General features: G+C 45.6%; 58 protein-coding genes and 2 pseudogenes. 44 read left to right on the top strand and 16 right to left on the bottom strand.

From position 1 onward, the window contains the following. Nucleotides 1-175: 175 nt before the first annotated feature. The 4 genes from ppc to E4T80_RS00270 form a co-directional block, all read right to left on the bottom strand. Nucleotides 176-2815: a phosphoenolpyruvate carboxylase gene (gene ppc / locus E4T80_RS00285; protein ID WP_135053902.1), complete on the bottom strand. Its 2640-nt coding sequence runs from the start codon at nucleotides 2813-2815 to the stop codon at nucleotides 176-178. 364 nt (nucleotides 2816-3179) lie between these two features. After that, on the bottom strand, nucleotides 3180-4277 hold the full coding sequence (gene apbC / locus E4T80_RS00280; RefSeq protein WP_135053900.1) for an iron-sulfur cluster carrier protein ApbC: 1098 nt from the start codon (nucleotides 4275-4277) through the stop codon (nucleotides 3180-3182). A 1-nt stretch (nucleotide 4278) separates the two neighbouring features. Continuing rightward, nucleotides 4279-5814 carry a peptide ABC transporter substrate-binding protein gene (locus E4T80_RS00275; RefSeq protein WP_135053898.1) on the bottom strand — a complete coding sequence of 512 codons (1536 nt, stop codon included), beginning with the start codon at nucleotides 5812-5814 and terminating at the stop codon, nucleotides 4279-4281. A gap of 1 nt (nucleotide 5815) precedes the next feature. Next, nucleotides 5816-6469, bottom strand: a complete 654-nt coding sequence (locus E4T80_RS00270; protein WP_047977401.1) for a YchE family NAAT transporter — start codon at nucleotides 6467-6469, stop codon at nucleotides 5816-5818. A gap of 125 nt (nucleotides 6470-6594) precedes the next feature. Here E4T80_RS00270 and rsuA point away from each other — a divergent pair, with 125 nt between their 5' ends. The 4 genes from rsuA (at nucleotide 6595) to leuD (ending at nucleotide 10884) form a co-directional block, all read left to right on the top strand. Further along, the gene (rsuA, locus tag E4T80_RS00265) at nucleotides 6595-7293 is read left to right on the top strand and encodes a 16S rRNA pseudouridine(516) synthase RsuA (protein WP_135053896.1); all 699 of its coding nucleotides are present in this window, start codon (nucleotides 6595-6597) and stop codon (nucleotides 7291-7293) included. After that, on the top strand, nucleotides 7286-8485 hold the full coding sequence (locus E4T80_RS00260) for a Bcr/CflA family multidrug efflux MFS transporter (protein ID WP_135053894.1): 1200 nt from the start codon (nucleotides 7286-7288) through the stop codon (nucleotides 8483-8485). The genes rsuA and E4T80_RS00260 overlap by 8 nt, the downstream gene beginning before the upstream one ends. A gap of 374 nt (nucleotides 8486-8859) precedes the next feature. Next, the gene (gene leuC / locus E4T80_RS00255; RefSeq protein ID WP_047977404.1) at nucleotides 8860-10272 is read left to right on the top strand and encodes a 3-isopropylmalate dehydratase large subunit; all 1413 of its coding nucleotides are present in this window, start codon (nucleotides 8860-8862) and stop codon (nucleotides 10270-10272) included. Nucleotides 10273-10281: 9 nt separating this feature from the next. After that, on the top strand, nucleotides 10282-10884 hold the full coding sequence (leuD, locus tag E4T80_RS00250; RefSeq protein WP_135053892.1) for a 3-isopropylmalate dehydratase small subunit: 603 nt from the start codon (nucleotides 10282-10284) through the stop codon (nucleotides 10882-10884). A 68-nt stretch (nucleotides 10885-10952) separates the two neighbouring features. Here the strand turns inward: leuD and E4T80_RS00245 are convergent, their stop codons facing one another. From E4T80_RS00245 to E4T80_RS00230, 4 genes are all read right to left on the bottom strand, one after another. After that, nucleotides 10953-11684 carry a transferrin-binding protein-like solute binding protein gene (locus E4T80_RS00245; protein ID WP_135053890.1) on the bottom strand — a complete coding sequence of 244 codons (732 nt, stop codon included), beginning with the start codon at nucleotides 11682-11684 and terminating at the stop codon, nucleotides 10953-10955. A 145-nt stretch (nucleotides 11685-11829) separates the two neighbouring features. Next, nucleotides 11830-13476, bottom strand: a complete 1647-nt coding sequence (gene ushA / locus E4T80_RS00240) for a bifunctional UDP-sugar hydrolase/5'-nucleotidase UshA (RefSeq protein ID WP_135053888.1) — start codon at nucleotides 13474-13476, stop codon at nucleotides 11830-11832. A gap of 44 nt (nucleotides 13477-13520) precedes the next feature. Then, on the bottom strand, nucleotides 13521-14078 hold the full coding sequence (locus E4T80_RS00235) for a L,D-transpeptidase family protein (protein ID WP_135053886.1): 558 nt from the start codon (nucleotides 14076-14078) through the stop codon (nucleotides 13521-13523). Nucleotides 14079-14125: 47 nt separating this feature from the next. Further along, entirely contained in the window at nucleotides 14126-14488 is a 363-nt protein-coding gene (locus E4T80_RS00230) for a diacylglycerol kinase (RefSeq protein WP_135053884.1), read from the bottom strand. Nucleotides 14489-14730: 242 nt separating this feature from the next. Here E4T80_RS00230 and sstT point away from each other — a divergent pair, with 242 nt between their 5' ends. The 8 genes from sstT (at nucleotide 14731) to cydC (ending at nucleotide 29669) form a co-directional block, all read left to right on the top strand. Continuing rightward, on the top strand, nucleotides 14731-15939 hold the full coding sequence (gene sstT / locus E4T80_RS00225; protein WP_135053882.1) for a serine/threonine transporter SstT: 1209 nt from the start codon (nucleotides 14731-14733) through the stop codon (nucleotides 15937-15939). 143 nt (nucleotides 15940-16082) lie between these two features. After that, nucleotides 16083-18401: a DNA internalization-related competence protein ComEC/Rec2 gene (locus E4T80_RS00220; RefSeq protein WP_135053880.1), complete on the top strand. Its 2319-nt coding sequence runs from the start codon at nucleotides 16083-16085 to the stop codon at nucleotides 18399-18401. Nucleotides 18402-18414: 13 nt separating this feature from the next. Continuing rightward, nucleotides 18415-19629, top strand: a complete 1215-nt coding sequence (envC, locus tag E4T80_RS00215) for a murein hydrolase activator EnvC (RefSeq protein WP_135053878.1) — start codon at nucleotides 18415-18417, stop codon at nucleotides 19627-19629. Nucleotide 19630: 1 nt separating this feature from the next. Further along, on the top strand, nucleotides 19631-20467 hold the full coding sequence (locus E4T80_RS00210) for a divergent polysaccharide deacetylase family protein (protein ID WP_135053876.1): 837 nt from the start codon (nucleotides 19631-19633) through the stop codon (nucleotides 20465-20467). 78 nt (nucleotides 20468-20545) lie between these two features. Continuing rightward, on the top strand, nucleotides 20546-22282 hold the full coding sequence (gene tamA, locus E4T80_RS00205) for an autotransporter assembly complex protein TamA (protein WP_135053874.1): 1737 nt from the start codon (nucleotides 20546-20548) through the stop codon (nucleotides 22280-22282). Between the two features lie 6 nt (nucleotides 22283-22288). Further along, a complete protein-coding gene (gene tamB / locus E4T80_RS00200) occupies nucleotides 22289-26206 on the top strand; it encodes an autotransporter assembly complex protein TamB (protein ID WP_407662321.1) in 3918 nt (1305 codons plus the stop codon). A gap of 26 nt (nucleotides 26207-26232) precedes the next feature. After that, complete coding sequence (gene cydD, locus E4T80_RS00195) at nucleotides 26233-27993, top strand: heme ABC transporter permease/ATP-binding protein CydD (protein WP_135053870.1); 1761 nt, start codon at nucleotides 26233-26235, stop codon at nucleotides 27991-27993. A gap of 2 nt (nucleotides 27994-27995) precedes the next feature. Continuing rightward, nucleotides 27996-29669, top strand: a complete 1674-nt coding sequence (gene cydC, locus E4T80_RS00190) for a heme ABC transporter ATP-binding protein/permease CydC (protein WP_135053868.1) — start codon at nucleotides 27996-27998, stop codon at nucleotides 29667-29669. Here the strand turns inward: cydC and E4T80_RS00185 are convergent. The 4 genes and pseudogenes from E4T80_RS00185 to E4T80_RS00170 all read right to left on the bottom strand — a co-directional run bounded on the left by E4T80_RS00185 (nucleotide 29642) and on the right by E4T80_RS00170 (nucleotide 34115). After that, nucleotides 29642-30208: a PNPOx family protein gene (locus E4T80_RS00185; protein ID WP_228064769.1), complete on the bottom strand. Its 567-nt coding sequence runs from the start codon at nucleotides 30206-30208 to the stop codon at nucleotides 29642-29644. The two genes, cydC and E4T80_RS00185, sit on opposite strands and share 28 nt — an antisense overlap. Nucleotides 30209-30251: 43 nt before the next feature. Then, nucleotides 30252-30519 (bottom strand): annotated as a pseudogene (locus E4T80_RS00180) (integrase arm-type DNA-binding domain-containing protein); the annotation flags it as partial. Between the two features lie 755 nt (nucleotides 30520-31274). After that, nucleotides 31275-32318, bottom strand: a complete 1044-nt coding sequence (locus E4T80_RS00175) for a phage portal protein (RefSeq protein ID WP_135053866.1) — start codon at nucleotides 32316-32318, stop codon at nucleotides 31275-31277. Nucleotides 32319-32321: 3 nt separating this feature from the next. Next, nucleotides 32322-34115, bottom strand: a complete 1794-nt coding sequence (locus tag E4T80_RS00170) for a terminase large subunit domain-containing protein (RefSeq protein ID WP_135053864.1) — start codon at nucleotides 34113-34115, stop codon at nucleotides 32322-32324. A 163-nt stretch (nucleotides 34116-34278) separates the two neighbouring features. On the opposite strand from E4T80_RS00170, the gene E4T80_RS00165 reads away from it, so the two are divergent. From E4T80_RS00165 to E4T80_RS00135, 7 genes are all read left to right on the top strand, one after another. Next, the gene (locus E4T80_RS00165; RefSeq protein WP_135053862.1) at nucleotides 34279-35106 is read left to right on the top strand and encodes a GPO family capsid scaffolding protein; all 828 of its coding nucleotides are present in this window, start codon (nucleotides 34279-34281) and stop codon (nucleotides 35104-35106) included. A gap of 14 nt (nucleotides 35107-35120) precedes the next feature. After that, nucleotides 35121-36167 carry a phage major capsid protein, P2 family gene (locus E4T80_RS00160; protein WP_135053860.1) on the top strand — a complete coding sequence of 349 codons (1047 nt, stop codon included), beginning with the start codon at nucleotides 35121-35123 and terminating at the stop codon, nucleotides 36165-36167. 10 nt (nucleotides 36168-36177) lie between these two features. After that, on the top strand, nucleotides 36178-36864 hold the full coding sequence (gpM, locus tag E4T80_RS00155; RefSeq protein ID WP_135053858.1) for a phage terminase small subunit: 687 nt from the start codon (nucleotides 36178-36180) through the stop codon (nucleotides 36862-36864). 117 nt (nucleotides 36865-36981) lie between these two features. Next, the gene (locus tag E4T80_RS00150; RefSeq protein ID WP_135053857.1) at nucleotides 36982-37485 is read left to right on the top strand and encodes a head completion/stabilization protein; all 504 of its coding nucleotides are present in this window, start codon (nucleotides 36982-36984) and stop codon (nucleotides 37483-37485) included. After that, nucleotides 37482-37691 (top strand): tail protein X, encoded by a 210-nt coding sequence (locus tag E4T80_RS00145; protein WP_135053855.1) that lies wholly within the window; start codon nucleotides 37482-37484, stop codon nucleotides 37689-37691. The genes E4T80_RS00150 and E4T80_RS00145 overlap by 4 nt, the downstream gene beginning before the upstream one ends. Then, nucleotides 37682-37918 (top strand): phage holin, encoded by a 237-nt coding sequence (locus tag E4T80_RS00140; protein WP_135053853.1) that lies wholly within the window; start codon nucleotides 37682-37684, stop codon nucleotides 37916-37918. The genes E4T80_RS00145 and E4T80_RS00140 overlap by 10 nt, the downstream gene beginning before the upstream one ends. Next, a complete protein-coding gene (locus E4T80_RS00135) occupies nucleotides 37902-38429 on the top strand; it encodes a lysozyme (protein ID WP_135053851.1) in 528 nt (175 codons plus the stop codon). The genes E4T80_RS00140 and E4T80_RS00135 overlap by 17 nt, the downstream gene beginning before the upstream one ends. A 234-nt stretch (nucleotides 38430-38663) precedes the next feature. Here the strand turns inward: E4T80_RS00135 and E4T80_RS00130 are convergent, their stop codons facing one another. After that, a complete protein-coding gene (locus E4T80_RS00130; RefSeq protein WP_047977931.1) occupies nucleotides 38664-38921 on the bottom strand; it encodes a hypothetical protein in 258 nt (85 codons plus the stop codon). Between the two features lie 131 nt (nucleotides 38922-39052). Next, nucleotides 39053-39205 (bottom strand): hypothetical protein, encoded by a 153-nt coding sequence (locus tag E4T80_RS13325; RefSeq protein ID WP_369074428.1) that lies wholly within the window; start codon nucleotides 39203-39205, stop codon nucleotides 39053-39055. Between the two features lie 64 nt (nucleotides 39206-39269). On the opposite strand from E4T80_RS13325, the gene lysC reads away from it, so the two are divergent. The 4 genes from lysC to E4T80_RS00110 are packed head-to-tail and all read left to right on the top strand — an operon-like array spanning nucleotide 39270 to nucleotide 40717. Then, a complete protein-coding gene (gene lysC / locus E4T80_RS13320) occupies nucleotides 39270-39566 on the top strand; it encodes an Rz1-like lysis system protein LysC (RefSeq protein WP_369074427.1) in 297 nt (98 codons plus the stop codon). Then, nucleotides 39563-39784, top strand: a complete 222-nt coding sequence (locus tag E4T80_RS00120) for a TraR/DksA family transcriptional regulator (protein ID WP_047977932.1) — start codon at nucleotides 39563-39565, stop codon at nucleotides 39782-39784. Before lysC ends, E4T80_RS00120 begins: the two co-directional genes overlap by 4 nt. Continuing rightward, on the top strand, nucleotides 39778-40263 hold the full coding sequence (locus tag E4T80_RS00115) for a phage tail protein (RefSeq protein WP_047977933.1): 486 nt from the start codon (nucleotides 39778-39780) through the stop codon (nucleotides 40261-40263). Before E4T80_RS00120 ends, E4T80_RS00115 begins: the two co-directional genes overlap by 7 nt. Further along, the gene (locus tag E4T80_RS00110; protein ID WP_135053847.1) at nucleotides 40250-40717 is read left to right on the top strand and encodes a phage virion morphogenesis protein; all 468 of its coding nucleotides are present in this window, start codon (nucleotides 40250-40252) and stop codon (nucleotides 40715-40717) included. The genes E4T80_RS00115 and E4T80_RS00110 overlap by 14 nt, the downstream gene beginning before the upstream one ends. Nucleotides 40718-40730: 13 nt before the next feature. Here E4T80_RS00110 and E4T80_RS12740 read toward each other — a convergent pair whose 3' ends face one another. Then, entirely contained in the window at nucleotides 40731-40883 is a 153-nt protein-coding gene (locus E4T80_RS12740) for a hypothetical protein (protein WP_157019817.1), read from the bottom strand. A 145-nt stretch (nucleotides 40884-41028) separates the two neighbouring features. Here E4T80_RS12740 and E4T80_RS00105 point away from each other — a divergent pair, with 145 nt between their 5' ends. From E4T80_RS00105 to E4T80_RS00015, 20 genes are all read left to right on the top strand, one after another. Then, nucleotides 41029-43797, top strand: a complete 2769-nt coding sequence (locus E4T80_RS00105; RefSeq protein ID WP_135053845.1) for a phage tail tape measure protein — start codon at nucleotides 41029-41031, stop codon at nucleotides 43795-43797. Nucleotides 43798-43865: 68 nt separating this feature from the next. Further along, a complete protein-coding gene (locus tag E4T80_RS12735) occupies nucleotides 43866-44030 on the top strand; it encodes a hypothetical protein (protein WP_167740674.1) in 165 nt (54 codons plus the stop codon). Beyond that, entirely contained in the window at nucleotides 44017-44472 is a 456-nt protein-coding gene (locus E4T80_RS00100; protein ID WP_135053843.1) for a hypothetical protein, read from the top strand. The genes E4T80_RS12735 and E4T80_RS00100 overlap by 14 nt, the downstream gene beginning before the upstream one ends. A gap of 127 nt (nucleotides 44473-44599) precedes the next feature. Further along, nucleotides 44600-44842: an antitoxin gene (locus tag E4T80_RS00095; RefSeq protein ID WP_135053841.1), complete on the top strand. Its 243-nt coding sequence runs from the start codon at nucleotides 44600-44602 to the stop codon at nucleotides 44840-44842. Next, the gene (locus tag E4T80_RS00090; RefSeq protein ID WP_135053839.1) at nucleotides 44839-45228 is read left to right on the top strand and encodes a type II toxin-antitoxin system VapC family toxin; all 390 of its coding nucleotides are present in this window, start codon (nucleotides 44839-44841) and stop codon (nucleotides 45226-45228) included. The genes E4T80_RS00095 and E4T80_RS00090 overlap by 4 nt, the downstream gene beginning before the upstream one ends. Nucleotides 45229-45394: 166 nt before the next feature. Further along, nucleotides 45395-45592 (top strand): hypothetical protein, encoded by a 198-nt coding sequence (locus E4T80_RS00085; RefSeq protein WP_135053837.1) that lies wholly within the window; start codon nucleotides 45395-45397, stop codon nucleotides 45590-45592. 1 nt (nucleotide 45593) lies between these two features. Continuing rightward, nucleotides 45594-46013, top strand: coding sequence for a type II toxin-antitoxin system YafO family toxin (locus E4T80_RS00080; RefSeq protein ID WP_135053834.1), 420 nt, complete (start codon nucleotides 45594-45596; stop codon nucleotides 46011-46013). A 118-nt stretch (nucleotides 46014-46131) separates the two neighbouring features. After that, nucleotides 46132-46713 carry a phage baseplate assembly protein V gene (locus tag E4T80_RS00075; protein ID WP_135053832.1) on the top strand — a complete coding sequence of 194 codons (582 nt, stop codon included), beginning with the start codon at nucleotides 46132-46134 and terminating at the stop codon, nucleotides 46711-46713. Next, nucleotides 46713-47060: a GPW/gp25 family protein gene (locus E4T80_RS00070; protein WP_135053830.1), complete on the top strand. Its 348-nt coding sequence runs from the start codon at nucleotides 46713-46715 to the stop codon at nucleotides 47058-47060. Before E4T80_RS00075 ends, E4T80_RS00070 begins: the two co-directional genes overlap by 1 nt. Further along, the gene (locus tag E4T80_RS00065) at nucleotides 47053-47967 is read left to right on the top strand and encodes a baseplate assembly protein (protein ID WP_135053828.1); all 915 of its coding nucleotides are present in this window, start codon (nucleotides 47053-47055) and stop codon (nucleotides 47965-47967) included. The genes E4T80_RS00070 and E4T80_RS00065 overlap by 8 nt, the downstream gene beginning before the upstream one ends. Next, the gene (locus E4T80_RS00060) at nucleotides 47957-48520 is read left to right on the top strand and encodes a phage tail protein I (protein WP_135053826.1); all 564 of its coding nucleotides are present in this window, start codon (nucleotides 47957-47959) and stop codon (nucleotides 48518-48520) included. Before E4T80_RS00065 ends, E4T80_RS00060 begins: the two co-directional genes overlap by 11 nt. An 8-nt stretch (nucleotides 48521-48528) precedes the next feature. Continuing rightward, nucleotides 48529-50589, top strand: coding sequence for a phage tail protein (locus E4T80_RS00055; protein WP_135053824.1), 2061 nt, complete (start codon nucleotides 48529-48531; stop codon nucleotides 50587-50589). Continuing rightward, entirely contained in the window at nucleotides 50589-51176 is a 588-nt protein-coding gene (locus tag E4T80_RS12940) for a phage tail protein (protein WP_194186306.1), read from the top strand. The genes E4T80_RS00055 and E4T80_RS12940 overlap by 1 nt, the downstream gene beginning before the upstream one ends. Continuing rightward, nucleotides 51161-51610 carry an enoyl-CoA hydratase gene (locus tag E4T80_RS00045; RefSeq protein ID WP_135053822.1) on the top strand — a complete coding sequence of 150 codons (450 nt, stop codon included), beginning with the start codon at nucleotides 51161-51163 and terminating at the stop codon, nucleotides 51608-51610. The genes E4T80_RS12940 and E4T80_RS00045 overlap by 16 nt, the downstream gene beginning before the upstream one ends. A gap of 83 nt (nucleotides 51611-51693) precedes the next feature. Continuing rightward, nucleotides 51694-52869, top strand: coding sequence for a phage tail sheath protein (locus E4T80_RS00040; protein WP_135053820.1), 1176 nt, complete (start codon nucleotides 51694-51696; stop codon nucleotides 52867-52869). Nucleotides 52870-52884: 15 nt separating this feature from the next. Next, the gene (locus tag E4T80_RS00035; protein WP_135053818.1) at nucleotides 52885-53391 is read left to right on the top strand and encodes a phage major tail tube protein; all 507 of its coding nucleotides are present in this window, start codon (nucleotides 52885-52887) and stop codon (nucleotides 53389-53391) included. A 64-nt stretch (nucleotides 53392-53455) separates the two neighbouring features. Next, nucleotides 53456-53782, top strand: coding sequence for a phage tail assembly protein (locus tag E4T80_RS00030; RefSeq protein WP_135053816.1), 327 nt, complete (start codon nucleotides 53456-53458; stop codon nucleotides 53780-53782). Next, nucleotides 53767-53910: a GpE family phage tail protein gene (locus E4T80_RS00025; RefSeq protein ID WP_369074429.1), complete on the top strand. Its 144-nt coding sequence runs from the start codon at nucleotides 53767-53769 to the stop codon at nucleotides 53908-53910. The genes E4T80_RS00030 and E4T80_RS00025 overlap by 16 nt, the downstream gene beginning before the upstream one ends. A gap of 166 nt (nucleotides 53911-54076) precedes the next feature. Beyond that, nucleotides 54077-54514, top strand: a complete 438-nt coding sequence (locus E4T80_RS00020) for a phage tail protein (RefSeq protein WP_135053812.1) — start codon at nucleotides 54077-54079, stop codon at nucleotides 54512-54514. After that, nucleotides 54514-55821, top strand: a complete 1308-nt coding sequence (locus E4T80_RS00015) for a phage late control D family protein (RefSeq protein WP_135053805.1) — start codon at nucleotides 54514-54516, stop codon at nucleotides 55819-55821. Before E4T80_RS00020 ends, E4T80_RS00015 begins: the two co-directional genes overlap by 1 nt. 512 nt (nucleotides 55822-56333) lie before the next feature. Here the strand turns inward: E4T80_RS00015 and E4T80_RS00010 are convergent. Continuing rightward, nucleotides 56334-57047 (bottom strand): hypothetical protein, encoded by a 714-nt coding sequence (locus E4T80_RS00010; protein WP_135053803.1) that lies wholly within the window; start codon nucleotides 57045-57047, stop codon nucleotides 56334-56336. A gap of 383 nt (nucleotides 57048-57430) precedes the next feature. On the opposite strand from E4T80_RS00010, the pseudogene E4T80_RS00005 reads away from it, so the two are divergent. Further along, nucleotides 57431-57505: pseudogene (locus E4T80_RS00005) on the top strand (IS1595 family transposase); the annotation flags it as partial.

Below are 57505 nucleotides of genomic sequence, written 5' to 3'. Positions count from 1 at the left end.
TTATCCGGCTTCCGTTTAATTCTTCTTGAAGTCATTTAATGTAATGGCGGACAAGGGAATATTTTGCAATATAGGAGATCAATGGATACTACCGCAACATAATGCTAAGAACGTCACAAAACAGACCGCTTGCAGTTCCATACAAGCGGTCTGTTTATCGCTATTTTTTACAATCTTAGCCGGTGTTACGCATTCCCGCTGCAATGCCGGTAATGGTGATCATCAGTGCCTGTTCAAGAGCGGGATTTGGATTATCCCCTTGGTCCCGCAACCGATGTAGCAATTCCACTTGCAGTAGGTTGAGCGGATCGGTGTAAACATTACGCAGTGCAATAGACTCGGCAATCCAAGGCAAGTCTGCCATTAACTGACCCTCGTGAGCAAGGGATAACACTGTTTGAATATCCGCTTGTAACTGCTGGCGTAATCTCTGCCCTAAAGGGTGCAGTTCACTCGGTACAAGGCGTTGATCGTAGTGCTCCGCCAGCCATAAATCCGCCTTGCTGAACACCATTTCCAGCATTCCGATACGGGTTGAGAAAAACGGCCACTGCTCGCACATTGTGTTGAGCAAATCTTGATTGCCTTGTTCAATCAAGCTGCGTAACGCTGAACCTGCCCCAAGCCAAGCGGGGAGCATTAGGCGGTTTTGCATCCAAGCGAAAATCCACGGAATCGCACGCAAACTCTCCACCCCGCCATTCGGATTGCGTTTTGCCGGGCGAGAGCCGAGTGGTAATTTAGATAGTTCCTGCTCCGGTGTCGCTGCACGGAAATAAGGCACGAAATCCGGTTCGCCTCGTACAATGCCACGGTAAATCCGGCAGGAAATATCCGCGGCACTGTCCATTATTTGCCGCCAGCTTTGTTGTGGCTCCGGTGGTGGGAAGAGGTTGGCTTCTAAAACGGCACTCGCATATAAATCCAAACTTTCAACAGCAACCGCCGGTAAACCTAATTTAAAGCGGATCATTTCACCTTGCTCTGTTACCCGTAGCCCGTTTTTGAGCGAGCGAGGCGGTTGAGAGAGGAGTGCGGCGTGTGCCGGTGCACCGCCCCGTCCGATTGTACCGCCCCGACCGTGAAAGAGAGTGAGCTCCACCTGATATTTTTCGCATAGATTGACTAGCGCTTCTTGCGCCCGATATTGCGCCCACGAAGCAGCCAACATTCCGGCATCTTTGGCGGAGTCGGAATAGCCGATCATCACCATTTGGCGATTGCGGATAACGCCGCGATACCAACCGATATTAAACAGATCGGTCATCACTTTTTCGCAATGATCGAGATCGTCTAAGGTTTCAAATAGCGGGGCAACGGGAATTGTGGTGGTGCAGCCGGCTTCTTTTAAGAGTAAATGCACGGCTAACACATCCGAAGCCTCCCGTGCCATTGAGATCACATAAGCGGAAATCACCCCTTCAGGTTGCTCTGCCACTACTTTACAGGTGTCAAGCACCTCTTGGGTTTCGGGGCTTGGTGTCCAATTATGCGGAACAAGCGGTCGGCGGGAGCTGAGTTCTCGTACTAAAAAGGCTTGCTTGTCTGCCTCTGTCCATTGGGCATAATCGCCCAAACCGATATAGCGGGTAATCTCGGCAATCGCCGTTTCGTGCCGTGTGCTTTCTTGGCGAATATCCAAACGGGATAAACCCAAGCCAAAACAGCGGATGCGGCGTAGGCAATCCAGTAATGCACCGTTGGCGATAATGCGCATTCCGCATTGATGAAGCGATTGATAGCAATCGTAAAGCGGCTCCCACAGTTGCTCGTCTTGGGACAGAATATCGTTAGGGCTAATCGTCAGCGGTTTCCCTTCTAATAATTCACTGTAGTAGGCGACCGTTTTGCTCAATTTCGTGCGTAATTGTTTGACAACTAAACGGTAAGGTTCTAAGTGATCGCCGTATTTTTCACGGAATGCGGGGGTGCAATTTACCACTGAGAGTTCATCGGCGAGCAGCTTGATGTCTTCTAAAAACAGTTCGGCGGCTTTCCAGCGTTTCATTCGCAACACTTGGCGGGTAGTTTGGGCGGTAACAAACGGGTTGCCATCACGGTCGCCGCCCATCCAAGAGGAAAAACGCACAGGTGCAAGGGCAACATCGTGTTGCACGCCAAAGTGTTTTTCGAGGTGGAAATTGAGCTGGCGGCAGAAATCCGGTACGGCTTTCCAAAGACTGTTTTCAATCACCGCCATTCCCCATTTGGCTTCTTCCACCGGTGTCGGGCGTTGGGTGCGGATTTCATTCGTATGCCACGCTAATGCAATTAGCTGCATTAGGCGACGTTTTAATTTGGTACTTTCCGCTTCGGTTAAATCATCGTGTTCCAAGCGGCTTAAGCAGCGGTTGATCTCAACGTGTTTATGCACTAAGGAACGGCGGGTAACTTCGGTCGGGTGGGCGGTTAGCACGAGATCGATCAGCAATTTTTCCACGGTGTCGATCACTTTTTCCGCCGGCATATTTTGGGCTTTTAAACGCTCAAAGAGTGTGCCCATTGAACGTTCTCCGGAGGCAAGGTTATTCGTGTGGCGGGAAATGGTTTGATATTGTTCGGCAATGTTGGTTAGATTTAAAAATTGGCTGAAAGCACGGGCAACGGGAATAACGTTTTCGGTGGAAATATTGGCGAGCATATCCAACAGCTGCTCTCGGGCAGTTTCATCGCCGGCACGGGAAGCACGGGATAAAACCCGAATATTTTCAATCAGTTCTAAAATCTCACTCCCTTGGGCATCTCGGATTGTTTCGCCCAAAAAGTCCCCTAACATATGAATATTGCTACGCATTGATTCATAAACTTGGCTCATAAAGCTCCCCTTAAATCAATAAATATTAATGGGGTATAGATATACCGAAAAAGTCGGGAAATAGCAATGTGGATTTAGTTTTTTTAATGAAATAAATTAGAAAAAGTTATGCAAATGTAAACAGCAAGCGGTCAGATATGAAGGATTTTTGACAAAAATACAATATTATGTAGCAGTTGCACAAAGTTGTTTTTTATTCGTTTGTAGGGACACACTGCGTGTGTCCGGATTTTAACCTATTGAAATAATTTGATTTTTATAAAGGACACACGCAGTGTGTCCCTACATTCTGTTAAAATGTCTATTTTTGTGCATTTGCTACATAATACCGCAAAAACACAACAAATCCGACCGCTTGTTCGGCTTATTTCACCTCTCGGATCATAATTTCAGACGGAATGACGCTACCTTGCCAATAAAGCTCGGCGGCGATTTTGGCAGCGAGTTGTGCATAGGCTTGGCTGATCTCGTGAGCCGGGTCGGCAACGACAGTCGGCGTGCCGTTATCCAAATCTTCACGCAAGCGGATATGCAACGGCATTTGCCCTAATACTTGGGTGTGATATTTTTCGGCGACTTTTTCCGCCCCGCCTGTGCCGAATAGTGGCTCGTGATGTCCACAATTTGCACAGATGTGCATACTCATATTTTCAATGATGCCCAGTACCGGCACGGAGACACGCTGGAACATCGAGATACCTTTGATCGCATCAAGCAAGGCAATATCCTGCGGAGTTGTAACGACTATTGCGCCGGTAACGGGAATTTGCTGGGAGAGCGTCAGTTGAATATCGCCCGTACCCGGCGGCATATCGACCACTAGATAATCCAGATCCGGCCACCACGTTTCTTGCAACAGTTGGCTCAGGGCGCTGCTTGCCATCGGACCTCGCCAAATAGTGGCGTTGTCCGGCCCCATTAAATAGCCGATCGAGTTAGAGTAGATACCGTGGGCTTCAATCGGGGTTATATGCTGATTATCCGGCGAGGTCGGGCGTTGATCGGCAGCCCCCAGCATATGCGGAACAGATGGGCCATAAATATCGGCATCTAAAATACCGACCCTTGCCCCCTGCGCTTTTAATGCCAGGGCGAGATTGACCGCCGTAGTTGATTTGCCGACCCCGCCTTTGCCAGAGGTTACCGCAATAATGTTCTTCACACCATTGACTGCCGGATGATTATTGGCACGTTTGAGGGTAGCGATTTGGTAGTGAATAATCCATTTCACCGAGTCGGCTTGAGCGAGTTGCTTTAGCGGTTCGGTTAAGGCGGCTTGTAGCTGTTCAAACCCGCTTTGCCACGCAAACGGCATTGTGAACTCAAGGCGTAATACACCGCCGCCGAGCTCGGCTTTTTTCAGCGCATTGAGGGAGATTAAATCCTGTTGTAATGTCGGGTGTTGAAAATGCTGGAGCAGCGTTTTGATCTGCTCAAACTGTTCTGGAGTAAGAAGGTTCATTTTACTTTCCTTTTGTTCGGTATAAATCTTTGCTGTAAATCACTTCGCTGGCATTTTCAGGCGAAACGCCTTGAATATCGTTGGCGATCCACATTTTTCGTTGATATTGAAACAGCGGCAAAATGGCAATGTCATTGTCGAGCTGTGCTGCAATCGCCTCAATATATTGCTGACGTTGAGCAGCGGAGAGCGGTTTTTCGGCTAACTCGCTGAGATAGCGATCGACCGTTTCATTGGCATAGCCGCTTTTATTGTCAGGGCTTTGGGAATGAAATGCCGTTAAAAAGAGCATCGGATCGGCGTAATCGGCACACCAACCGCTGCGAATAAATTGAAAGGCTTTGGCGTTACGTTTTGCAAGTAAATCACGCCAATCAACCGCTTGTAGCTGTACTCTCAGTAGATCGGATCGCCCTAAAATACCGGCGATACGTTGTGCAATGGCTTCGTGGCTGCCTTGTGCATCGTAGGTGAGCGTAAATTTCAACGGCTGCTGCGGTGTTAAGCCTAACTGACTGAAAAGCTGTTCCGCACTGACGGTAGAGAGCTGCCGATCTTGCACGGTCTGCATTGTGCGGGGCAGCACGGAATGATTAGGCAAGCCAACGCCACGGCTGACTTCCGCAGAGGAAATCATCGCTCGCACCGCTTGGCGTACGGTTTTATTGCTAAACATCGGATCGGCAAAATTAAATTCGTAGAAATAGGTACACAAGCGGGGAAGCGTTCTCGCCTCGCCTTGATAGTGTGGCAGGAGATTTTCCACGACATCAAACTGTTGCGGGTTCTGTTTACTGGTAATCAGTTGGTATGCCACTTGTTGAAAGGGCAGATCTTGGCGGTTTGCCTGTAAAATAAGAGTTTGCGGGTGGCGTTCCAGCAGATGATAATCACCATTGCTGATAAAGTCGCCGTTTTCTGCCGGTTTCAGCCCGTGATAAGTCGGCAAGAGAGCGGAATGCGCTAACATTTGAGGGAGTTGTGCGTTGGCTTTACGCAGCCGAATTTGCAAGGTGTGCGGATTTAATGCCTGTACGCCGAGTGCACTGGGAGGCAAGTCGCCTTGGCTGATTTCTTTGGCATTTTGAACGCCCATATAGATGAGATAGGGCGCAAGCGGCGATTTTTGAGCTGGATCGGCAAGCCGTTGCCAACTGGCGACAAAATCCTGCGCGGTAACCGGTTCGCCATTTGACCAAGTTGCTTGTTCGTCCAATATAAAGAGCCAATTTTGTTGGTCATCGCTGAATTGTTGTTTCGCCAGTGCAGGCACGGCTTGCCCTTTTGGATCGAACGTCCATAAGCCCACCAGTAAATCCCGTAGCGGTGCGGCATCGGCAGACACTTTAGCGAAATGCGGATCGAGTTGCAGATACGCTGAGTAGATTGCCCGTTTGAGCCGTGGCGGTGAGGGGCTTTGGCTATTCTCTGTCGGGACTGGGTGCGGATCGCAACCGGTAAGAAGCCATAAACAAGCGGTGAGTTTGGCATATTTTTTCACAAAAGCGACCGCTTGAGCGTAACAATATTCCATCATTTTAATGTATCGCCGTTAAACCGGGGAATAAATTACTCAATCCGGCGACAATAATTTCAATGCCGAGCGCCATTAGGATTAGGCCCATAATCCTAGTTACGATGTTAGTGCCGGTTTTGCCGAGCCGTTTGATCAGTGGGGCGGAAAAGCGAAACAGAACATAACAAATCAGGGCGAAAGCGATAATCGCAATACTAAAGCCGAGATAGTCGATCCAGTGATTGTAGCGAGTGCCCCACACGATCGTTGAACCTATCGCCCCGGGGCCAGCCATAATCGGCATTGCGAGGGGCACGACGGCGATGTTGTCGTATTCGGACACATCAGCATTTTTTTCTTCTTTATTCTGTTTATGCTCGCCCAGTTTGCCGCTGATCATCGTCATTGCAATGCTGACAATCAAAAAACCGCCGGCAACCCGGAAAGAGTTGAGCGAGATGCTGAAAGCATCAAGGATAATTTTCCCGAAATAGAGGCTGACTAACAGAATCACACCGATGGAAACGGCGGTGATCAGGCTGGTTTTATTACGATCCGCTTCGTATTGATGGTTGGTCATACTGAAGAAGATCGGCAATGTGCCGAACGGATTGACAATCGCAAATAAGCCGATGAAAAATTGTAAGTAAATGGCGATGTTGATAACGGTATCCACGCAGCCCCCCAAAAAATCAAAATTGCCGAGTATTATAATCAGGAATAGCGGAAAAGGCTTGCAAAAATTTACCTCGGTCAGGCTAATCTTTTATAATGCCGTTTTTATTGCGTGGAGAGCATATAATGCGTTTAGATAAATTTATTGCGGAACAAACCGGCTTAACCCGTTCCCAAGCGGGCAAAGCCTTGCGTGCCGGTGCGGTGGCGGTGAATGGCGAGATTGAAAAAAACAGTGCGAGAAAGATCTCACAAGCCGATGAGATTGTATTTGAGGGGCAGAGGCTTGACTGGCTGAACGAAGGGGTGTATGTTATGCTACATAAACCCCAACATTGTGTCTGTTCACACGATGACGGGGATTATCCCAGTGTCTTCCAATTTTTCGACTATCCCCTTAGCACTAAATTACACTGTGCAGGGCGTTTAGATGCCGACACCACAGGTTTAGTTCTCTTAACCGATGACGGACAATGGTCTCACCGTATTACATCACCCAAGCACCATTGTGAAAAAACGTATCTCGTTACCCTTGCCGATCCGGTCGAAGCCTTTTACAGCACAAAGCTGGCGGAAGGGCTGCTGCTACGGGGTGAAAAAACGTTGACTAAACCTGCCAAGCTCGAAATTCTTGATGATTACAATGTCAATTTAACCATTAGTGAAGGGCGCTATCACCAAGTCAAACGAATGTTTGCCGCATTGGGCAATAAGGTGGTGGCTTTGCACCGTTGGCGGATTGGCAACGTGGTGTTGGACGAAAGGTTAGAGGAAGGCGAGTTTAGAATATTAACCGAAAAAGAGATAGCATATTTTTATGAATAAACCCGTTAGATTAAATGGCTTTTTTGTCATTATTTTAGGCTTACTATCAATGTTGCCGCCGTTGGCGATTGATATGTATTTACCCTCTTTCCTTGATATTGCACGGGATCTGAATGTGTCCCAAGAAAAAGTGCAAACCACCCTTGCTCTGTTTACCCTTGGTTTTGCATTAGGGCAACTGTTTTGGGGGCCGGTTGCCGATAGCTTCGGGCGTAAACCGATTATTTTAATCGGGATTGCAGGCGGGGCGATAATGGCATTCTTTCTCACCAAAGTAATGGATATCGGGCATTTTTACCTTATCCGCTTTGTTCAAGGCTTATTTGGAGCTGCGCCCGCAGTGGTGTTAGGGGCATTGGTGCGGGATCTGTTTGAACGTAACCGATTTGCACGAATGATGTCCACCATTATGATCATCTCAATGGTTGCCCCGCTGATTGCGCCGATTATGGGCGGCTATATCGCCAAATGGTTTCACTGGCATTCTATTTTTTATACCTTAATGGCGATGGGGATATTATGTACCGTATTGGTAATGTGGCAAATTCCCGAAACCCTTAAAGCTGAAAACCGTGTGCCGTTGCATTTCGGCAAGGTGTTGAAAAATTTTCAGGGGCTGATTGCCCATCGAGCAACGCTCGGCTATGTATTGGTCGGCGGATTGTCCTTTGCCGGTATGTTCTGCTTTTTGACCTCCGGCTCGATTGTCTATATCGGCTTATTTGGCGTTTCGCCGGAGCATTTTGGTTATTTCTTCGTGATGAATATCGGTGTTTTGATCGTGATGACCTTTATTAACGGGCGACTGGTTACTAAAATCGGGTCGGAAAATATGTTACGTATCGGCTTGATTTTGCAATTATTGGCGGGCGTATGGTTAGCGATTTCAGCGACATTTTCCTTCGGGCTGTGGGCAATGGCAATCGGCGTTGCAGTGTTTGTCGGTATGGTGTCTACTATCGGCAGTAACGCTTCGGCAGCGATTTTAGACCGTTATCCGCAAATGGCGGGGACGGCGAATGCCCTTGCCGGCACGGCTCGTTTCGGGGTTGGCTCTTTAGTGGGGGCGGGCTTGTCCCATATTCCGTTGAGCAGCGAGCGGCCAATGCTTTATGCAATGGCGCTTTGTACCCTCGCTTCTTTTGTCTGCTACTATTTTCTCTGCTGCCGCACGCATTCCGAGCAAGCCTAATCGGCTCAACAAGCGGGGCGTTTAGAGCAAATTCAGCCAAATAAACATCGCAGTGTTAAAAATTTGTTCAAATCGTTCCGCTTTTTAATAAAAAGCGCCATTTTAGAAAAAACCTTGTAATCAGACAGGCGCAAGATATGCTTGCTGATAAACAGTGCTTGTTCAGCATAAAATGTTGGTGAATGGTCTAAATTAAGCCTTTTTTGCCTATCCGATAGAAGAAAAATATAAAAAAAGCGTAAAAATAGCATTTTACAATTAAATGGGCAGCAGTTATATTCTCTCACAATGATTGCAAGCGGTCAGATTTGCATATTTCTTTGCACATCAGCCCGCTTGTTGTTTTCCTCATTATTGATTGAGTTGGAATTATTATGGCAAGCAAGACCCTTTACCAAAAATTATTTGATGCCCACGTTGTTCACGAGGCGGCGGGAGAAACCCCGATTATTTATATCAACCGTCATCTTATTCACGAAGTAACCAGCCCCCAAGCCTTTGACGGACTGCGGGTTGCCAATCGCCAAGTCCGCCAAGTCGGTAAAACCTTCGGCACGATGGATCACAGTATCTCCACACAGGTGCGTGATGTGCAAAAATTAGCAGGTCAGGCTAAAATTCAAGTGCTTGAGTTAGACAAAAACTGCAAAGCGAACGGCATTTCATTGTTTGATATGAATACCAAAGAGCAGGGCATTGTACACGTTATGGGGCCGGAGCAAGGCTTGACCCTGCCGGGAATGACGATTGTGTGCGGCGATTCCCATACCGCAACCCACGGTGCATTTGGTGCTTTGGCGTTTGGGATCGGGACTTCCGAAGTGGAACACGTTCTTGCCACCCAAACCCTTAAACAAGCCCGCGCCAAAAGTATGAAAATTGAGGTGCGTGGCAAGGTTGCGCCGGGGATTACCGCAAAAGATATTATGTTAGCCATTATCGGCAAAACCACAATGGCGGGCGGTACAGGACACGTTGTTGAATTTTGTGGTGAAGCGATCCGTGATTTGTCGATGGAAGGGCGTATGACCGTGTGCAATATGGCGATTGAAATGGGCGCAAAAGCCGGCTTGATTGCACCGGACGAAACAACCTTTGCCTATCTAAAAGGTCGCCCGCACGCACCTAAAGGTAAAGATTGGGACGAGGCGGTCGCCTATTGGAAAACCTTGCATACGGACGAAGGGGCTGAGTTTGATACGGTCGTAACTTTAGAGGCTAAAGATATTTCACCGCAGGTAACGTGGGGAACGAATCCGGGGCAGGTAATCGGCATCGATCAACGCATTCCTAATCCGGCACAGATGAGCGATCCCGTTGCGCGAGCTTCAGCGGAGAAAGCCTTAGCGTATATCGGCTTAGATGCGGAAACGGATCTAAAAACCATTCCGGTGGATCAAGTGTTTATCGGCTCTTGTACCAATTCCCGCATTGAAGATTTGCGAGCAGCGGCTGCGGTGATGAAAGGACGCAAAGTGGCACAAAATGTCAAACGGGTGTTGGTTGTGCCGGGATCGGGTTTGGTAAAAGAGCAAGCGGAAAAAGAGGGATTGGATAAAATCTTCATCGAAGCGGGGGCAGAGTGGCGTAATCCGGGCTGCTCGATGTGCTTGGGAATGAATGACGACCGCTTAGGCGAGTGGGAGCGTTGTGCTTCAACCAGTAACCGTAATTTTGAAGGCCGTCAAGGACGTAACGGACGCACTCACCTTGTGAGCCCGGCAATGGCGGCAGCGGCGGCAGTATTTGGTAAATTTGTGGATATTCGTCAGGTTTCATTGAATTAAGGAGAAAAAATGGCAGGTTTTAAACAAATTTCAGGGCTAGTTGTGCCGCTTGATGCAGCAAATGTGGATACCGATGCAATTATTCCTAAACAATTTTTGCAAGCAATTACACGGGTCGGCTTTGGCAAACACCTTTTCCACGAATGGCGTTATCTCGATGTGGAGGGCACTCAACCTAATCCCGATTTCGTACTCAATTACCCGCAATATCAAGGGGCGACAATTTTATTGGCTCGCAAGAATTTAGGTTGCGGTTCTTCCCGTGAACACGCACCGTGGGCATTGGCGGATTACGGTTTTAAAGCAATGATTGCCCCGAGTTTTGCCGATATTTTCTACAATAATAGCTTAAATAACCATATGCTACCGGTACGCCTCACCGAAGAGGAAGTGGAAGAACTGTTCCAATGGGTATGGGCAAATGAAGGCAAGCAGATCGAAATTGATTTAGAAACCCAAACGGTGAAAGCGGGCGAAAAACTGTATCATTTTGAAATTGACGAGTTCCGCCGCCACTGCTTGTTAAACGGTTTAGACAATATCGGCTTAACCTTACAACACGAAGCGAAAATCGCAGAGTACGAGCGTAATATCCCGGCATTTTTACGTTAAGTCATTTCATAAAAAAACGCATAACCAATTGTTGGTTATGCGTTTTTGTTTTTTGATTTTTTTAGGTATTACTGAGCTTGACCTGCGAATGCCCCTACACGCTCATTGGTTTTATATATACCGCCGATCTCTTTTGCATTTTCACCGAAGAAACCGCCTTTCACTTGAGTGGCTGCGCCGTTTTCGGAAGCAAATTTATTGCCGTCAATTTTGGCATTAAGTTTAATATCATTAGTCAGTGTGCCGGATAAGGTTTTATCCGCGAAGTTAGCTGTGATCTTACCGTGAGCTATACCAAAGTCACTCATAGTTGCACTATTTGTTTTAACGTTATAGGTAACAACTCCGGTCGGAAGTTGTGAGACATCCGTTGCTTTACCGTTTACGAAAGCAAATACATCGTTACTGCGCATAATTCCAACGGTAACATTTGGAGAGCTTGTATAAACACTGATATCGCTAGAACCACGCTTTCCACCTACGAAAAAGTCGAAGCCTTCTGTTTTCCAACCATTGACACTTGCACCATCAATATTTGCAAGATCAATTGTTTGACCATTGACAGTTAATTGATGGATATTATTTGTATCTTTAAACTCAATATTTCCTTTGCCGTTTAGGCTGTAGAAAGGACTTGCTGTATTTTGATTTTGGACACCTTTGTTCGGGGTTTCTTGATTAACACTTGGTTTCGGGGTGCTCGCTTTCGGTGCAGCATCATTTGAAGATGAGCCACCACTACTACTGCCGCAAGCAGAAAGTAAAACTGCACAAGCAAGAATAGAGAGTTGTTTTTTCATATGAAGATCTCCTGTGTCTTAACATTACACCGCTGAATAAGCTAAGCGACGATGATAATTTACTCGGTTTTAATTTAAATTTCAATTTTTTTAAAATGCGGTCGGATTTGTTAATTTTTAGGCAAATCCGACCGCTTGTACTTGATTATTTGAAGATAATGTCTTGTTTCGGATCGAATTTTGAGGCATCGATCGGGGAGTTTTCTTCAAAATAGGCTTTAAGCATTTCCGCATCAATAAAGCCGGTATTGACATAGCTTGGGTGCTTTTTCAATACAGGATAGCCGTCGCCGCCGGCTGCACAGTAATCCGGCACTGACAGTTTATATTTTTTGTTTAAATCAAGGGCTTTGCCGCCGATTTTAACATCGGAGACTTGTTTGGCGGTGCGATCGACCACCATTGATACGCCGGCAAATTGCGGGTATGCACCCATATCGACATCTTTTAAGGCGACCACATTTAAGTAATCCAACAATTCTTGACCGGTGAGATCAACTGTCGCAATCATATTGCCGAACGGCTGGACGGTGAGGAGATCTTTATAAGTAACATTACCTTCAAGGATTGAGGTGCGTATACCGCCGGAATTCATCACCGCTAAATCTGCTTTTACCCGCTCCATTTGCGATTGAGCAATCAAGCGGCCTAAGTTGGTTTGGTGGAAGCGGATAACATCACGTTCGCCCTCTAATTTACCGCCTTTTACTTCGCCGACTTTCACGCCAAGTAATTTGTCGCCTTCGTCTTGGTATTTTTTGAGATGCTCAAACACTGCTTTATCTTCGGCAATTTCCGATTGATAGAGTTTATATTCGGATTTGCCGTCGGCAAGTTTCACTTTCTGTTTTAAGTTAATCGGGATTAACTGATAGTTCACCAATTTGGTTTCGCCGTTTTTAAATTCAAAGTCGGCTCGACCTAAGTATTTACCCCATTCGCCCGCTTGTACAATCCAAGTGCCGTTTTGGAAATCTGGTTTACAGGCATCGCCGGGGGTATATTTTGCTTTTAAGCCTGTTCCTTCATCGTTTAAACAGACTGTGTCGTGGGTATGACCGCCAACGATCAAATCAAACGCACCTTTTTCGAGGCTGCGAGCCATTGTTACATCGCCCGGTGCATTCATTCCGTGTTTGCCGTCAAAATAGTAGCCCATATGGGTTAGCGCAATGCGAGCGTCCGGCTTCTCTTTTTCGTTTACTTCGGCGAGGGTTTGTTTTGCCGCTTCAATCGGGTTGTTAAAAATCACATTGCCGGTAACCTCCGGATTACCGAGTTTTGCCGTATCTTCCGTGGTTAAACCGACCACCGCAATTTTCAAGCCGCCTTTGTTAAATACGGCATAAGGTTTGACTAACGGTTTGTCGGTTTTTTTGTTGATGACATTAGCGGACAAGAACGGAAAGTTTGCCCATTGTTCTTGCATTGCCAGTACTTGTAGCGGGGAATCAAACTCGTGATTACCCAGTGCTAGCGTTTCAAAGCCGAGCATATTCATTCCTTCAATATCCGGACGGGCGTTTTGCATATCGGATTCCGGTGTACCGGTGTTATAGTCGCCGGCGTGAAGTAACAACACTTCGCCCCCTTTGGCAGCGACCTCTTTACGCACAGCGTCAATCGCCGTTTTTTGTGCGGCAAAACCGTATTCGCTTTTATCGTTTTTCCAGAAATGACCGTGTGTATCATTGACGTGTAACACGGTAAATTGGTAGGTTTTATCCGTTTCGTATGCCATTGCCGTGGCAGAGAGCAAAGCAACGGAGAGCAGGGTTTTCTTAAATTTCATAGCAAGTACCTTTGTGTGATGAAAGGGAATATTCCCAGTGTTTATTAGGGACGAATATCAATGACCGCATTATGAATGACCGTGCGATACAGTTCGTCAATTTCTTCATTTGTTACGGCAATGCAACCGTGCGTCCAATCTTTGAGCAAATGTAATTTCCCGATGTCGCCACGCCCGTTCGGCAGCCCGTGAATTTTTATCAAACCGCCGGGGGATTTTCCTTGAGATTGGGCGTAGGCAGTATCTTGTGCATTAGGGTAAGAAACGCCCAAATTTTTATGATACGCACTGCGAGGGTTGCGTTCATTTATGCGATAAATGCCTTCGGGCGTTTTGCCGTCGCCCTCAAATTGTTTATGCCCGATTGGGTTGAAGCCGAGGGCTATCGGATAAATTTTGACTAACTGCTCACCCCGGTATGCCCACATTTGCCGCTTATGTTTAAATACCACAAGGCGATCAATGGGGGTATCCGTTGCAATGGCTGGCTCACTGGCGAGATAGTCGGGCAAAATATCTGACATTATCTGTTTTACCTTGGGCAGATTAAAGCCAACCAACACGACTAAGAGACCGATAAGGATAAAAATCGCTTTTTTCATCGTTTACCTACTTACAAGCGGGCAGTTCGGCGGCATTTTTCGCATATTTAGAAAAATAAGATCAGCAGCCAAGTCAAGCCCCACGTTACCATTGCCATAAACACGGCGGCAGAACCGATATCTTTTGCCCGTCCGGAGAGTTCGTGATAGTCCGAACCGATACGATCGACCACAGACTCCACCGCACTGTTTAACAGTTCGGCGACTAATACCAACAGAACAGATCCGGCAAGCAACACTTTTTCAACGGCGTTATCGCCTAGAAATAAACCGAGCGGAATCAATAAAAAAGAAAGCCACACTTCTTGACGAAATGCAGCTTCGTAACAATAAGCACTTTTGAGGCCTTTCAGCGAATAGCCGGCGGCTCTCAGCACACGTTGAAAATTGGCTTTATTTTCGGGCTTCATAATGAGTTAAAAGGGAATAACATTGGCGTTATTCTACCCGAAAGCTATGAAGGACGAAAATAAAATAGTGTAAAATCTCGCCTCTTTTGCAATTAAAATCACAGATTTTGCAAAATTATGCCCACAAATGACCGCTTGACTATTTCATTTTGGCGGTTTTTGGGCTAATCTCATCACTCTTTATTTTAATTCGGGGGCAATTAACCTCGATTTTTTCTCCGTTAGGTCTTACAGGAAACCTTATGAGCAAACCATCATTATCTTCAAAAATCCTCGGCGGCAATCTGGTATTGCGTATCGCCGTTGGTCTTATATTAGGTGTTGTACTGGCATTACTTAATCCGACTTGGGCTGCCAATGTCGGTGTGTTAGGGCAATTTTTCGTGAAATCTTTGCGGGCAATCGCACCGATTTTAGTTTTCTGCTTGGTCATCGCCTCTATTGCGAACAAAGAGGTGGGCAGCGATAGCCGTTTAAAACCGATTTTAGTGCTGTACCTTTTAGGCACATTCTTAGCGGCACTGACTGCCGTTGCAGTGAGCTATCTATTCCCGACTACGCTGGAGTTGGTAACCAGTCCGGACAACCTTGCGCCGCCACAAGGGGTGGGTGAAGTGTTGAAAGTGGTGATTTTCAACTTAGTGGATAACCCGTTGGGCGCACTGACGAATGCGAACTTTATCGGCATTTTGGCTTGGTCAATCGGACTTGGTATTGCGTTACGCCACGCCGCACCGAGTACCAAAATCTTCCTTAACGATTTATCCGATGCGGTTTCTTTTGTGGTGAAAGTGGTGATTGCTTTTGCACCGATCGGGGTGTTTGGTTTGGTCGCTGAAACGGTCGCCGTCAATGGTCTTGAAGCCTTCCACGGCTATGCCCACTTATTAGCGGTCTTACTAGGGGCAATGGCAATTGTGGCGTTTGTGTTAAATCCATTGTTAGTCTTTTGGAAAATCCGCCGCAATCCGTTCCCGCTGACTTTTACCTGCCTGCGTGAGAGTGGCGTAACGGCGTTCTTTACCCGCAGTTCTGCCGCCAACATTCCGGTGAATATGGGTCTTGCCAAACGTTTAGGGCTAAAAGAAGAGATTTATTCTATCTCCATTCCGTTGGGGGCGAATATCAATATGGCTGGGGCAGCGATTACCATCACGGTCTTAACCCTTGCCGCTGCTTATACACAGGGCATTACACCGGATTTTGCCACAGCATTGCTATTAAGTGTGGTGGCGGCGATCTGCGCTTGCGGTGCGTCCGGTGTTGCTGGCGGTTCGCTGCTGTTAATTCCGCTTGCGTGTAGCTTATTCAATATCCCAAATGATGTGGCGGCGCAGGTGATCGGTGTTGGCTTTATCATTGGTGTGATTCAAGACTCTGCCGAAACGGCGTTAAATTCCTCGACTGATGTACTCTTTACCGCAGCGGTCAGTATGGCAGATGATAAATAACGGCTAATCAATTCCCCTAAAAAGCACGTTCTGAGCAACGTGCTTTTTTATTTTTGTGATCTCGATCGTAAAACGCCCCTTTAGCCGTTGTATATCGGCAAACTTCCTTTCAAACTGCTTGATATTTTTCTCACCGTAATGCAATGAACCTCGATCGATTTTGCCTGCTGTTTGTGTTGTCCCTCTTGCCGATATTATGGCTGCCACACGCCTTTTTATCTGTCGGAATGGGCATTGCGTGGCTGTTTTTTCTGGTCGGCTTAGTTAAAAGAGCGGGACTGACTTTGTTACTGGCGTTATTGATTGCTGTCAGTTACGGGCAGGTGATGAATATTGCTTATAAGGCAGAGCATTTCCCGACGGGCAAGCGGGTCGAATTGATTCATATTTTGCAAATTCTCAAGCAACAGGATTACCAAACGGCGATTGCCGAATTGGCAGACGGCACACGCTTATTTTTGGCTTGGCAAACGGAAACGCCGTTGCAGTTTGATGCCCGTTACCAAGCCACCTTGCATTTACGCCCGATTTCAGGACGTTTAAATCACGGCAATTTTAATCGGCAGAAATGGTATTTCGCCCAACATATTCACGGGCTTGGTACGGTCAAGCAGGCGCAGTTGCTTTCGCCGCCGACATCATTACGGGCAAATTGGCTCTATCGGGTACAACAACAGACCGCCGACTTGCCGAACCAAGCGCTCCTGCTGGCGTTAGCCTTTGGTGAGCGGGCGTGGTTATCTATTAAGGCGTGGCAAGGTTTTCAGCACACCTCAACGGCGCATTTGATTGCGATCTCAGGCTTGCATATCGGGTTGGCGTTCGGCTTCGGCTTTTGGTTGGCAAAGGCTCTGCAATGGGGCTTGTTACGTTGGGGCAGATTGCACAGGGCTGGGCAATCTCTGTCTTGGTCAAAATGGTGCGGATTGTGTTTTGCATTTGGGTACAGTTTTTTAGCCGGTTTTGCGATCCCGACTTTAAGGACGTTAGTGGCAATTTGTGCGGTACTCGGCTGCCAGCAACTACGCCGTTACTATACGCCGTGGCAACTATGGTGGCGTGTAGTGGCGCTGCTACTGCTTTTCGACCCGTTGGCACTTTTGTCGGAAAGTTTTTGGCTATCGGTATTAGCGGTTGCTGCGTTGATTTTTTGGTATCAATATTTTCCGCTCAATCGTTGTTATGACAGGCTCTTTTGCAAAAAATGCCCGAAATCTGCCCGCTTGAGCATTGCGTTGTTGCATTTGCAGTTGGGCATTTTGCTGGTGTTTACCCCTGTTCAACTGTGGTTTTTCGAGGGCATTTCCCCCATTGCATTTTTTGCTAATGTATTGATTGTGCCGTTGTATAGCTTTGTGCTTGTCCCGACAATTTTATTTAGTTTGGTGAGTGATAACCTTTTGGCGAGTTGGACGTTAGCGGATTGGATTGCCCAATTTAGCCTGTGGTTGATTACGCCGCTGTCAGAGAGCTGGTTGCCGTTATCCCAAGCCCTGCAGCTCGGCGTGGCTAGCTTTAGTTTATTGGGTTTGGCGGGGATTTATGGCTGGCTATGGCAAAAAAGCAGAGGTTACTGGCTTGTCAGCGGTATGTTATTTGGGTTGGTTAATCGTGGCGGTGTTATCGTCGATTTGGGGCGAACGCAACCGATCGCCGAATGGCTGCATTTTGATGTCGGGCAAGGTTTGGCAATGGCGTTGGTCTATCAAGCAAGCGGTCAGAAACGGGCGGTTTTTTACGATACCGGTGCGAGTTGGTCTGCCCGCTCCGTTGCCGAGCAGGAGATTTTGCCTTATTTAAGGCGAGAAGGCATTGAGGTTGAAGCGATTTTTGTCAGCCACGATGATAACGATCACGCCGGCGGCGTCAGTGCGTTACTCAAGGCATATCCGCAGGCGCGGCTGATTTTATCGGGGCGTAACCGTTATACTGGTAGGATGGCTGAACCTTGTCTGGCAGGCAGAAAATGGCAATTTGGGGCAATTTCGATACAGGCGGTTTACCCTGAACATCTTGCCGTGCGGGCGGCAAACCGTGATTCTTGTGTGTTGAAAGTGGAGATTGGGCAGCACCGTTTGGTGTTTACCGGCGACAGCGAAATTGCACAGGAACGACACTATGCGGCACAGATTGGTAGGGTGGATTTTTTGCAGATCGGGCATCACGGCAGCCGAACCAGTACCAGCCAAACCTTATTAGCCCAGCTTCAGCCTCAATATGCACTGATTTCGGCGGGGCGTTGGAATCCTTGGCATCACCCGCACCCCAGTGTAACCGCCCGTTTACAAGCACATTCTATTCAGGTGTTTAATACGGCGCAGCACGGAATGATCCGAGTATCCTTCTTTCCGACACGCTACCAAATTGAAACGGCCCGCCATTTATATCACCCTTGGTATAGTGCTTATCTAGGCGAGACACGCAAAAATCATAGTCATTTTGCTCATAACCGATTAGAATAACCCCTTACGATTGATGGATTTGAAAGGAGAGAGAGTGAAAAGCCGCCCGTTTACTTTTCTGATAATAGCCTTGGCACTGTTTTTCGGCACACAACAATACAGTGTGGCGAATGATCTGTCTCAAATTCAACAACGGATTAAGCAGCAACAAACTAAGATAGCCGAGCAGAAAAAAAAGCGGGACAGTTTGCAATCTACCTTGAAAAATCAAGAAATTGAAATGGGAAAAGTGTTAAATGAGCTGAAAAAGACGCAGCTTACCCTCAAGGAAACCCGCCAAGCGATCGCCCGAACCGAGCAGGAGATCAAGCGGTTGGAAAAATTGGAAAAAGAGCAAAAAGAGCGGCTGAAAGAGCAGTTGGACTCGGCTTATCGCTCGGGGATTCACCCTTCCGTATTAGAACGCTTACTCTCGGAGGAGGCTAAAAATGCCGACCGAATGGGCGCATACTATGAGCATATCAATCAAGTGCGGATTGATGCCATTTATGATCTACGCCGCACTCAACAAGAATTAAAAGCCCGCCGAGATGAGCTGAAAGGGCAGCAAAAAGGGCAGCAAACCCAGTTAAACGAGCAGAAAAAGCAGGAAAAAGATCTGCAAAAAGTGAAAAACGAGCGGGAGAGTACGATCCGTTCGCTAGACAAAACCCTTGCTCAAGATCAAAACCGTTTGGACGAATTGAAAGCGAACGAAAATGCGTTACGCAATCAATTAGCCAAAGCGGCAAATGAAGCGGCGCAGCAGGAAAAGCGTGAAATTGCCAAGTTGGAGCAGAAGAAAAGCAGCGAAGAAAAACGGCAGCCGACCGAGCAGGAAAAACAGCAGGTGCGTGCCGGCAGCGGTTTAGGCGGTGGCAAATATGCGATGCCGGTAGCGGGCAAAATTGTCAATCGCTTTGGTTCGACCCAAATGGGTGAGCTGAAATGGAACGGGATCGTCATTCAGGCGGCGGCAGGCTCGGCAGTTAAAGCGATTGCGGGCGGGCGGGTTATCCTTGCCGATTGGCTGCAAGGTTACGGTCAAGTCGTAGTGATCGACCACGGTAACGGCGATATGTCGCTCTATGGCTACAACCAATCGCTATCGGTACGCAAAGGCAGCCGTGTTCAACAGGGGCAAACCATTGCCAGCGTGGGAAATTCCGGCGGGCAAAGCCGCTCGGCATTGTATTTTGAAATTCGCCGCAAAGGGCAAGCGGTCAATCCGTTACGTTGGGTAAATTAGTATGAACAAGCGGTGGTTTTTTCCCCTTTTTTTGCAAATTTTGTGTCTGTTCGCACCGCTTGCACAGGCGGCGAAGTTGGCGATCGTCATTGATGATATTGGTTATCGCACAAAAGAAGATAGCGAAATTTATGCGTTACCCAATCAAGTGAGCGTGGCGATTATTCCCGTTGCACCTTATGCCACGGCGAGAGCGAAGCAAGCCTTTGAGCAGAAACGGGATATTCTCATTCATCTGCCAATGCAGCCGCAAAATAACCATCAACCCATTGAATCCGGCAGCTTAAAAGTGGGAATGGACGAGCAAGCCGTTGCCCAACTTATTCAGTCTGCTAGCCGCCAAGTACCGCACGCTATCGGTTTGAATAATCATATGGGCAGTAAAGCGACCACCGATCAGCAGACAATGACGTATTTGATGAAAGCACTGGCCAGCCATCAATTATTTTTTCTGGATAGCAAAACCGCAGGGAATAGCGTTGCTTATCAAACGGCAAAAAACGTTGGCGTAAAAGCGTTGGAACGTCATCTCTTTTTAGATGACAGTAATGAACTTGCCGATGTACAACGGCAATTTAATGCGGCGATTCATTATGCCCGTAAGCACGGGACGGCGATTATCATCGGGCATCCCCGTAAACACAGCGTGGCAGTACTGAAGCAAGGCATTGCCAATTTACCCGATGATATTGAATTGGTCAGCCTTAGTCAGTTATGGCGAGATGAGCCGCTTGCCCCGCCGAAGCCGTTTATTATGCTATTTGATATTGAACCGGCATTAACCTCCGTTGAACCCTATCAATCCGTGCCTTTACTTAGAGGTGTGCCGAAGGAGTGATGAAATGACGAATGTGGCGGAACTCGGTGAAAAAATCTCTGCCTATTATAGAATAAGTCGAATAATTAAGAGAAAATTATGCTAAAAACCAAATTACATTATCTAGCGTTATTGGTAACAACGCCGTTGGTATTTGCCGAGCAGACGGTTAGGCTCAAAATTGAAGGGATTGAGGATAAAGAACTTTATAACAATGTGCGGATTTTTTTGTCCCAAGTGAGCAACGATGAAGCGGACGGCTCGGAGCGTTATCAGTATGTGGTTCGGGAAACCGTCGATAAGGCGTTGCGGGCATTGGGTTATTACAACACTCAATATCACTTTCATTTAACACCTCGCAAAGCGCCCGCAAAAGATCTGCTGACGTTAAAGGTAAGCCTAGACAAACCGGTTAAATTAGACGAGCGGGAGGTCGATATTCAAGGGCAAGCTGCACAGGATAGCGATTTTCAGCAGTTGCTGGAAAAGGACATTCCGACAAAAGGCACTCGGCTGAATCACGAAACTTACGATAATTTCAAGAGCAATATTGAGAAACTTGCCCAATCCAAAGGCTATTTTGACGGGAATTGGCGTTATCACCGTTTGGAAGTGTATTCAACCTCTCACACGGCGGATTGGCGTTTGGGCTATCATAGTGGGGAACGTTATCGTTATGGTGATATTCGCTTTAAAAACAGCCAAATCCGTGAGGATTATTTGACCCAGGCTTTACGTATTCAGTCAGGCGATGAATACCACATCAATGATCTCTCAAAATTATCCAGCGATTTTTCATCGAGTAATTGGTTTGCTTCGGTATTGGTTGAGCCGGAATTGAACAGCGAGAAAAAAGAGGTGGATCTGAACGTATTATTACAGCCGAAGAAAAAAAATGATGTTGAGATCGGTATCGGCTATATGACGCAGGTTGGGCCTCGTTTTCAATTAAACTGGAAAAAACCGTGGATCAATGATCGCGGACATAGCTTGGAAATGAACAGCTATTTTTCGCTGAAAGAACAAAAAATCGAATTTGGGTATAATATTCCGCTGAGAAACGATCCGATTAACCATTATTACCAAATCTCCGGCGGTTTAGAACGGGAAAAGCAGAACGATACCAAATTTACCGGTGCTAATTTGGCATTTCAGCGGTTTTGGAATTATGAATCCGGCTGGAATTTTTCGTTAGGAATGAAAGCCCGTTATGATGCCTTCGAGCAGGCAAACGATAAATTTAAAACGCTTTTACTCTATCCGACCGCCTCACTAAACCGCACTCGTAGTGATGGGCAGCGTTTTCCATTGTGGGGAGATTCCCAAAAGCTGACGGTAAATTGGGGCAGTAAACTGTGGGGATCGGATGTGAATTTTTATTCTGCCAAAGCATCAACGGCTTGGATTAGAACCTATGCCGATGCACATCGCTTTTATCTGCGAGGTGAGCTGGGTTACTTAAAAGCGGGCGAATTTGGGCGTATTCCGCCGGCGTTACGTTATTTTGCCGGTGGGGATATGAGTGTGCGGGGCTTCGGTTATAAGAAAATTTCGCCAAAAAATAAGGACGGCGAACTGACCGGCGGTTCACACCTTGCCACTGCCACAGCGGAATATCAGTACCAAGTTTACCCGAATTGGTGGGGGGCTGTATTTTATGATACGGGGCTTGCCGCTCGTCAATATAAGGCTAAGGATCTGCATTCAGGCGTTGGGGTAGGCGTGCGTTGGGCATCGCCGATCGGTGCAATTAAGTTTGATCTTGCCACGCCGGTGCGTTCGCCGAGCAATGAAAAAGGGATTCAATTCTATATTGGATTAGGTTCAGAATTATAATTTATTATCACTATGCAGCACGAACAGACGACAACATCGGCTCATTCAGACACTCACGAGCAAACCAGGCCGACAGCGAAAAGATCAAAATGGCGTTGGCTATGGCGGGCAATTATCGGGCTGATCCTCTTGCTGATATTGCCACTTCTGTTTTTGGCAACGGCAACGGGGCAACGAACATTATTGCACTGGGCGGATAAATGGGTGGACGGGCTAACGATAGGCACGGTGGAAGGCAGCTTACAAGAGGGATTGCTGCTATCCGATACACAATTTCAGACTGACGGCGTCAAGGTGAATGTCGGGCAGGCGGAGTTGCATATCGGTTTTCAATGTTTATGGGATCGCCGTGCCTGTATCGAAAATATGTCGCTGCGGGATACGGCTATTGACATTGATACTGCTAAATTACCGCCTGCCGCCCCTAAAGAGGAGAAGCCGATCGGCGAGATTGAGTTACCGTTAGGCATTGCCCTCAAACAGATTGAGCTGAATAATGTCAGCCTCAAAGTGGATGATATGGCAATTCATCTTCAACATTTTCAGTCGGGCATTACCGGACAAGGTAAGCAGTTAAATTTAGAGCCGACCCAATTAGCAGGGCTGACTCTGTCTTTACCGCAAGCGGTCGAAAATCCGCAAAAATCTGCAAAATCTGCCGTTTCGGCGACACAACCGATCGATTGGAATGCATTAAAAGCACAATTTGCCGAACCGTTACTGACTAAATTTGACCCGATAAAATTACCGTTAAATGTCAATATTGCGGATTTTTCGGCAAGGGATATTCGGTTGGAGCGTCAAACGGCGGAGAGCTACGAATCGTTATTAAATGTTGCGGAACTTCAATTAAAAGCCCATTCCGATGAAAAATCGGTGGCATTAGAACATTTATTGTTTAAAAGTGATAAGGGCGATCTGAACGGGCAAGGGCTGCTGACGTTAGCGGAGAATTATCCGTTAGATTGGAAATTAAATGCGAATATGCCGGCATTAGCCGATTTGCAGTTACCGGCAAGTAAAGCCGAAATGACGTTATCCGGTGAGCTGTTTGGCGCAACTCACTTAAATATCACGACGTCAGGGGCAATCAACGCCGATTTACAAGGCAGTGTTCAGCTTGCCGAACCGAAAACGCCTTTTAATTTGACATTGAAAAGTGCGGCGATCCTTTACCCCTTTATTCGCGAAAAAGGGCAAGATCCGTTGCAACTCAAACAAGTCGATTTAGCTATTCAGGGGAATTTGCTGGATTACCGTCTTGATACGCAGTTAGAAGCCGCCGGAATGGGCGTGCCGAAGAGCGCGTTACAGCTCAAAGGGCAGGGCGGTTTGACCCATTTTAATGTGGCGGATCTCACACTCAACACCTTACAAGGCAAAGCGCAGTTAGCGGGTAACATTGATTGGCAAACCGGCGTGGAATGGCAATCGACATTGCAGTTGAACGATATTCATACCAAATCGCTCACGCCGGAATGGGCGGCGGTATTGTCGGGGGCGTTGAAGTCCCGTGGCTATGCGGCACGAGGGGAAAAGGGCGAGCAATGGGCGGTTGAGTTATCCGATGTCGATCTGCACGGCAATCTCTTTCAAAAGCGATTACAGCTGACCGGTGCGTTGAAAGCAGATGCACAAACCCTACTGAACGTGCCGGCAGCCAATTTAATTTATGGCGAAAATCGGATTGCGTTAAAAGGGGTTATCGGTGATAAATCCGATTTTAGTGCGGATATTAACGCCCCGAATTTGAAAGGGCTTGTGCCGAACTTTAATGCCGCAGTACAGGGCAAAGTGAAAATGTTGGGTAAATTAACTGAACCGACCTTGGATCTTGACGTGAGTGCGAATAATGTCAGCTATGAACAGTTTAAATTGCAACACCTCACCGCAAAAGGCAACATCAGCTCGGCAAATGAGATCAAGGGGGATTTGACGGTGGGGCTGCGTCAATTTGCCTACGATGACGTGAAAATCAGCAATGCCAATCTTACCGCAAGCGGGAGTGAAGCAAATCATCAGGTGAAATTGATTGCTCAAGGCGAACCGGTTGCGGCAAATTTGCAAATTTCCGGTAAATTCGACCGCTTGCAGCAGCGTTGGCAAGGAAAACTGCAAAATGTTGCTATTCAGTCGCCGGTCGGGGAGTGGAAAAACGAGCAAGCCGTAGCAGTTGCTTATCATCACTCGCAACTCAAAGCGGATATCGGCGCACATTGTTGGCGTAATCCAAATTTACAGCTCTGCTTCCCACAGGCGTTTAGCGCCGGTAAAGAGGGGAAAGTGCCTTTTGAACTCAAACGGTTTGACTTAGCGATGGTTCAGCCGTTTCTAGCCAAAGAAACCCAAGTTGCAGGTATTATCAATGCGAACGGTACGGCAGCGTGGTTTGCCGATAAAGCCCCGCAAGTAAACGTGGAGTTAGGCTCGAACAGCATTAAAGTAGTGCAACAGATCGACCATCGCCGCTTTCCGATCCATTTGACACCGGTAAAACTACGGGCAAAATTGGCGGATAATCAACTTAATTTGCAGACCGATATTCAGCTTGAGAAAAACGGGCGAATCAGCAGTGATTTGGTGATGAAAGATCTGGCAAATAAACGGGCATTGTCGGGTAAACTCAATCTTGAGCAGCTTAACCTCAGCGTGATTTCACCGCTGTTAAGTGCGGGGGAAAAGGTCGGTGGCGAGATAAACGCACGCCTAACCTTAGGCGGTACGGCATTATCGCCGTTGCTTTACGGCAATTTGAATTTGAGTGCATTGACGGCTCGTTCCAATATTATGCCGTTTGAGGTAACAGGCGGTGGGTTAAGCCTGAATTTTAACGGGGCAACCTCCACACTCAACGGCAATATACAAACCAAAGAGAGTAACCTCGTGCTGGAAGGGGATGCCAATTGGCAAAAATTAGAGGCGTGGCATACCCGTATCAAAGCGAGGGCTGAGCGTTTTCGGGTTGATATACCGAATATGGCAAAAGTAGATGTTAGCCCGAATATTGAAGTAAAAGCGACCCCGAAAGCCTTGATTTTAAGCGGTAAAGTGGATATTCCGTGGGCAAGAATTGCCGTAGAAGCGTTGCCGGAAAGTGCGGTAGCGGTCAGCCAAGACGAAGTGATTATGGACGAGCGTGGCAAGGCTCGGCAAAAAGCGGCGGCAATCTTAAGTCAGCCGCCGGCACAAACCCATTCCGGTATGGCGATTCAAGCCAATATTGATATTAATGTCGGTAATGATGTCAAAATTGATGCCTACGGACTGAAAAGTGATCTCAACGGCAAGGTGAAAGTTCGCCAAGGGGATAAAGGGCTAGGGCTATACGGACAAGTGAATTTGCAGAACGGCACGTTTGCGTCGTTCGGGCAGGATTTGGTGATCCGCAAAGGCTTAATCTCGTTCACCGGATCACCGACTCAGCCGACATTAGATATTGAGGCGATCCGCAATCCTGAAGCGATTGAAGACAGCAAAGTTACAGCGGGTGTCAAAGTTACGGGGATTGCCGATGCGCCGGAAGTGAAACTGTTCTCCACACCGTCAATGCCGCAGGATCAAATCCTCTCTTATATTCTCACAGGGAGGGGGGTGGAAGGCAGCGGCGATGCGGGGTCGAGCAATTCCATTGCCGCTGCTTTAATTGGTATGAGCCTATCAAAAAGTAGTAAAATGGTCGGCGGGGTCGGCAGTGCGTTTGGTATCAATGATCTGAATGTCAGTACCGCAGGGATTGGCGACAACACCAAAGTGGTGGTAAGCGGTAGCTTAACACCGAAATTTCGGGTGAAATACGGGGTCGGGATTTTTGCGCCGCTGACGGAATTAACCCTACGCTATCGTTTAGCGCCAAATCTCTATTTACAATGGGTTTCAAGCATCAATCAAGCGGTCGATTTGATGTATCGGTTTGAATTTGACTAATTTTTCTGCGCAATTAACACGCATTTATGGATAAACAACGACAACAACAGCTGCAAAAATGGCTACGCCGACAGCAAACAATGATAAGGAAATGGCTCTATCTTAACGTACTCTTGGGGGCAATCAGTGCGTTATTGATGGTCGGGCAAATGTGGCTGCTTGCTGCAATGTTGCATAAAATGATTGTAGAGCATCAACATCCTGACCAATTTATTCCACAATTAGTCGGATTACTCGGCTGCTTTATCGGGAGGGCAATTTTAGTCTGGCTGCGGGAAAGAGCCGGTTTTAAAGCAGGGCAGACGCTGCGTTTGCATTTACGCCGTGCGGTGTTAGATAAACTGGCACAAATCGGCCCGTTAAGTATTCAACAACGTCCGGCGGGTAGCTGGGCGGCGTTGATGCTTGAACAGGTGGAAAATATCCATAACTTTTATGCACGCTATTTACCGCAGCAATTTTTATCGTTGATCGTCCCGCTTGTTATCCTCTGTTTTGTCTTTCCGCTGAACTGGGCGGCAGGGCTGATCCTGTTTGGCACATTGCCGTTATTGCCGATTTTTATGGCACTGGCCGGAATGAAAGCAGCCGAGGCAAACCAACGCAACATCGGCGTATTATCTCGTTTAAGCGGGCAATTTTTAGATAGTTTAAAAGGGCTGGACACTATCCGCTTGTTTGGGCGGGGAGAACATCAAACCGCAGAAATTTATCAGCGCACGGAAGATTTTCGCCTTAGCACGATGGACGTGCTGAAAATGGCGTTTCTCTCCTCGGCGGTACTGGAGTTTTTTACCGCCGTTTCGATTGCAGTGATGGCGGTCTATTTCGGCTTTATCTATTTGGGCGAATTGGATTTCGGCTATTACGAGGTTGGTGTGAGTCTGTTTGTCGGCTTTTTCTGTTTAATGTTAGCGCCCGAATTTTATCAACCGTTACGGGAATTGGGCGTGTATTATCATGATAAGGCGGCGGCAATCGGCGCGGCGGATAGTCTGGAGGCTTTTTTAACTCAACCGATAATGACCCAAGCAAGCGGGCAGATCCGCTTAGAAAATAGCAAAATAGAAATTCAAGCAACCGATTGCGTGATTTTATCTCCGCAGGGGAAACCGCTCACCCAACCTCTGAATTTTTGCTTGGCATCTCACCGAAAAATAGCCATAGTCGGTCAAAGCGGCGCGGGTAAAAGCTCGTTAATGAATATGCTATTAGGCTTCTTGGCTTATGAAGGAAGTTTGAAAATCAACGGGGTCGAACTGCGAGAACTGGATATGGCAGACTGGCGGGCAAAATTAGCGTGGGTCGGGCAAAACCCGCAGTTGATGCGGGGAACGTTGCGGGAGAATTTACTTCTTGGGCATTCAACGGCAAGCGAAGCCGAGATTGCACGAGCGTTGGCGTTATCCAAAGCCGATGAGTTTGTGTATCGGCTCGGCTTGGATAGCGAGGTTAAAGACGGCAATGCAGGCATTTCCGGCGGGCAAGCCCAGCGGATTGCCATCGCCAGAGCCTTACTTCACCCTTATCAGCTACTCTTATTGGATGAACCGACCGCCAGCCTTGATTTGCAATCGGAGCAACAAGTGCTGGCGGCGTTGCATAATTTAAGCCGTGAACAGACCACCTTGATGATCACCCACCGCATAGAAGATCTCAAACAGTGCGATGAAATTTGGGTGATGAAACAGGGGCAGATTGTGCAGCAAGGGCAATTTGCCGAGCTTGAACAACAAGGCTTTTTTGCCGAATTATTAGCCACTTCCAACCCGCAATCAGAAGGATAACAATGCGCGCGCTTTTCCCTTTTCTCTCCCTTTACCGCACCCATTGGGGACGGCTGTTCCTCGGCACAGTGCTGGCGATAGTCGGTTTAACCGCCAGCATCGGTCTATTGAGCTTATCCGGCTGGTTTTTGGCGGCTTCCGCTTTGGTCGGCTCAAGTTTGCTCTTCAATTTTTTCTATCCGTCTTCAGGGGTGAGAGGGCTGGCGATCGGGCGAACTATTTCACGCTATTTTGAACGCTTGGTAACCCACGATGCTACGTTTCGTGTGCTGGCAAATTTGCGGGTGGCAGTCTTTAAAAAGCTGATTCCGCTTAGTCCGGCAGGCTTGAGCCGCTATCGTCATAGCGAATTGTTAAACCGTTTAGTTGCTGATGTGGATACCCTTGATACCTTGTATTTGAACCTACTCTCACCGTTTATCAGTGCGCTAATGGTGATCGTGTTTATGGCGATTGGGCTATCCTTTGTTTCACCGTTATTAGCGTGGGTTGTTTGTTGCACGTTAGCCGCATTATTACTGATTTTGCCGACTATTTTCTACCATTTAGGCAGAAAATTAGGGCAGATTGCGGTTCATACCCGCGCCGCTTACCGTAGCCAATTTATCGAATGGATCGAACTAAACGCCGAATTTTTATTGTTCGGCGTGCAGCAGACGATGCGTGAGAAATTACATCGGACGGAACATCAATGGCTGGCGGCACAGGGCAGAGAAAGCCAACTGGGCAGCTTATCCAATGCGTTGCTCATCGTATTAAACGGCATATTGGTAACGATCACCTTATATTTATCGGCAACGGCAATCAATGTTGAAAATGCAGAACAACCGCAGGCACTGATTGCTTTGGTGGTTTTTTGTGTGCTGGCATCACTGGAAATTTTAATGCCGATTGGCATTGCGTTTTTGCATTTAGGGCAGGTGATTAGTGCGGCAGAACGCATTGGCGAGATTACCGAACAAACGCCAACTGTGGTTTTCCAAGGGCAAGCCGTTTGGCAAAAAATAGCGGAAAACCGACCGCTTGTTCGCTTTGAAAATGTTGATTTTCATTATCCGCAACGAACCGACAGAATATTAAACAACCTCTCTTTTGAGATAGTACCACGCCAAAAGATCGCGATTTTAGGCAAAACCGGCAGTGGCAAATCTACCCTTTTCCAACTCTTAAACCGCAATTACGACCCGACAAGCGGTCAGATTTGGTTAAACGGTTGCAAAATTGAAGCCTATCCGGAACAAACATTGCGGCAGCATTTGGTTACCCTTAGCCAACGTGTCCATATCTTCAGCCAATCGCTACGTGATAATCTGCGGATAGGCAATCCAAACGCAACGGATAGCGCGCTTAATCAAGTGCTGGCGGATGTCGGGTTAGCTTATTTGACAGAGCAAGGCGGACTGGATGTGTGGCTGGGGGAAGGCGGACGACCCCTTTCAGGAGGCGAACAACGCCGCTTAGGATTAGCACGCTTATTGCTAAGCGAGGCGGAAATCGTGTTGTTAGATGAACCGACCGAAGGTTTGGATCGAGAAACGGAGCAGCACATTTTGCAACTGATTTTCAATCATTGCCGACACCGCACCCTCTTAATGATCACCCACCGCTTGAACGGTTTAGAGCGTTTTGATCGGGTTTATAGATTAGATCAAGGGGAATTGGTTGGCTCAAACTGAGCGGGAGAGTCCGAGTCCAATAACATTTTATTTTCTTTCTGCCAGATTGTTTTTTCGGCGAAGGTATGCATATTTTGAGTATGCTTAATTTCGTTGAAAGCAATTTCCCAGACATCACTGGGCAGCTGTTTAGCAACAGGGAAACGCATTAAATATCTTGCTAATGCTTTTTGCTCTTCAACTGAATCGGAAAGGTAGCGGGCTGTCGCCCGAAATTGAATCCCTTCAATTTCACGAATATTGTCGGGTTGAGCGGAAATTGTACCTGCAATATGCGGATTTTTAAGCATCAACTGACCGTGATAAGTGGTTCGCTTAGTTAAAATAATCAAACGAGCAAGATATTCATCAAAAATATAAAAACAGCTAGCGCACCAAATATGCCCTTCAAACTGGCAAGCAAGGCTGACAACGTGGTGTCGATGGATAAACTGTGCGATTTGATGAGGCATTGAGTGTTGATAAGTAGCGCTATTTGGGTGAAATTGACCTTCATTCCCTGCCCTTATCAAACAAGGTTTAGTATCGTTTAAAATCATATTGACTTCTCTGATTTTAATTTGCTTGCTCCTATCAGCGAATTTGTGGAGCTATTCCTGGGTCTAATAAAGCCTGAAATTCTTCACCCATAGCACGGGCTTGAGCGATAGAGATTTCAGGGTAAGTACCAATACTTAAATTTGTTCTTTTTTTCTTTATCGGTTGGGAATAATTAAAAATCCACGTTTTAGAGCCATTAGTTTTTTACTCTTAGATGTAACCCGTTTCCGTCTGCTAGTAAGTATTCTTTATCTTGAGGTTCGGCTTTCTCTACTTCGGTATTCGTCAAGAGTTTGGTAATTCTAGCCATACATTTTCACCTTTTTAGTTACACAGCTTTTTGTCATCTTAACACTGTGTAACTATTCGTGTAACTAAAATTCACGGTTAAAAACGAAAAAAAGCGATAAATAACGATAGGTAAAAAGGGTCAAATTAGGCTTAGGTGCTTGATTTATAAGGCTTTAAAAATAAGTTACGAAAGGTTGTGATAAGTAGAATGGTGCGACCGGCTGGACGCCCATAAATAATGTAATCAATGAGTTATCCTAACTTGGTGCAGTTCGTGTGCAGAAGTAGTTTTAAGGTAAAATTTTTCATTATTTTGCATTTTTGTGCGTAAAAATGCGTTATAAAGATCTGATTTTAGGATCTGTTTGAACTGTTGAGGGGCTTGGTTGGATCGGGTTTTTGCATTTGCGTAGAAATCGACATATTAAGTGCGGGGGCGTGGTGAGGATACGAGCGCTCGCGTAAGGTAGTGAGTAGGTGTCGGAGGCAGTTTTTTAGATTGAAAATGGGGTATTTATAGCGGATAAAATAAAGGGTAATTTATTGATTTTGCTATCTTTTTATTGTGTTTTTGCTATAATAGATTGCCGATTTCTTTTTCTGAACCAAGAAAAATTTGCTTTAGATCTGGGAAAGGCTGAGATTAGTCTTGAACTAAGGTATGTTTGGTGAGCTTATTTGATTTGTTATTAAAATGGGCAATTAAGGATCGAGCTGAGTATTTTTAGCTGGGAAGAGCAAAAGGGCGTCCATTTTTGTGGACACCCTCTAAGGTTAAGGTTGGGGTTCTGAGAGAAGACTAGACGGTTTAAAGGTCAGCAATTCGGAACCGAACCAGTGGTTGATCGCCTGCAACCTTTTTTGTAGCGGAATGATCTCAATCGCTAGGAAAACCTTTGCCGCTTTTTCAATATCGCCAAATCCGCCGGTATTATTCGGGATAATGCCCATTAGTTGAGGCGGTACACGGTGAGCAGCGAGAATATCATCACGGCTGACATTTTTGATATTAAAGAACTCATCTTTTGCTGCAACATCGGCAATCGGAATAATCTGAATACCGTCTTTTTTTCCGTTAGGGGAATGGATAAACAAGTTTTTAAAATTGCCGACCCCTTTTGATTCCCGTAGTTGTTTGCGCAAATTCTCAATATCGTCCTGCTTTTGTGCTGCATCGCTCATATAAAACACAAAGCCTGCGTGCGCACCGTTTAAGTAGTATTTACGGCGGAATAAGGTTGCTGATTCATTTAGCCACGCAGATTGTAATGCCGACAGATAATGCGGTAGCCCGTAAATATCCTGATTGATGTCCGGTTCGATAAAATGGAATATCGAGTTTGGGGAAAATTCGTGTTCGTCCAAATGATTACCGATGTAGAAATAGCGGCCGTCTTCTACGCCTTTTCGCATATATTTAGCAAGCGGGGCTTCAAGCCGAATGATTTTCCCAAGCCGGTTGCGAACCGCTTCAAAATAGGCATTGCCAAACACATAATAATCTTTGATGAATGAGACTAATGCGGTGTGCGTTAAAATATGCGGTTGGTTGATCACACAAGTATCAGCCAATAAATTGGCTTTGACGGTGATCGCACTTTCGTGATGTGTCGAGGCCCGTAGCGATTTTGCCAACCCACTCCACGAAATCGGCGGATTGAACCAACGATCATTAGCGACCGAACAATATAAATAATTCATCATATCCGCTTTATCTAACATTGGAATCGGCTCACCAAAAGTAAACATTTGTGTTTGAGCGGTATTTGCCCCTTGCAAGCGGGCAGATTGTGTGGTTTTTTTGCGAAATTTTTTCATTTTCTATCCTAAAAAGTCCATTGTGCCGGTGTTTTCTGCTAACTTGCCGTCAAAAGGTTCATTGATAAAGACTTGTAAGCACGCCCACGCTAAATCGGCGTGGCTGGCTTCTTCACTGCGATCGGCAACGTAAAGCACCTGCGTGCCGTTACCGTTCATCTGTTTTTTGATCGACATAAAACTCGCCCCGATTTCAACGGCGTGCATTGCATCGTATTCAAAACGGCCCTTTCTGATGATATGTTGCCCTTTCAGTACCATACGGCTTTTCAGCCCGACATCGTAAGTTAATCCGACTGCATCGGGCCGTTCACGTTTAACAATTTCATATACCCCGACCCCTAAGCCGGTAATATCAATCGCAATGCGGGTTACGTTATAGCGTTCGCACATCTGTTTGATCGCATCACCTTGTTCCTCAAAATCTGACCCCTGAAATGTCTTGTATTCAAGCAAACGGAATTTTCCGCCGTCCACTTTGGGCGGAGCGATAATCACAAGGGCCGAGCGGTCGCCACTATATGATGGATCGTAACCAAGCCACACCTCCCGATTGCCGAACGGTCGCCCGTAGCCCTCGGTGAAAATATAATCTTTCCACACTTCCATCGTATCGACGTGGCAACGTTGCATTTCGGTCAGTTTAAACACGCTCGCATTATCATCAATAAATTCGCACATATAGAGCTGGGCAAATTCTTCCGGTGAGTTTTCCAACTTCAAGCGTTCAATATCAAACAATGTACAGCCACCGGCTTCGGCATCGTAGATATTGACAATTTGTCGCCATTGACCGTCCGCACAAGTCTTGCCCTGTTTTAAATGAGCGTGGGAAATATCAATATCCACCTGTTCTGTTTTAGGTCGGCCCTTATTAAACAGCTTGCCTGACCAAAGGCGATAGGCGGAATGGGTAATACTGGACGGCGTGGAAAAATAGGTGATGCGATACTGCTTTTGTGATGCCATACCCGCGGCAACCTTACGGATTTCTTCAAAGCGATTGACCCAAAAGATTTCATCAAAATAGAGATTGCCGTGGTAGGATTGAGCGGTTTTTGAGTTTGTGCCGAGGAAAATCAGTTGTGCCCCGTTGGGTAGCGTAATTGTCTCGCCTTTGAGATCCACATCGGCGACTTTTTTCGCATAGGCGACAATATAAGCACGGAACTGCAATGCCTGCTTTTTACTGGCGGAAATAAAGATTTGATTTCTGCCCGTTACCAACGCATCAACTAACGCTTCGTGAGCAAAATAATAAGTCGCCCCGATTTGACGACTTTTGAGAATATGTCGAATGCGTTGGCTTAATCCGGCTTCGTGCCACTTTTTCTGATAGTGGAACATACCGTTGAGAAAGCCGTTGATCAGCAATTCGGCTTGTTCTTCGGAAATGGCATTCTGTTCCGGCTTTTTACGGTCGGCAGGATTGCGGTTTTTAATTTTCGGGTTGAGATCGGTTTCATTTCCGCCTTGATTGTAGCGTTGAATACGAGCCGCTCTTTCAAGCTGACGCATTAAAAAATCTAACTCTTTAAAGTCATAGCCCGACTTCACCTCTTTTTGCATCAGTAAAATATAACGGCTCTCAATGCCGGCATTTGCACGATCAAAGATAGAGGCGTTGTCCCACTTATCCCGTTTTTTCCAACTGGAAATTGTCGAAACAGGGATATTTAACATACGGGCTATGTCTGAAATCCCATAACCCGCCCAATATTTTAATTGCGCCTCACGTTGTACATTCAGGGTAATACAAGCGGGGGCTTGTTCGTCATTTTTTGCAAAATCTGCCATATTGCGCATTCCGTTTTAAATGCACGAATTATCAAAGAACCCCACGCATCATTCATTCAGCCGATAATGTCAAATCGCCGTTCACATCAAGCCCACATTGCCAACCTTGCAAAAAATCCCGACCATAAACGCCAATTTCTGAACGATATTCACAGGACAGACTATGCCTAAAAAATCCAAATGGTTTGTGATTGCCACCGAAGGGGCAACCACAGACGGCCGCAAAATCAACCGAGAATGGCTCTCGCAAATTGCCCAAAATTACGACCCGAAAAAATATGGGGCGCGCATTAACCTTGAGCATTTTCGCTGGCGTTATTTTGACAAAGATGATGCCCACTCTTACAGCTACGGTGATGTATTAGCAGTGAAAACTGAAGAAAACGCAGAGGGTAAATTGCAATTACTTGCCCAAATCGAGCCGACCAGCGCACTGATTAAACTCGTCAAAGAAAAACAGAAAGTCTATACCTCGGTCGAAATCGATCTTGATTTTGCCGATAGCGGCGAAGCCTATTTAGTCGGGCTCGCCGTAACCGATACCCCTGCCAGTCTTGGCACGGAATATTTAACCTTTTGTGCCGGCGCAAAACAAAACCCGCTTGCAGAACGCAAGCAGAAAGTTGAGAACTTAGTCAGCGAAGCCGTTGAAGCCCCGTTGGAATTTAGTGATGAACAGACAAAATCGCTGTCGTGGCTGGCAAAATTCAGAGCCAAGTTTAGTGCGGTAAAAGCAGATCACGACAACAAATTTGCTGAACACGAAGCGGCACTGGAAATGCTTGCCGAAAAATTTAGCGAATTAGCCGATCAAAACGACCGCTTGCAGACCGAGCTGACCCAGCTTAAAGCGGAATATGCCGAGATCAAACAACAAGCGGTCGGCTTTGCCGAAAAGTTTGCGACACTCGCCAATGAAGAAAGCAAAGGCTACACCCAAAGACCGGTGATGACGGGTAACAAATCACAGGTAGAATTAACCGATTACTAAGCCTAAGGATAATTATGAAAGCGACAACCCTCGAACAATACAGCGCCTATTTACAACGCCAAGCGGAATTAAATAATCTGCCGTTTAATGTGCTATCCGAGCAACGTAAATTTAATGTTACCCCCTCGGTACAGCAGACCATTTACGAAAAATTGCGGGAAAGTTCCGCCTTTTTGGGCGCAATCAGCTTTGTCTTCCCCGAAGAGCAGCAGGGAGAAACCCTCGGTTTAGATTCCAACAATACCATTGCCGGCACGACCGATACCTCCGGTGATCAAACGCGTAAAACCTCGGATATTGCCAGCCTTATCAAGCAGACCTATTTCTGCCAACAGATTAACTTTGATACCCATATCACCTATGCCCGTTTGGATATGTGGGCGAAATTCCCCGACTTCCAAAAACGGGTGGCAGCGGTCGCCCTCAAACAGAAAAAACGCGACTTGATTATGGTTGGTTTTAACGGAACAAGCCGTGCGCCAACCAGCAATCGTCAGCAAAATCCGTTGTTGCAAGATGTCGGCGTGGGGTGGTTAGAGAAAATCCGTCTCAACGCCCCGCAACGCAATATGAACGGCAAAGAAGTGGGCAATCAGGTGCTAGTCGGTAAGGGGCAGCGTTATGATAATCTCGATGCGTTGGTAATGGACGCGACCGAAGAACTGATTGACGAATGGCACCGTGATGATACCGATTTAGTCGTGATTGTCGGCCGTAAATTACTGGCGGACAAATATTTCCCGATCGTCAATAAAGAGAATGCCCCAACCGAACAACTGGCAGCCGATGTGATCATCTCGCAAAAACGTATCGGCGGCTTAAAAGCGGTGCGTGTGCCGTTTTTCCCGGCTAATGCGATTCTGATTACCAAGCTGGAAAACTTGGCGATTTATGTCCAAGAGGGGACGACCCGCAAGCATATTAAAGATGTGCCGGAGCGCGATCGGATTGAAACCTACGAATCGGAAAATCTCGACTACATTGTCGAAGATTACGGCTGCACCGCCTTGATTGAAAATATTACCTTAGAAGATAAGGTGGAAGACAAGGCGAACGGCTAAGGGGGAGCAAATGGGCAGAATAAGTCCGGCACGGGCGCATTTTCTGAGAGTAACGGCAGAAAATGAAACCGCCCAATCCCCGCAAAAAAGCCTTGCGGGGCTAAAAGGTTACGACTTGGTGTTAGCCTCCCTCAATGTGCATAAGCGATCGCTGAAACAACTGCAATCAACCGAACGCAAAATTGCGTTTAAACGGCAGGTTTTCCCTGAATATCAGCCGTGGATTGACGGTGCATTGAATGCCGGTACGGGCGCGCAAGATGCGGTACTGATGACAATGTTAGTCTGGGCGATTGATATTGACGCCTTTGATACGGCGCTCAAGATTGCCCGCTATGCCTTATTTCACGACTTGGTAATGCCGGAACAGTTTAACCGCACCACCGCTTGTGTGGTGGTGGAAGAAATTGCAGCCAAAGCAACCAAAGCTCGTGAAACCCAACAACCTTTTGAAGCGAATGTGTTGGTGCAGGTCAATGAACTGATTACAGCGTTTGACGCCGATATGCCGGATCCGGTACGGGCAAAATTACTGCGGGAACTTGCCGAGTTGATTGAAGAACACGAACCGGAAAATGCCCTCGCTTACTATGCCCGTGCCATTGAATTGGACGGCAACTGCGGGGCGAAAGGGCTACGCAGTCGATTGGAAAAGAAATTAGCCAAGCTCACCGACAGTGAGAAAACCGAACAGTAGGCAATGCCTAAACCGAGCGTATCACGCCAGCCGAGGGGCAGAAATGACGGTCTTTGCAAAATGTTGCGATTCTCTGACCGCTTGCATTTCTCCACCCCTCACTTTTAGGATAACCCAATGAGTAGCATCAGTATTCCCAAAGTTGAACGGTTCGATTCCAGTAAAACGCCATACAATCAAACAGAGATAAGCAATGAAGTGATTAGCAACAACGGCTTCTTCCCCGATCTCCATTTGATTGACGTGCGAAACGCAATGCGGATTGACGGTACAGTCACCAATGAACGCCTTAAACGAGCAGTGATTGAGGCGATTGCGACAGTCAATAAAGACCTCAAACCGTTTCGGCTGACACAGCAAACCAAGGGAACACAATCACTTGCTGACAGTGATGATGAACAGATTAACGGTGAAAGCGTATTGGTTCATCACTACAAACAAGCGGTATTTAGCTTAGCAACCGCCTTACTCTATGAACATTACCGTAGTTTTGACAGTACCAAAGACGGCCACGATAAATCGACCGAATTACAACACACCGCGGGCGATTTACGCCGTGATTACCACTTCGCTGTGCGGGAAATTCGGGGCGAAAACGGCTTAATTTCGGAATTGTTATGATCTTAACTGCAATCCAAGGCGATACCCTTGATTTGTTGATTTATCGCCATTACGGCAGCACCGCAGGGCTGGTTGAACTCGCCTTGGCGTATAACCCGCAGCTTGCGGAAATGCCAGTGTTACCAATAGGGCAGCAGGTGGAAATGCCGGATATTGTTCGGCGTGCTGCACCGCTTAGCAAAGAAACGGTAAGCCTATGGGACTAATCAGAATGGATAAACACGACAATACCTCGCTTTTTGGGGCATTTATCACGGTGATCTCCAGCCTCAATCTGTCCGATTGGGGCGTGATTTTAGGCATTCTGTTTGGGTTGCTGACCATCTTAATGAATTGGCACTACAAAGCCGAAGAGCTAAAAATCAAAAAAGAAGCCTTACGCCGTTACAAAATTAACTTACAGGACATCATTAACGATGAGCAAAAGCGCTAAATTTACCGCTGCCGTAGTGTGTGGCGTGTCAGCCATTATTGGCTTAGTCCAGTTATCCCACCCTGATTTACGTATCAGCCAAGCGGGAATGGCGATTATCGGCAATGCCGAAGGGTGTCGCCGTGATCCGTATCAATGCCCTGCTGATGTACTGACGGTCGGGATTGGTTCAACCGCGGCAGGCGGTGAGGCGATTGATCCGAACCGACTTTATACTTACCAAGAGATAGCCGACCGCTGGGCGAAAGATTTGCGAGCGGCGGAACAGTGCGTAAACCGTTATGCCAACGGGAAAAGGCTGCCGCAGGGCGTATTTGATGCACTCACTTCAATCACATTTAATGTCGGTTGCGGCGCAATGCGAAAATCAACAATGTTCCGCAAAGCCAATGCCGGCGATTATCTCGGCGCGTGCAATGAATTGCCGAAATGGATCTATGCCGGCGGCAAGAAATTACGAGGATTGGAAATTCGGCGAGAGAAAGAGAAGCATTTGTGTTTGCCAAAATAAAAGGGCGTAAACGCCCTTTCAATAACCTAGTGATGCTTTGGTGCATCTTTCAGCACATAAAGCAGACATACCAAGAAAAATAAAGGTATGCCAATGACAGAGATAAGAAAACCGATATTCACTATTTATGCTCTGCTTTACGCTTTGCATTATCAATAGTTCGGCTAATGGCAATATAAAGCCCAAGTGGAATAGCAACCACAATTAGCACATCAAGGATATTGAGAAAAACATTCATTGTGGATCCTCCGTATTATGTGATTGAGTAAAAATCTCCGGTGATTCACGCAGTTTACGACCGCCGGCTAATAATAGATATGCGATGACAACTAAACCGAGTGTACGAAATAATTTAATGAGATAGTGCGATTCACTATCACCAAACATAACAACGGGAATGGCGACAATCGCCACTTTTGCACAATCTTCAAGGATTTTAACCCACGCATCAAGGGTATCTTTTTTGATAGGGCGTTTAAATAAATTCCACATTGTTATTAACCAAAACTTTAATTCTTGATAAGTGTAATCAACTTTCATCAAATGATCAAATAGGAAATAAAATGCTGACTCATTTCATTAGTGCCGCCTTTGGCAAATCAATGATCGCTTCGGTGATTGTGTTATTTAGTGTGAGTAGCTATTTGTGCTACCAAAACAAAAGCAAAGAACAGCAGCTCATCACAGCGGGAAAAGAATTGACGCTCATCAAAGCGGATAATCGGCAACTGGCGAACCAACTGGAAAATGCCCATATTCAGATTGCCCAGTACCAAAGCCAAGTGAAAGCGCTACATCAAAACGTATTAAGCAAACTTCAACACGCAGAGGAACGCACCAATGACATTTTGGCCGAACTGGAAAAACAGCAAAATTGGGCTAAGCAGCCTGTGCCTGATCGCCTTAGCCGCCTGCTCAAACAGAGGGCAGGTAAACATCAGCAAACCCAATCCGCTGATTTGCCCCAGCGAAAATCATTGCCGGCAGCCCAATCTTCATCACCTCAACACCAACGGTGATTTGATAAAAGCCTTAGACCAAAGCCTGACGACGATTGAATTGTGCCAAATTCAGTTGCAGGCATACCAGCAGTGCATCGAGATTTACAACACCACACAGAGCAAGCAGAACCAATGAAAGACCAAATCGACCGAGCCAACGAACTGGCAGAACGTGAACGGGAATTTGCCCTTGCAAAAAGACGGGCAAAACCGACCGCTTGCAGTGCCACCTACTGTGAAGATTGCGGCGACGTGATCCCCGAACTCCGTCGCAAACATATTCTCGGCTGCACCCGTTGTGTCGATTGCCAACGGATTGCCGAACAGCGACAAAAAGGCTATCGCCAATGTTAAAACCCGACCGTCTGCGTGATTTGCTCACCCAATCCATCGCCTATTTTCAGCAAAATCCCGACCAGTTGATTTTGCAGTTTGACAACGGCAACCTGAAACTGACCGGCGCAGCCTCACTATCTTTTGAATATCACTACGATTTGGAAGTGATTGCCACCGATTTTCCCTATCACCCCGATGTACTGTTTGTGCCAATCCTTAATTTTGTGCGGATTGAACAGTCGGAACTGCTGCTCAATCCGGCAAATCAGAGCAAAATCACCTTTGAGATTGAACCGAACAACCACAAAACCTATGATATTTACATCAAAATCCCTCTCACCGAACGGGTGATTGTCAAGGAACAGGAAGGGGAATTTACCGCAAAACACGGCAACGAACCGCAACCGACCGAATGGATCCCCCTTGAGCGTTGGCGTTTATACCATTTCGACCGACTGATTTTCGACTCCCAAGCGCAAACCAATGACGATTATTGATACCGTAACCCCGCACCTACAAGCCCTTGTGCAACAACTTAGCCCACAACAACGCAAGGCTCTCACCCGTGAGATAGGCAAACAGCTTGCCCAGTCCCAACGTAAACGCATCGCCGCGCAGAAAAATCCGGACGGCACGCCGTATGCCCCACGCAAAGTGCAAAAGCGAGTAAAGCGTGGCAAGGTAAAACAAAAAGCAATGTTCGCCAAACTCCGCACCGCACGGCTAATGAAAACCCGTACCAACGGGGATGGGGTAGAGATTGGGTATGCGGGGCAAGCCGGTTTTATTGCCGATATTCACCAACACGGGAAGTCTAGCCGTGTCTTACGGCATTTGAACTGGAAAGTAAAATATGACCAGCGGGAATTGCTCGGATTTAGTGGTGATGATCAGGCAATGATAGAAAATATTGTGTTGGCGCATCTTGCCGGCAATAAAAAAGGCGGTTAAACCGCCTTGATACTTAACTGTTTTTGAAGTCTTTTACGCCTTGAAAGATACCACCAATAATGCCGTATGTAACTGAACCGACAAAAGCAATACCAAGAATAGCAACGGATAGTAGGCTACCGACAACCATCAATCCAAAGAAGAAGGTAACGAATAAATCAAGCATTATTTCCTCCTTATATTATTAAGCCTAATGATTAGACATTCTGCCGAGAGTGTCAATCATTTTTTCACATAAAACGGCAAAAACAGATCACTGACTGTAAATTCATAATAGTCGAATTCACGCATAGCATCGGATAGAAAACATAATGAGCCAAAATCTTAAATTACAAGTTTTACTTTCTACGGTCGATAAACTCACCGCTCCATTTCAAAAAGCAACCCAAAAAGCCCAACAACTTTCCCGTACACTCGGTGAAAGTAAGGGGGCATTACGCCAATTAAACAGCCAATTTAACCAAAATGAGAAACAGATTAAAAAATACCGAGATGCCCTTAATCCACTTAAAGCACAATTTAATGAAACAAGCCAAAAATTAGAGCAGGCACGCCAAAAGGCGAAAGCAATGCAACGGGCATTTTATGATGCCAAAAATCCAACTACTGAATTTAAGCGGAAACTAAAAGAAGCACAGCAAGCAGTGGTTCAGTTACAGCAGAAAAAACAGGCTTTAATTGATCGCACCCGTAGGGTTCGGCTTGAATTTAAGCAGGCAGGCTTTGATGCGAAAAAAATGGCAGCTACGCAAAGTGAGTTAAAGCGGAAAATGAAAGAGGCTTCTGATTCAATTAAACAGCAAGAAGAACGGCTAAAGCGGTTGAATCGGCAACAACAGCAGAACGCAAAATATAAACAACAGGCTGAAAAGCTGAAAGCACAAGGTGATCGTGTTGGGCAATTTGGGCAAAAAACAATGATGGGCGGTACAGCTCTTTTAGGTGGTGGCTATGCAATGCTAAGTCCTGCTTTAGAATTTGAACAATCTTTTTCCAAAGTACAGGCATTAACTCGCTTAGATAAGGAAAAAGATGCCGAAAAAATTAAGGCGTTGCGTGATCAGGCTATTCATCTTGGTGCTACAACAGCTTTTACCTCTTCGCAAGTGGCTGATGCTCAAGGTTATTTAGCAATGGCAGGGTTCAAAGATGAACAAATTAGATCGGCTACGCCGTCAATGTTACAGATGTCAATGGCATCAGGGACAGATTTAGCCCGTGTGGCTGATATTGCCTCGGATATTTCATCAGGTTTTAAAATTCAAGCAGACGATATGGGGCGTGTAGCTGATGTATTGACGTTAGCATTTACCAATTCAAATACTAGTTTGGAAACCCTTTATGAAACAATGAAAGAAGGTGCACCAATTGCAACCGCTGCGGGACAATCGTTTGAATCTGCCGCAGCTCTATCTGCATTATTAGGTAATGTCGGGATAAAAGGTTCTCAGGCGGGAACGACCTTAAAAAATATGTTCGTCCGTTTAGCCGCACCGCCGAAAGAAGCTAAAAAAGCACTGGATAAGCTAGGAATAAAAACCAAAGATGCGAAGGGGAATTTAAAAGATGTGCCTTTAATTCTCAAAGAGATTATGGACAAAACCAAATCAATGGGAACAGGGGAGCGTTTAGGAATTTTTGATGATATTTTTGGCAAAATCGGATTAGCAGGAGCTTCTGAATTAGTGAGCCAAGCTGGAGGTATGATTGAATACTATGAGAATATGCTAAAAAATGCGAAAGGAACGGTTGAAAAAGTCAGCACAACGATGACGGATAACCTATTGGGCGATATTAAATCCCTTTCCTCTGCTAAAGAGGATATTGGGTTAGCTATCTATGATACGATTTCAGATGATCTGAGAGAGCAGACCCAATCTTTTACCCTTTGGTTACGAACTCTTAGCCAATGGGTTAAAGCAAATCCGGAATTAACGAAAAGTATTGCACAGGCGACCGCTTATTTTGCGGCATTTTTATTAGTATTGGGTGGTTCATCATTGATCTTGAGTTATGTGATTTACCCTATTTTACGGATTGGATTAGCGTTTTGGAAATTTAGCACAATTCTACTTAAAGTAACTGCCTGGACAAGTAAAGGGTTATTGTTAATGGGCAGAGCCTTTTTAGCGGTAATTCCCAAAATTCTTGCCTTTAGTGCTGCACTACTGACAAATCCGATAACTTGGATTGTATTAGCGATCATTGCGTTAATCGCCGCATTGGTTTTACTTTGGAAAAATTGGGATACGGTTAAACAAGCGTTAGTATCCGGTTGGAACTGGGTGTGCGAAGTATTTGATAATAACCCAATCCTAAATATTTTATTTCCGATTATTCCCTTGATTAGAGGTATTATTTGGTTGATTCAGAATTGGGGGAAAGTCTCCGAAAGTGTGTCAAATTGGATTAGCCAAAAATGGGACGAATTAAAAAATAAAGCAGCAACGGTGTGGGGAAATATTAAAAGTTGGCTTTCAGATGCCCTACAACCGCTTGAAAGCCTGAAAAATGGAGTGCAATGGTTGATTGATAACTTGAGCAAAATTTCTTGGGAAGGCATTAAACAGGGGGCAAAAGATTTAGGTTCGGGGATTAAAAATTATGCCAGTGAAAAAGTTAATCAAGCAGGGCATTACATTAGTGATAAATGGCATAGTGTAAAATCTTGGTTAGGGCTTGATCAAAAATGGTCGGGCGGTTATGCCGGCAACGGTGGCAAATATGAGCCAAAAGGGATTTATCACGGCGGCGAATATATTATGACCAAAGAAGCGACCAGTCGTATCGGGATTGCCAACCTTAACCGTTTGAACTATGGCAAAATGGCAGGACTGGCTGCGTTAGGCTCAACGGTTGCGGTGGCTCAACCGATGGTACAGGTGGATAACCGCCCGCCGATAAGTACCGTCAGCCAACCGCAAGCGGTCGGTTCGGTGAATCAAACGGTCAATATTACAATTAATGCGGCACAAGGGCAGTCTGAAGCGGACATCGCCCGCACGATACAACGTATTTTGGCAGAAGAACAACGCAAAGCCCAAGCCAAACAGCGGAGCAGTTTGCGGGATCGGGGGTGATTGACAATTACACAGGAAAAATGGACAATGCGATCAGATATTGTCCATTTTTATCAACAGGAGGTCATATGAATAAAAATGCACCTTATATCCGTGAAATTGTGGATAAAACAGCCCAAATTGGTGGTACTAGAGTAGTAGGCAAGACACCGCAAGAGACTAAGCAAAATGTTTTGCACATTTTGAATCAGCAACTTAAACAGACTCAAACGAAACAAAATGTTAGAACGTAAACATATTAAATTTGTAGAAATCCATCGCTTATTCACAGAAATCAGTCTAGCACTAGGTTTTACCGAACAACAGATTGATCAACACTCTGCAAATTTAGCCGAGTTGATTTCATTGTGGCAACAGCAACAGTTTGTCGAAATTTATATTGAAAATCAAGATAGGCTATTTGGGCGTGCTAAAGACAGTAGCTTATCCTATGGTGCATCGCCTTACTATATTGGTCTGTATCACGCCCGTATTAGTTATACTGAAAATGATCCACTAGTGGTGCTGACATTTGAATATGAAGATAATCCAGAGCAAACAACAGTATCGGTACGTTTTATGGTTGATCACGATACGTTATTTGGTCGGAAAGAAGAAAAGTTTATTCAACAGAAAATGAAAGCCATTAGAAAGCGAATTGATGATTTTATCCAACAAGGTAATCAGATAAGTTAATTATTTATCCATTAAGAAAGCGACCTCGGCCGCTTTTTGTTTGCCTAAAGTTTCCCTTATGGTATTGCAGGTTCAGCCTGTTTTATATAATATATATTAAAAGTAGATACATTTAAGGAGGCAAATTATGATAACAGCGAAATTATTTTGGACGGGCAATTCACAAGCTATTCGATTACCGAAAGCCTTTCGCTTTGCCGGCGAAGAAGTTCGGATTGAAAAACAAGGCAATAAAGTCATTATTGAACCTGTTGTGAATAACTGGGATTGGTTAGATGAATTAGGCGAACTTGACCCGACTTTTGTGAAAGCGGTTCAGTCAGAACGGCAGACGCCGGCACAGGAAAGAGAGTGGAGCTGTTTTGAATGAAATACCTGCTTGATACTAACGCCGTGATTGCCTTACTGAATCGTCAGCCGCAATTTATTGAAAAATTGACACAATACAAGCCAGCTGATTTTGTCTTATCCAGTATCGTGTTGTTTGAGCTCTGTTTTGGGGCTGAAAAAAGTCAGCGTAAAGCGGAAAACCTTGCTAAGTTGGATAAGTTGCCGTTTGAAATTGTGCCTTTTACCGCTCAAGATGCCCGTATCGCTGGCAAAATTAGAGCGGAATTAGCACTGCAAGGGCAGCCAATCGGTGCGTATGATGTCCAAATTGCCGCTCAAGCGATCAGCCGTCATTTAACCTTAATTACCCATAACATCAAAGAATTTAAACGGGTCGATTCATTAAATTATGAAGATTGGCTATAAACGCAAGCGACTACGGTCGCTTTTTGTTTTATTGTTAAAAAACAACGTAAAGCCCAAGCTAAACAGTGGAGCAGTTTGCGAGATAGAGGGTAATTGACAATTACACGGGAAAAATGGACAATGCGATCAGATATTGTCCATTTTTATCAATAGAAAGGGGAATAAAATGTTAATTACTTATGCCAAGCCAATATTAGTTGTAAATAAACCGCTTGTCCTGATGAATAATGCACGGGTAATAGAAAAACCTTTGCGTAAAGTACCAAAATTGAGCAATGAAGAGATTGCGGTATTCAGTCAAATTGAACGTAAAGCCGGTGCAATGACTATTGATGATTTAATGAAGGCAATGGGCATCAAGTAAGATGAATATTGCCCATACCCGATTATTTGCAACGCATTTTGACACTGAATCTGCTCTCTTCACATTTGTAAATCGCTTTCGAGAATGGAAAGAAAATGGCGAAGAGAGCAGTTATTATTTCGGAAAAGATGGTTTTTATAGTCCCATTCGTTCAGGTTTAAAGCACGTTCATCTTGTCCCAATCATCAATCTACAAGCTAAAAATCATTGGGATAGAAACTGGAAAATAGGCTCTCGTAGAACCAGTGATACTTGCCTTGTTTATGTTGAAGATAATCACGATTATCTCTTGATCTCCATTTTGCCCGAACCACTTGCCCACGCCATAGCCGAACAGAAAGAAGAAAAATACCGTAAAACAATGGCATATTTTTGGCAGATTGCCGAACAGTTTTTTTATTATCGCAATATTATTGCTTAACTAAGCGACCACGGTCGCTTTTTGTTTGCCTGTCATTTTCCCTTTCACATACCCCAACGCTCGCTTAACACCCCACAACCCCACACAATATCGGCATTTTTAACCTGATCTGCTCAAAATGCCTCAAACCGCTGAAATTATCCGCCGTTTAGATAACCTGATCCGCTTTGGCACGATAGCCGAGGTGGATTTAGCCAACGCCAAAGTCAAAGTGCAATCCGGCAATATTCTGACGACTTGGCTGCCGTGGTGGGTGATCCGTGCCGGTACAACCCAAAGTTGGTCTGCTCCAACGGTGGGCGAACAGTGCCTAATACTTGCAGTCAGCGGTGAGTTGACCACCGCCCTTGTTTTAGTCGGCATTTATACCCAAAACGCACCGAGCCAAAACGGTGATGAACATCTGATTACCTTTCCAGACGGCGCCACGGTGAGTTACAACCACGCAAGCGGTCATTTATCGGCAAAACATTGCAAAACCGCTGAAATTCAAGCCAGCGGCACGATTACCCTTGATTGCCAGACGGTCATTTGCACCGGCGATTTACAGGTACAAAAAGCCGTGAGTGCCACAGGCAATATCAGCTCGCAAGGCAATGTTTCAGCGGTCGCTGATGTCAGCGTGGGAGGGATTTCGTTGAAGGGTCATACTCACGCCGGTGTGGAGAGAGGCAACAAGAAAACGGATACCCCAAGTTAATGAACAGACAAACCGGCGAACGGCTAGAGAGTGAGATTGAGCATATTAAGCAATCTATCAGCGATATTCTGCTTACGCCCAAAGGCTCAAGAATAATGCGGAGGGATTACGGCAGTCATTTACTCAAATTGATTGACCGCCCACTTTCTGCGGGGCTTGCCTTACAAATATCGGCAGCTTGCGTAATGGCGTTGAAGCAGTGGGAGCCGAGAATTGAGGTGAAAGCCTTTAAAGTCAGTATTCAAAGCCTTGCTTACGCTCACCAAGTTACCGGCTCGTTGGAGGCGATTGTGAAAAAGAGCCAAACCAAGCTCACCTTATCAAACCTGAATTTAAGTTATGAGTGAAATGATTGATCTCTCCAAGTTGCCGGCACCCGATGTGCTGGAAACCTTGGATTATGAAACATTATTGGCAGAACGTAAGGCAAAGTTTATCTCCCTGTTTCCCGCAGATGAACGCGCCTTTTGGCAGGCAAGGCTTGCCCTTGAATCCGAACCGATTACCAAATTATTGCAAGAAAATTGCTATTTACAACTGCTTGAGCGACAACGTATCAATAACGCTGCACAAGCGACAATGCTTGCCTATGCCACAGGTAACGATTTAGATGTAATCGCCGCAAATTTTAATGTGAAACGCTTGGTGATTCAGGCAGAGGATTTAACGGCAATGCCGCCGAAAGCGGAAATTTTAGAAAGCGACAGTGATTTCCGTTTACGCACTCAGTTAGCTTTTGAGGGAATGTCAGTTGCCGGCCCCCGTTCAGCCTATATTTTCCACGCCCTATCGGCACACAGTGATGTCGCCGATGTGTCGGTGGAATCACCACAGCCTGCCTATGTTACGGTAACGGTTTTAGCCCGCTCCGGCAAAGGTTTGGCAACGCAAGAAGTGTTAGATAGTGTACGGGAAAAGCTAAATCACGATGATATTCGCCCGATTGCTGATCGGGTAACAGTACAAAGTGCGGTGATTGAAGATTATCAAATTCACGCCAAACTGCATATGTTTCGCGGGCCGGAATATGAACCGATCAAAGCCAATGCCCTACAACGTTTAACGCATTACACCGCGGAGCGAAAGCGGCTGGGGCGGGATATTACCCTATCCGGTATTTATGCCGCTTTACATATTGAGGGTGTTCAGCGTGTCGAATTGTTGCAGCCTAGTCGAGACATCATTTTACCGAATCACAAAGCCGGTTTCTGCACCGATATTCAATTAGAAATGGTGGTGTCCGATGACTACTGATGATGTGCAAAAAACGCCCCCAAACCGACCGCTTGTCCCCAGTGGTTCAACCCCCCTTGAAAAGCGAGCGGCGGAATGTTTACGTCTTGCGGTTGAAAACCCGATTTTAATTCCGGATTTAATCAACCCCGACCGTTGCCCCGAACCGCTATTACCCTATTTGGCGTGGGCATTTTCGGTGGATAAATGGGACGAAAATTGGACGGATACGGTCAAACGGATTGCCATTAAACAATCCTTTTTTATTCATAGACACAAAGGCACACTCTCTGCGGTGAAACGTGTGATAGAGCCAATCGGTTATTTGGTCGAATTAAAAGAGTGGTGGCAAGAGCAACCAAACGGGGAAGCCGGCACCTTTAAACTCAGTGTGGAAGTATCTGAAAGCGGCTTAAACGAACAGACCTACAATGAATTAGTCCGGCTAATAGAAGATGTGAAACCCGTTTCACGCCACCTGAAACAACTGGCTATCGCTGTTTCACCCACCGGCAATTTGAACACCTTTATCGGGCAGCAAATCGGCGAAATTATCAGCGTTTATCCCCAATAGGACACCCAATGGCAAAATTATACTATTCTGTTTTAACCACTTATGGTGCACAAGCCTTTGCCAATGCAATAGCAAATAATCGTGCCTTACACATTCAAAAAATGGCAGTCGGAGACGGTAACGGCAAAACCGTTACACCGGATTCAACCCGAACAGCACTGGCAAGAGAAAAATATAAGGCGAATATCAGTGCAATATCCCGTGATCCCCGTAACAACAAACAAGTGATTTTTGAACTCACTATCCCCGAAAATATCGGCGGATTTTGGATTCGTGAGATGGGTATTTTTGACGATCAAAACCGCTTAGTCGCTTATGCTAACTGCCCAGAGAGTTTTAAACCGGAGCTCGCCAGTGGCAGTGGTAAAGTGCAAGTTATCCGTATGATTCTGTTAGTCAGCTCGTCTGACTCCGTCACGCTGACTGTTGATGATAGTGTAATTTTCGCCACTCGTGGACAGCTTACGCCACAGAAAATCACCGCTACTACTCAAAACAGCGTTGATCAGACTGGACACACACACGAAATCGACAAAGCCAGTCTCACTACCAAAGGTTTGGTGCAACTGACCAATGATACGGGATTGGAGAGTGAAAGTCTGGCTTTGACAGCAAAAGCCGGTAAACACATTAGTCAGCAAGTGGCTCAACTGCAGCAGAATATCGCCAATAATTACATTCAGAACAGCAAAAAATCCTCTGCCGTCAACAGCCATTCCACAGATACAGTAGCGACTTCTGCTGCCGTGAAAACCGCTTACGATAAAGCGACAAATGCGGAGAATAATGCAAACGGTCGTGTATCCAAAGCCGGTGATACGATGACCGGCGGATTGAGTATTAACCATGCAACCGGTGCAGGCGGTTTTGCCGGACAATATACTGCCAATGCACCGTTTTTTGCGGATGTCGGTAATGCGCAAGGGCGTAATAACTATTACCCGTATATCAAAGGTCGCGTATCAAATGGTGATGGCTGGGGAACGGCATTATCATTCGGGTATGTTACCCCGACAAACCGTAATCAATTTGGACAAGGGGTTATTCACTTAATTGAAGATAACGGCTCAGAGCAACATTGGTTTTTTCATCATACCGGCGAATTTCGGTCCGCGGGCGATGTAAAAACATCAACCAACGTATCGCTTAATGCGCTTAATGACATAGCGGTTAAACGTATCGGTAATCCACATAATATCCAACTACGCTGGGAGAACGGCTTAGAGGGAAAAGTCGATAATACCGAATTGGGGGGGATTCATTATTCGAGCCGCTCTTATGTAACAACGACAACAGATAACTGGGGTGGTTTGATAATTGAACGCCCAAACCGCAATGATCGAATGTTGGTTGAGAGTAACGGTAACAGTTTTGCTTTTATCCGCCGCAATAACCAACAAAATCATTATGTGATTACTACACCGGAAAGGAATGGCACGATTGCCCTTGAGGGTGAAGCAATCAGCACATCACATAAAGGCTACGGTGCTTATAACCAACAATACCACTCCGGCGCACCGATTATGGTGGAAGAGACCGGTTCACGAGACAAAGATACCTATCACCCGATTGTCAAAGCCAGAGTGCGGGGAGTGAACCGATATGGCACGGCATTTTCATTCGGCTACACAACTCGGCATAAAGAAGAAGACGATTGGGGATACGGGGTGATTCACTTAATCGAAGATACCGGTAAAAATAAATACTGGACATTTGAGCATGGTGGAAATTTCTGCTCGGCGGGAGATGTGATTACCGGGCAAGGTCGTTCTCTGAATCAAATGAAAGAGGTGGCTGTGCTTGCCGGTGAGGTGAATCACGACGGTTGGATTCCGCTACCGGAGGGGTTTAGTGAAGCGCAATGCCGTTGGATGGTCTCTATTCGTGATGATAATCCCACAAATCGAGGCTGGGATATTGAAGAAGATCTCACATCAACCCACTATCGTTTTCAGTGCTATACCAATGGGCGTCAAGTCATTGCAAGAACATGGCAAAGCGGACATGGCAGTGCTGGTTCTACGTGGATTCCGGCAAAGGCAAATTACATCATTATCGGGGTGAAATAATGTTCTATATTTTTAATTCAGAGGGTAAAAATACTGCTTGTTGTGATATGCAACCTAACCTTGCCGATTTAGCAAGCCGCAATGAGCAAGCGATTGAGTTCAATCAAGATTTTGAAGGTGAGCCGGTATTAGTCGAGGGGGAAATTGTGATTATTCCACCTGCCCCCAGTGAGTTTCATCACTGGGACGGTAAAACGTGGCTTATCGATGAAAAACAACAAAAGAAGATGTTCAATGAGGAGAAAGCCCGCCTGCTTCGCAAAATTTCCGACCAAACCGACCGCTTGAAAGCGCAATATTTGCAAGGCTATTCCCAAGCAGAAATCGACAGTTTTTACCGACAGGAACGGGAAGCACGGGGCGAATTACCGTTGATGTTGCTCACCGAATTATTTGAAGGCAGAAACGACCTTGATAACATCGACCAGCTCAAAGAAAAGGTGATTAAAAAAGCGGATTTGTTTGCAATTATTATGGGTAAAACCTTTGCGATTAAACAGGGTTTTGAAGTGCGCATTGAGCAAGCCTCAACTTTAGACGAACTCGCAAAAATTGATAGAGAGATTGAGCAATGGCAATCTATCTAGCCCTCTACAAAGGCAAAGGTGATTGGGTGGACAGGCTTGTCCGCTTCTTCACCAAAGGCAAATACAGCCATTGTGAAATTGCGATTGAACGCCACCAATTCCGAAGCGGCGAGCATTACCCCGTCATCAGCTACGACTGCTACTCGGCAAGCCCACGGGATAACGGCGTGCGTTGCAAAAAAATCAATGTAACCGACCGCTTGACGTGGGAGTTAATTGAGTTAGAGGGCATTACCGAGAGCCAAATCAAAGCCTATTTTGAAAGAACCAAAGGCAAACAATACGACCTATGGGGTGCAGTCGGCGTGGTATTAGGGTTCAAGCAAAAAAGAGAAAAATTTTTCTGCTCGGAATGGTGCTTCAACGCCCTCCGCAACAGCGACCAAGGCTGGCGTTTTAGCCCGAATCAGTTAGCCGAGATTGTCAAACCCTAAATCACACTCCAAACCGCTCGCCTATGAGCGGTTTTCTTTTCACAATATCGGGCATTACTTGTTCACACACTCAAGGATTTCCAATGTCAGATGCCTACTTACACGGCGTGCGGGTGATTGAAGCCTCAGACGGCACACGCACCATTCGCACGGTGGCAACGGCGGTGATCGGGTTGGTTTGTACCGCCGATGATGCCGATGCCGATATCTTCCCCCTTAATACCCCTGTTTTAATTACCAACCCTACCGCTGCAATGGCGAATGCCGGCAGTACCGGTACGTTAAAGCGTGCCTTAAATGCCATCGGGTCGATTGTAAATACACCAACGGTGATCGTGCGTGTTGCCGATTCTGAAGATAGCGACACGCTTACAGCAAATATTGTCGGAACCGTTACCGAAGAAGGTAAATATACGGGCTTGAAAGCCTTAACGGTGGCAAATTCAGTGGTGTTTGTCAAACCCCGTTTAATTGCCGTGCCGAAATTTGATAATCAAGCGGTCGCCAGCGAAATCGGCGTGATCGCCAAAAAGCTGAACGGCTTTGGGTTTATTTCATCGAATGGGGCGACCACGAAGGAACAAGCGGTCAGTTATGCCCGTAATTTTGCCAGCCGTGAATTGATGATGATTTTTGGTGATTTTCTCTCGTTTAATGCCGATACTGCCGCGACCGAGGTGGACTATGCCACGGTGCGAGCCTGTGCTATCCAAGCGTGGATTGATAAAAATATCGGCTGGCATAAAAATGTGTCGAATGTGGAAATTGCTGGCGTTACCGGTATTACCCACCCGCTCAGTTTTGATATTCAAGACGACAGCACCGATGTCAATTACCTCAACAGCAAAAATATCACCGTCTGTTTGAACAATAACGGCTTTAAGTTGTGGGGTTCTCGCACACTTTCCGCCGACACCCAATTTGCCTTTATGCAGGCGACCCGTTCAGCACAAATCATCAAAGATACGTTGGGCGAAGCGTTTGATTGGGCGATCGATAAACCGCTCACGCCAAACCTTGCCAAAGATATGTTGGAGATGATCAACAGCAAATTCCGCTTTTGGAAAAATCTCGGTTATTTGGTTGATGGCGAAGCGTGGCTGGACGTTGAGTTGAACAGTAAAGACCAGCTCAAAGAAGGCAAATTCTTCATTAAATACAAATATATGTGGGTGCCGAGTTTGGAAAATCTGAATATGTACCAGTATATTGAAGATGAATATTTGGTTGATTTTGCCAGTAAAGTGGCATCTGCATAATCACGGAGAATAGCAATGGCATTACCTCGTAAACTGAAAAATTTTAACGGCTCGGTCGATTCGGTGAGCTATCACGGTGAAATCACCGAAGTTACGTTACCGAAACTGACACAAAAAATGGAAGAGTACCGCTCCGGTGGAATGTTCGCGCCGGTGAAAGTCAATCTTGGCCACGAATTGCTGGAAGCTGAATTTAAGGTCGGTGGTTTAACCACCAGCTTGCTCAAGCTCTACGGCAAAGGGATTCAGGACACAATGTTCCGTTTTAACGGTGCATACCAGCAAGATGACACGGACGAAGTGTCGGCGGTGGATATTCTGATGAAAGGTCGGATTGAAGAGATTGACGGCGGTAACAGCAAAGCCGGTGATGATACTGAGTTTAGCTACAAAATGGCGTTAAGCTACTATAAATTAAGCGTAGATGGTGTGGATATTATCGAAATTGACGTGCTGAACTATGTGTTTAAGGTGGACGGCAAAGATTTACTGAGCAAACACCGCAAAGCAATGGGGCTATAAGCCCCAAATTTCGTAACAAGCGGGTATTTCCGACTAATTTTTTGCAACAAAAAGGACAAATTCAATGAAACAAACTCAAACTGTTACCCTCAAAAACGGCATCGTGCGTGGTGGAAAAACCTTTAATGAGATCTCAATCCGCAAAGCGTTAGTGCCACAACTCAAAGGGCTTTCCCTGTTTGAACTCTATCGATTAGGGGCTGATGAATGGCGTGCATTATTGCCGAAGATTTCCGCCCCGAAACTCACCAAAGCGGACTTCGACACAATGACAATTGCCGACTTTACCGCGTTGATGAATGCCGGCTTAGAGTTGATCCAAGAAAGCGAGGACGAAGACAGCGAAGATGACGAGGACGAAAAAAAGTCCGACTCATTCCTCGAAGCGTAGAAGACGCAATAGCCGATATTGCCACCGTGTTCCATTGGCAACCGAGTGCCTTTGAGCAAATGACGATTGACGAGCTAATGCTGTGGCGGGAAAAGGCGAGAGAGCGGCACGAGGCAACGCAAGAATAATATTGCTAAATCCTAAAGGTAGGGACGCACTGCGTGCGTCCTATTTTGTAGATTGAGACAATGGGTTTCGGACGCACTGTGTGCATCCTATTTTGTAGCTTGAGATAATGGGTTTCGGACGCACGCAGTGCGTCCCTACACTTTCATTGTCTGGGGAGATTGAATAATGTTCCAAAACTTCGCAATGATGGCACTGGGGTACTTTGTGTTTATGCGCCAAACCGTCCCCTATCAAGACACCAGCCGAGAGTTGAGCTGGAATCACCCGACTAATAATGTTGTCGGTAAATTACCCCGTTCGCAATTCACCGGCAAAGCAGGTGAGACCCTGACCATTAGCGGCACATTGATGCCGGAAATTACCGGTGGCAGTTTGAGCCTGCTGGCATTAGAACTAATGGCTGAGCAGGGCAAAGCCTATCCGCTGATTTCCGGTTCGACCTTTATGGTAAAAGGCTGGTTTGTGATCGAAAGTATCAGCGAGCAGCAGAGCTACTTTTTCCCTGACGGCACGCCTCGCCAAATTGATTTTTCAATGACCCTTAAACGTACCGATGATTCAATCTTATCGGATATTGTTGATGATGTGATGAGTTATTTTTAATGAATCTGTTTGAAAAATTATTGGAAAACGGTCATCGTATGCCGGCATTGCATTTAACCGTTCGTCCGAATAGCAAACGCAAAGGCAGCGAACAACCGAAAAAGGATATTACCACCCTGATTACCGATAGGCTGATCAGCTTGACTTTAACCGATAGCCGAGGCTTTGAGGCAGATCAGCTTGATATTGAGTTGGACGACACGGACGGGCGATTAGAAATGCCGGCACGCAATGCGGTATTAGCACTTGGGCTGGGTTGGAAAGATGAAGCACTGACTTACAAGGGGGAATATACCGTTGATGAGGTCGAACATTCCGGCGTGCCCGATAAAATCACCATTCGGGCAAGGTCGGCGGATTTGCGTGGCACGCTGATGAACCGACACGAGCGGAGTTTCAGCAATACCACGATTGGCAAAATTGTGCAGCAAATTGCCGAGGAAAATCAGCTTACCGCAATGGTCGGGGCGGAATTTCGTGATTTTGTGATTAAACATATTGATCAGACTAACGAGAGTTCAATCAACTTACTCTCCCGTTTAGCCGCAGATCACGATGCAATCGCCACGGTGAAAAACGGCAGACTACTATTTATTAAAGCAGGCAATTCCACCACCGCAAGCGGTAAACCGTTACCACCGATACAGATTCGCAGACAAAGCGGCGATAATCACCGTTTTAGTATAGCGGAAGGGGATAATTTTAAGGCGGTCAAAGCCTATTGGCACGATACCAATACGGGCAAACGGGGCGAGGTAGTTTTTGATGAAAACACCGAAGTGAAAAAAGTCGTGAAGCCGACAATGCGTAAGGTAACGAAAGCTAAACGAGGCAAAGCAGGCGAGCCAATGCGGGATAGCAAAGGCAGGGTTAAAAAGGATAAAAACGGTAATATCAAAACCTATAAAAAGGGCAAAGTTATCAAAGGCAAAGACGGACAAAGCATTAAGGAAACTGTATTTGTCAAAGGCAAAGGACGCAAGGTGAATGAAATTGTGCATCACAAACCCGTAGAAAGTGATTCGGAGAATATTAAAACTCTACGGCATACCTATGCCACTCAACAATCGGCACTCAATGCGTGCAAACGAAATTTTGAAAAATTGCAGAGAGGCTTAGCAACTTTCAGTCTATCCCTTGCGGAAGGCAATGCCGAGTTAATGCCTGAAATGACAGTGAGTGTGGCCGGCTTTAAGGCTCAAATTGATTCAAACGATTGGCTAATCACCCAAGTAACCCACAGCCTGAATGCAGACAGTGGGTTTACCAGCCAAGTGGAAATGGAGTTGAAGACGAGGGAAGAATAATTTGCTATTTTTTATGAATAAGCTGTAATAAATAATAGTGTTGTTTTAATAATTTAGCGCATAAGTAATAAGAACAGCCAATTATCATAAAATAGCAACTATACTTTATTGGTTTTTCAAGGCTAAGATAATGTGCAATATCACTAAAAACAAAATTGAGTATAGACACTATAAAAAATAGCAAAGCGAATTTCACTAATAGATAGTAATGTTCAGTTATTGATTTTTCTTGCATTTTATATCTCCCCATTGTGTTAATTTAGTCGGGGTAGATTATACGCTTTAGATTACCTTTTGTAGATCCGTTTTAGTTTAGTTCGCTCTAAATAGCCTATAATTTGTTTGTCATTTTCATCTTGAAAAATGACTTTCACACGTTTTGCATTTCCTTTCGGCTCATATATTAAGCATAGTTGGGTACCTTCTAGTAGGTAGTATTCTGATTTTTTCCCTTTAGGGTAGCTGTAAAGCGGTGTTCCACCTTTATGTGTAATTTATGCAATTAAATCTGTTTATCTATCTTTAGGCTTTAATGTAGGATTGTCCTGAAATATAGAAAATTTCAAAGGATTTTCCAGTTGTGTAATCGGATGATATTTTTTTTTGATAGTGTTAAGTTCATTTTCTGAGAAATAATCTCTTATATAGCTAGGTTTAAACGCAATATTTTCACAATATTTTAGAATCATATCGGAGAGTTCAAGTTTTATATGATTAATGTTTTTTTGTAGCATTTTCTGTAATGCTTCTTTTATTTTTTTGTTATGTTTAGAGAAAGAAAATATTATGTGTGTCTTACCGTTTTCAGGAAAGATGTTTAATGTTATTCCTTTATAATTTTCTATGGTTTTATTGTCAGGGTTATTTATTTCATTTATATCTTCTTGATTATATATTTCTTCAAGGTTATAACTAGTATATGGAATAAATGCAGAGTTCACAGCTAAATAGTATTCTTTTTCGAAAGAATAGTAAATATGTTCAATCTGGTTTTCTGTATCCTTATTTTTAATGACACTTTTTAAATGCGATATTAAACTTTCAAATTCTGCTATGTTTAATTTATTATCACATATTCTTTTCTCATTGTTAAAATACCGCATTAAACTTTCAAGCTCTGCTATACTTAATTTATTATCATATATTATTTCGATTTTTAATGGAAAATTATAGGGCTCTGGAAAAAGTTTTTTTTTAATATTATTTGCTATTTCTAAAGAATGCATACAAGAGTGCGTTTCTTTTAAAATGGCACGCAAGAAATATAAATTCATGTTTTCTTCATTTGGTTCGAAATCCCTATCTTCTATAGGTTGGAAAAGTATTTTATCATGTTTATTACAAAGCCCTCTGAATGTACTAAATTTATTAATACCAACTTCATCAAAAGTAGCTTTAAGAGTATTAGTTTTATCGCAGTCTTTTAATTTGAAGTATGAAACTTTTCCATTTTCAGATATCTTAGATAATATTTTATTTTTTTGAATAGAGTGAGCACTGCTGATTTTGGGAGAGCAAGTGTCATTCTCATCATTTCCCCAAAGGCATAAACTAATAGGGGCTGTACTAGATAACTAGGGAAATCTAATTTCAGGTTAGAATAATCCCTATGAGAAGAAGTCGTTTAAGTCAGTACAAGCAAAACAAACTGATTGAACTGTTTATTGCGGGTGTTACTGCTCGC

This window comes from Muribacter muris, from assembly GCF_004569585.1.
In the GTDB taxonomy this organism is placed as follows: Bacteria; Pseudomonadota; Gammaproteobacteria; order Enterobacterales; family Pasteurellaceae; genus Muribacter; species Muribacter muris.
Note: the sequence above shows the minus strand (reverse complement) of the source record. Positions and strands in the feature narration are given on the sequence as shown.

Coding starts and splice junctions, on each gene's coding strand:
- ppc (WP_135053902.1), bottom strand. CDS start 2,815: ATGAGCCAAGTTTATGAATCAATGCGTAGCAATATTCATATGTTAGGG.
- apbC (WP_135053900.1), bottom strand. CDS start 4,277: ATGAACCTTCTTACTCCAGAACAGTTTGAGCAGATCAAAACGCTGCTC.
- E4T80_RS00275 (WP_135053898.1), bottom strand. CDS start 5,814: ATGATGGAATATTGTTACGCTCAAGCGGTCGCTTTTGTGAAAAAATAT.
- rsuA (WP_135053896.1), top strand. CDS start 6,595: ATGCGTTTAGATAAATTTATTGCGGAACAAACCGGCTTAACCCGTTCC.
- E4T80_RS00260 (WP_135053894.1), top strand. CDS start 7,286: ATGAATAAACCCGTTAGATTAAATGGCTTTTTTGTCATTATTTTAGGC.
- leuC (WP_047977404.1), top strand. CDS start 8,860: ATGGCAAGCAAGACCCTTTACCAAAAATTATTTGATGCCCACGTTGTT.
- leuD (WP_135053892.1), top strand. CDS start 10,282: ATGGCAGGTTTTAAACAAATTTCAGGGCTAGTTGTGCCGCTTGATGCA.
- E4T80_RS00245 (WP_135053890.1), bottom strand. CDS start 11,684: ATGAAAAAACAACTCTCTATTCTTGCTTGTGCAGTTTTACTTTCTGCT.
- ushA (WP_135053888.1), bottom strand. CDS start 13,476: ATGAAATTTAAGAAAACCCTGCTCTCCGTTGCTTTGCTCTCTGCCACG.
- E4T80_RS00235 (WP_135053886.1), bottom strand. CDS start 14,078: ATGAAAAAAGCGATTTTTATCCTTATCGGTCTCTTAGTCGTGTTGGTT.
- E4T80_RS00230 (WP_135053884.1), bottom strand. CDS start 14,488: ATGAAGCCCGAAAATAAAGCCAATTTTCAACGTGTGCTGAGAGCCGCC.
- sstT (WP_135053882.1), top strand. CDS start 14,731: ATGAGCAAACCATCATTATCTTCAAAAATCCTCGGCGGCAATCTGGTA.
- E4T80_RS00220 (WP_135053880.1), top strand. CDS start 16,083: ATGAACCTCGATCGATTTTGCCTGCTGTTTGTGTTGTCCCTCTTGCCG.
- envC (WP_135053878.1), top strand. CDS start 18,415: ATGGATTTGAAAGGAGAGAGAGTGAAAAGCCGCCCGTTTACTTTTCTG.
- E4T80_RS00210 (WP_135053876.1), top strand. CDS start 19,631: ATGAACAAGCGGTGGTTTTTTCCCCTTTTTTTGCAAATTTTGTGTCTG.
- tamA (WP_135053874.1), top strand. CDS start 20,546: ATGCTAAAAACCAAATTACATTATCTAGCGTTATTGGTAACAACGCCG.
- cydD (WP_135053870.1), top strand. CDS start 26,233: ATGGATAAACAACGACAACAACAGCTGCAAAAATGGCTACGCCGACAG.
- cydC (WP_135053868.1), top strand. CDS start 27,996: ATGCGCGCGCTTTTCCCTTTTCTCTCCCTTTACCGCACCCATTGGGGA.
- E4T80_RS00185 (WP_228064769.1), bottom strand. CDS start 30,208: ATGATTTTAAACGATACTAAACCTTGTTTGATAAGGGCAGGGAATGAA.
- E4T80_RS00175 (WP_135053866.1), bottom strand. CDS start 32,318: ATGAAAAAATTTCGCAAAAAAACCACACAATCTGCCCGCTTGCAAGGG.
- E4T80_RS00170 (WP_135053864.1), bottom strand. CDS start 34,115: ATGGCAGATTTTGCAAAAAATGACGAACAAGCCCCCGCTTGTATTACC.
- E4T80_RS00165 (WP_135053862.1), top strand. CDS start 34,279: ATGCCTAAAAAATCCAAATGGTTTGTGATTGCCACCGAAGGGGCAACC.
- E4T80_RS00160 (WP_135053860.1), top strand. CDS start 35,121: ATGAAAGCGACAACCCTCGAACAATACAGCGCCTATTTACAACGCCAA.
- gpM (WP_135053858.1), top strand. CDS start 36,178: ATGGGCAGAATAAGTCCGGCACGGGCGCATTTTCTGAGAGTAACGGCA.
- E4T80_RS00150 (WP_135053857.1), top strand. CDS start 36,982: ATGAGTAGCATCAGTATTCCCAAAGTTGAACGGTTCGATTCCAGTAAA.
- E4T80_RS00145 (WP_135053855.1), top strand. CDS start 37,482: ATGATCTTAACTGCAATCCAAGGCGATACCCTTGATTTGTTGATTTAT.
- E4T80_RS00140 (WP_135053853.1), top strand. CDS start 37,682: ATGGGACTAATCAGAATGGATAAACACGACAATACCTCGCTTTTTGGG.
- E4T80_RS00135 (WP_135053851.1), top strand. CDS start 37,902: ATGAGCAAAAGCGCTAAATTTACCGCTGCCGTAGTGTGTGGCGTGTCA.
- E4T80_RS00130 (WP_047977931.1), bottom strand. CDS start 38,921: ATGTGGAATTTATTTAAACGCCCTATCAAAAAAGATACCCTTGATGCG.
- lysC (WP_369074427.1), top strand. CDS start 39,270: ATGACATTTTGGCCGAACTGGAAAAACAGCAAAATTGGGCTAAGCAGC.
- E4T80_RS00120 (WP_047977932.1), top strand. CDS start 39,563: ATGAAAGACCAAATCGACCGAGCCAACGAACTGGCAGAACGTGAACGG.
- E4T80_RS00115 (WP_047977933.1), top strand. CDS start 39,778: ATGTTAAAACCCGACCGTCTGCGTGATTTGCTCACCCAATCCATCGCC.
- E4T80_RS00110 (WP_135053847.1), top strand. CDS start 40,250: ATGACGATTATTGATACCGTAACCCCGCACCTACAAGCCCTTGTGCAA.
- E4T80_RS12740 (WP_157019817.1), bottom strand. CDS start 40,883: ATGCTTGATTTATTCGTTACCTTCTTCTTTGGATTGATGGTTGTCGGT.
- E4T80_RS00105 (WP_135053845.1), top strand. CDS start 41,029: ATGAGCCAAAATCTTAAATTACAAGTTTTACTTTCTACGGTCGATAAA.
- E4T80_RS12735 (WP_167740674.1), top strand. CDS start 43,866: ATGAATAAAAATGCACCTTATATCCGTGAAATTGTGGATAAAACAGCC.
- E4T80_RS00100 (WP_135053843.1), top strand. CDS start 44,017: ATGTTAGAACGTAAACATATTAAATTTGTAGAAATCCATCGCTTATTC.
- E4T80_RS00095 (WP_135053841.1), top strand. CDS start 44,600: ATGATAACAGCGAAATTATTTTGGACGGGCAATTCACAAGCTATTCGA.
- E4T80_RS00090 (WP_135053839.1), top strand. CDS start 44,839: ATGAAATACCTGCTTGATACTAACGCCGTGATTGCCTTACTGAATCGT.
- E4T80_RS00085 (WP_135053837.1), top strand. CDS start 45,395: ATGTTAATTACTTATGCCAAGCCAATATTAGTTGTAAATAAACCGCTT.
- E4T80_RS00080 (WP_135053834.1), top strand. CDS start 45,594: ATGAATATTGCCCATACCCGATTATTTGCAACGCATTTTGACACTGAA.
- E4T80_RS00075 (WP_135053832.1), top strand. CDS start 46,132: ATGCCTCAAACCGCTGAAATTATCCGCCGTTTAGATAACCTGATCCGC.
- E4T80_RS00070 (WP_135053830.1), top strand. CDS start 46,713: ATGAACAGACAAACCGGCGAACGGCTAGAGAGTGAGATTGAGCATATT.
- E4T80_RS00065 (WP_135053828.1), top strand. CDS start 47,053: ATGAGTGAAATGATTGATCTCTCCAAGTTGCCGGCACCCGATGTGCTG.
- E4T80_RS00060 (WP_135053826.1), top strand. CDS start 47,957: ATGACTACTGATGATGTGCAAAAAACGCCCCCAAACCGACCGCTTGTC.
- E4T80_RS00055 (WP_135053824.1), top strand. CDS start 48,529: ATGGCAAAATTATACTATTCTGTTTTAACCACTTATGGTGCACAAGCC.
- E4T80_RS12940 (WP_194186306.1), top strand. CDS start 50,589: ATGTTCTATATTTTTAATTCAGAGGGTAAAAATACTGCTTGTTGTGAT.
- E4T80_RS00045 (WP_135053822.1), top strand. CDS start 51,161: ATGGCAATCTATCTAGCCCTCTACAAAGGCAAAGGTGATTGGGTGGAC.
- E4T80_RS00040 (WP_135053820.1), top strand. CDS start 51,694: ATGTCAGATGCCTACTTACACGGCGTGCGGGTGATTGAAGCCTCAGAC.
- E4T80_RS00035 (WP_135053818.1), top strand. CDS start 52,885: ATGGCATTACCTCGTAAACTGAAAAATTTTAACGGCTCGGTCGATTCG.
- E4T80_RS00030 (WP_135053816.1), top strand. CDS start 53,456: ATGAAACAAACTCAAACTGTTACCCTCAAAAACGGCATCGTGCGTGGT.
- E4T80_RS00020 (WP_135053812.1), top strand. CDS start 54,077: ATGTTCCAAAACTTCGCAATGATGGCACTGGGGTACTTTGTGTTTATG.
- E4T80_RS00015 (WP_135053805.1), top strand. CDS start 54,514: ATGAATCTGTTTGAAAAATTATTGGAAAACGGTCATCGTATGCCGGCA.
- E4T80_RS00010 (WP_135053803.1), bottom strand. CDS start 57,047: ATGCATTCTTTAGAAATAGCAAATAATATTAAAAAAAAACTTTTTCCA.